Raw genomic sequence first — 57,671 nt, forward strand, 5'->3', positions numbered from 1 at the left:
AAAACATTCCCCAAAATAAGCTGTTCCGTCATAGGTTTCGTTGCAATATGAATAACATCGGTCTTCACATGACGGCAATACATAGCCCAGCCACCTATACCCATTGCAATTAGCGTCATAATCGAAACAAATATAATCGTATAACGCTTCATATGAGGGCTAATACGCGTTACTCTTTCACCTAGAGAAAAGAGCGCATCAACAGTAATGGCTAATAGTGCAATCAGTAGACTACCGGCAATCGTCAAAGCACTTTGATTCGTTGTAATGCCCCTATAAATCGCCACACCTAAACCACCAGCACCAATAAAGGATGCAATACCTGTCAAGGCAATGGTCATAACGAGCATAGTCCGTATACCAGCCATAATCGTCGGCATAGCCAAAGGAATCTCTATATTCCACAAACGTTGAATCCGCGTGAGCCCTAATGCAATCCCCGCTTCACACATGGCTTGATCAATCTGGTTAAGACCAGTAAATGTATTTCGTACCATCGGTAATAAAGCATATATAACCAATGCAATGATAGCCGTCGTATTACCAACACCTGATACGTACAACAAAAGGCCTAACATCGATATAGATGGAATTGTATATAGGAAATTAACCACTACCATAACTGGCGCAGCTAGCCGTTTATATTCGTATATAAACACACCCAATAAGCCACCGATGATGGTAGCAATAACAGAAGCTAATACTGAAATTTCTATATGCTCCCATAATAGCTGGAGGAAAAAATCATAGCGATTTATAAGTAATGATATGACATCATGCATTACATACACCGCCTTTCTAAGTCAAAAAACACGAAAAATTATATAGGTATATTAGAGTCAACAAAACTAAAGAAATCTTTATAAAGCTATATTTACCCATGATACTATTGTATACCTAATTATTTCTTAACTCTAGTCTATTTACCATACACAGTAAAAGCCATCATTTATATTTATATATCATACAAGTTCAGCTCTTTAATATATCTGAAAGGAATAACAGTTCCTTGTACAGATAGAATTTGTAATTGCTCACTAATCATATCAACAGCGCCTATAAGTTCCGTATATTTTCGTTTGTTGTAGTAAACGATTCGTACCCACTCCCCACAACGTACAGATTGTAAAACTGTATTTAACTCGTCTATTTGATCCTCTGATAACTCTGCCCGATTTTCTTTTGGCTTTGCTACAGCGGCTAATAACGCTTCAAATCCCCTCAATGCTGCAAAGGGCATAAATTGTTTTGCTCGCTGTAACCGAGACATGCGATGTTTCATTAATTTATACCTCCCCTTACGCGACTAATGTATTTCCAATGTATCCATTATAATATCTATTCCCCATTATGACCGCCTACCAAGGTATTTCTAAAGCGCATGGTGCCTTCCTCTTGTAAGCTCGATGCACGCAAAATAGAATTCTTACCAAACTGTTCCTTAATGGATAGCATAGCCTCTTGTACCTGTCGCTCTTTTTCCTCTTCATTTGTAGTAAGAGTGCTAAATAGGTCCACCTCTTGAGGTATGGCGGATCGATTGACTAAATCCTCAAAGCTGATTCCTATGCGACGGATGAGCTCATTTTTACGGCAATGCTGCTCGTATAATTTAATAACTGCCGCCGTTAACACCTGCAAAGAGTCAGTGTACTGCTTAAGCTTTTTAGAACCTCCTGTAGAGCGCATCATTTCATCAGCATAGCCGATATGGACATGAATGTGATTCGTGACCCCTTTGATTTGTAAAAGCTCTAATACCAAGGACTCTACCATTTCGCGCATAGGCACGTATGCCTCTTCATAGGTATAATTACGCAACAAAATCTGACTGTGCGAGATAGAGTGCTTAATAGGTCGATACGCATGGATATCCGCAATCGTACAAGGCTCACGGCCCCAAGCATGGTCAATGATGAGCTCTGCATTAATGCCAAACTCCTTGTACAACTTCGTCTCTGGAATCATAGTAATACCATGTAAGTCATAAGCACCATACTTATGCAAACGATTAGCTATGCCCTTACCAATCTGCCATATATCGGTCAAAGGCTGATGATACCAGATTGTCTCTTTAAAAAGGCTTTCATCAAGATAGCCTATAAAATCAGACGCATGTTTCGCCAAAATATCAAGGGCAATCTTAGCAAGAAACAAATTTGTTCCGATTCCAACGGTGGCATAAATCTTCGTTGCCTCTAGCACAGCATCGAGTAACATCTGCGCCAACTGACGAGGCGTCTTTTTATATAGTGGTAAATAGGGCGTGATATCGATGAAATACTCGTCGATAGAGTACACATGTACATCTTCGGGCGCCACATACTTGAGCAAGGTTCCATAAATCTCAGCAGACACCTGCATATACCGCTTCATATGTGGCTTCACCGTCAAATACTCAATATACGGTGGAATCTGAAATAATCGGCTGCGATTTTTAACACCTAACTTTTTTAAGGCAGGAGAAATAGCCAACGTAATAGCCCCCTTGCCACGAGAACCATCGGCCACCACCAGAGGCGTCATAAACGGATCCAGTCCCAAATCGGCGCATTCTACAGATGCGTAAAAACACTTCAAATCAATGCACATATACAGCCGATCCGTATCAGCTGAACCCATACAAACACCTCCCTAAATCGCTAAACAACTGGCTTTTACAAAAATTAGAACACAAAAACTTCTATGATTAGTATAACAAAAATATAGAGTATTTTCAAACATATGTTTGTTTTTATTCTAGTAAATTTATAGAAAATAAAAAGCACCTAACACTAGATATATAATCTAATGTTAGATGCCATATATTTAACAGACTATTAAAGATAGCTAATTTATTTCTATCAAAACAAACTTAATAACACTAATCCCCCTAATACAATTGAAACAGCGCCATACTCAATAGTTATCGTCACATTATCTATACTTACTTCTCCATTTTTTGCAAGCACACCTGTCCGACTAAATTGAACCATAGGTCCACTGGTTGGTGCAAAAGGAATATAAAACTCTACACTCTCAGCAGTATAAGTTTCACCATTCAAAATATACTTAATATCATAACCATAAATATATCTATCCGCACCAATCACTCTAAACGGTATTTCCTTTGTAACTCGTGGAAGTATAGACACAATCGTTACTGGAGTTCCATTGCGACGTAATAAAAATCGTTTGATAATTAAATACAACCCACTAATTATTAACCCAAGAGCCACACAAAAGAAGTAAAACACAAAAAACTCAGTACCTCTAACCATCATACGCTCCTCTCCCAACAATACAACGAAAACTATCTAGTACCACTATATTGATGGGACACCTTCATAACTACAGTGATAAAAAGAAAGGACTATACTTATGCAGCGACATCAGGTCACGAGGAGCAAAGAAGTATAGTCCTTTCTTTTTAATTAAAATGTAGCTATGTCACGGGTCCCCATCAATATAGGCCCCCCACGATAGTTTTCATTATTGTTCCGGCCCTAGGTCTCGGAATTCTACGTCTCTAAATTGTGTTAATTCTCCAACGAATTGGAGTTCTACGGTACCGACGGAGCCATTACGGTGTTTACGAATAAGGACTTCTGCATTGTCCCCTTTTTCGGAGTTTTCATCGTAATATTTATCGCGGTACAAGAAGATAACAATATCCGCATCCTGCTCAAGAGAACCAGATTCACGAAGGTCCGAAAGTACAGGCCGTTTATCTGGTCTGCTTTCAACACTACGAGACAACTGAGACAAAGCGATAACTGGTACGTTAAATTCACGAGCAATCAGTTTAAGATTACGAGAGATTTCGGACACCTCTTGTTGACGATTTTCACTGCCCTTACCAGCATTTCGACCTTGCATCAACTGAATATAATCGACGATAACGAGATCGAGGCCATGTTCCACCTTGAGACGGCGCAATTTAGAGCGCATATCTTGTACGGTAAGACCCGGCGTATCATCGATAAAGAGCTTGGATTTACTCATGCGGTCCGCTGCAGCAATAACCTTTTCCCAGTCAGCAGGATCCATGTTCGCACGGCGCAATTTTTCAGAACTCACACCTGCCACGGAGGACAAAATACGACCAACGAGCTGTTCCTTGCCCATTTCCAGGGAAAAGAACGCCACCGTCTTGTCGTACAACATCGTTACATTTTGAGCGATATTCAAGGTGAAAGCTGTTTTCCCCATCGCAGGACGAGCTGCTACGAGGATGAGGTCAGATTTTTGTAAGCCGTTGAAAATATGGTCCACATCTTTAAAGCCTGTTGGCACGCCTGTAATAGCACCATCATGCTGTTGCAGTGCATTAAGTTTATCTAGATTAGATAAAACCACTTCACCAATGGCTGCAAAGGATGATTCAGACTGAGTTTGACCGCTTACGTCTAGCACCATTTGCTCTGCCTTATTGAGGATTGCCGTCGGCTCATCTTCGCCAGCATACGTCATGCCTACGATTTTATTCCCTGCATCGATGAGGCGGCGCAACTGAGCTTTCTCGCTGATGATTCTCGCATGTTCCTCTACATTGTAGGAAACCGATTCATTCGCAAGAGATGTAATATAAGCAAGACCACCTACCGCATCGAGGCGCTTACGACGGTCTAGTTCTTCACCAACGGTGATAAAATCAGCCGTCTTATTGGCATGCACGATTTCTAAAATAGCATCGTAAATAATACGATGTGCATCTCGGTAAAAATCTTCAGATTTAAGAATACTCGTCACCGTATCTACAACGGCTCCCATATTGGATCCATTAGTTAATAAAGCCCCCAAAACGGCCTTTTCCGCATCTAGATTATGCGGTGGAATGCGTACATCCATGATAATCCCCTTCACACAACCACTATGGATAAAAGAATTCACCATACTCAAAGAGCATGGTGAATACTATTATTCGGCTACTACATTAACCTTGATAGTACTTGTAATTTCAGGATGAACACGAACTAATACGTCATGTACGCCCAATGTTTTCAATGGTTCTTTGATTTCGATTTTCTTTTTATCGATATCCACTTTATATTGAGCTTTAGCAGCATCGGAAATATCTTTAGCAGTAACGGATCCGAATACACGGCCTTCTTCGCCCATGCGAACTTTTACAGTTACTTCAACCTTAGTCAATTGAGCTGCCAAGATCTTAGCTTCGTCATTTGCAACGGCTTTATTATGAGCAATGGATTCTTGTTTTTGTTTCGCATTATTTACGTTAGTTGCTGTACCTTCAAGGCCGAGGCCTTTTTTGATCAATACATTACGACCATATGCGTCGCTAACTTCAACGATTTCGCCTTTTTTACCAACTTTTTTAACGTCTTCTAACAATACTACTTTCATTGTTGTTCCTCCTCTTGTTCTACGGAATGAAGCGCCTCAAGAGCATGCTCCAAAATGGCCTGCTTCGCTTCCTCTATGGTCATACCTTGTAATTGAGCACCAGCCACAGTTCTGTGACCGCCACCACCCAAGGCTTCCATTACAACTTGTACGTTTACCTTGCCTTTGGATCGAGCGCTGACGCCGATACCGCCATCATTTAGGGAATATAGTACAAAAGCTGCTTCAATATCTTCATTACTGATGAGCATGTCCGCACTTTGTGCAGCCAACGCCATCATATCCTTCAAACCTTCAGGCGCTACGGAAATAGCAATCCCTTCAGTACGACTTGCTTCAAATACCATTTTAGCACGCAATTGGATAGAATCGAAAGTTTCAATAAACAATTGTTTAACTCTGTCGATATCCGCTCCTGCACGGCGCAAAAATGCTGCAGCCTCAAAGGTACGCGCACCAGTTTGTTGAACAAAGTTCTTCGTATCTAATACGATACCTGCATAAATGCCTGTAGCTTCCGCTTTTGAAAGTTTTACAGGAACGCCTGCATATTGTACAAGCTCTGTTACGAGCTCAGATGTGGACGATGCAGTTGGTTCCAAATAGGTAAGCAATGGATTTTCCACAAAGTCCGCTGCGCGGCGATGATGGTCGATAACGATGCGTCGTTCAGAAATTTCAAGCGCCTCTTGAGCCGCCACCATTTCCTGACGATGCGTATCACACACGACAGTGAGCGTATTCGCATCTACCCATACTCTTGCAGCTTCTGCAGTAATAATATTCTCTTTCCAGAACTCTGACTCGTTAAGAACATTCACCATTTTATCGATGGCGCTAGTTTCTTTTGAAAGCGCAATGCGCACGTCTTTACCAAGTGCTCGAGCAATGGCGGCTACACCGATAATACCACCTAATGCATCGTAGTCTTCACGTTGATGCCCCATGATAAGAATCTTATCAGAATCAATCATAAGCTCATGTATTGCTTGAGATACAACACGAGCACGAACGCGCGTATTCTTCTCAACGCCTGCCGTATTGCCACCAAAGAAACGCGTACTTTCACCATCCATAATGCACACTTGGTCACCACCGCGACCTAAGGCGATATCTAAGGCTGCACGAGCACGACCAGATACATCTTTCACAGAACCTACATTTTCACTAATACCAATAGAAATCGTAGCTGGTACTTGACGCGGAGATGGTACTTTACGAATTCGTTCGAGCACTTTAAAACCATCTTCCTCCATTTCATGAAGCGCACCACGAGAAATGGCAAAGGTATACATATCATCTTGGAAGTTACGAATAAAACCTTCGTAGCGGTCGATTTCATCCATAATGATATTATTTATATCTGTCCAAATACTAGTATACTCACGATCACTAAGACCTTTTGTCAATTCTTCGAGATTATCGATTTGAATCATACCCCATACAGGCTGTCCCTCTTCGGCTTTAATACGGGCTTTTTCTAGGTCCGTAATATCCTTGAAGTACAGCGCCATCACTGCATGTTCCGCCAGTTCATCTTCACTATCAATATCTGATCGGGTATCCCGAGGATCGATAAATTTATAAATAATTTGGAAGTATCGATTTTCATATTTTTCCGTCATATATCCGGACTTACCCCAGATTTTATCGATACGGAAACCAGGCAACAAGGCAGACATTTTTTGGAGCTTATTCCAATCCACCTTAACCCAGTCAGCGAAAACACTGTTATTCCACACCAATGTGCCTTGCTTATTAACAAGAACAATCCCCATTGGCAAATTTTGTAAAGCAAAGTTAGAAGCTTGTGTGACATTTTTCATCATCGCACTAAACTGTTCTCTTGCTAAACGACGCCGGTTATGAAGGGTATTATAATTAACCAAATACGCCGCTACTACAATGATTAATGCTAAAATCGCAATAGCCCAATTTAAATAGGCCAGCAATAATAGCAATAATACGAGAACGGCAACAATGGTAATTTCTAAACCTTTCCATCTCCGTTGAAAGGATTTCATAACGGCCTCCTTTCTATTACTATTGACGCGCTTTGTAACGTGTCCGTAAATCTAAAAACATATCTATAACACCAAATATCGCTAGTGCTTGTCCAAAGAAGAAGGCATATACACCAAGCAATATCCACTTCAATTTATTACTCATGCGATAACTACTCATTAAGTCTGCTAAAGCTGCAAAGCCATGAACAGAACACATAGAGCTACCGAGGAGTAATACATTAGTACTAATGGCTGTGACCCATGAAGAATCCATATTAATATGTGGAGCACCATATATACCAATAATGCCTAACGCATATAAACCGGCACTCCAGACAGGCATCTTCCACTCTTCAATCGGTAAAAATCGAGGTATGGAAATATGTAATCGCTTGCCTAACCATATAGATATCTGAATAGTTATATAACTATATGATACTGCAGCTATAGCTATAGCTACAAAAAACGCATCCTTCAAACCAGTAGCTAACTTATCTACATTTTTCACAAATAAATCCGCTTGTTCTTGTGTAATATTAGAATTCGTTTGTAATGCTTGATCAGCAATCATACGAGCTTGCTCTGTCATCTGTATATCTATCATTGATAAGTCAATACCAGATATATACGCTTGTGCAATGAAAGTTACTAATACAGCAACAAACATAGCAATACTAGGGAGTAGTAACCGTTTAATCGTTCCCAATGAAAGACGATTACCCTCTCCTACTCCTACACCTACCGCAGCAAATAAGCCAACAGGTATACCATTCCATGGTCCAAATAAAATTACTGCTAAGAAAGTAGTAACAATAGCTGCCGATATACTATATTTACGGCCCCATTTTGTTCCAATTATGCCAATGGCCGCAGGTGTAACAAAAAATGATAAAAAGGCGAAAGCTGGTATATAAACACTGATAGCACTAAGGATAACACCTATAGCACTAACAAAGGCAGTTTCCACCATCGCTCTTGTATTTGTTTTATTCATAAATCACCATTCTTACATAAGAAGATATATTAATTGGTATCTTTTAATTATAACAGTTTAAAAAGGTAACTTCAAATACCCCATGTGGTAGATAATTGCGATAGTAGTGCTATTTATAGTACTGATAGCACACACAGGCAACGTAAAATAGGGAGCTACCTAAAGTAGCTCCTCATCTCATATTACCATATGTAGTTGGCGCATCATTTCAAATACATTCACATATGAAACATCAAAATACTCACATATATCCGGTATCTTGACTTTTGTAGTCTTTGGTCCCGCTAGAACTTCGTGGGTTACAACTACACCTCTGTGGACACTCGCATAAGCTATAAGCCAAGGATCCGCTTTAGCCAAAAAACGATGTTTTTCAGCATCCTTATATTGTTGATTTAACATCACATATTCAGCTATATCTGCATATGTATTTTGTATCTCAACATCATTTGTCGCTTCGGTAAACCTCAAATAATGAGTGTCAAACCAAATAGATAACTCATCATTACCACTCATAATTTCATTTTTAATGTGATCAATAGTTAAAATATTACCTCTGCTGTGAGATATCAACTCATTCCAGAATGATGGAACAATATCAAACCCATAATATCGGTTCTTTGCATCTATAAAGGTATTACTATCAAGGACATACATAGTTTTCTCTCCTAAAAACTATATTCATTCACATATTTTGTAAAAGTACTACCACGTAAGCCTAACAACTCATACGCATCTCGATATGCCAGTTCGCCTGCTCGAGCGGCTTTGACAACAGTACGACTAAAACTTTCCCCCAACCGAGCATGAGCAGTGACATAAAAATTTCCACCATCTCTTGTCTCTCGTTCAGGTAAGCTTTCTAATCTCTGATTAAAACATTCCACTAGGTTATGATATTGAATTCGAGTAATATATCCATGCTCTAATGCTATCCGATAGATAACATACTCACTCACCTTAAAGCGCTTAGCTATGGTTTCATAATCCTCCGGATGTTCATTCCACAAAGGAATAAATTGGGATTTCGGCACAAGAAATTCACCTGCAAAGCTGTTACAATACGGCTCAGAAGAGCTATCAGTAACGCCTTCTTCACCTAATAATATATGACAAAGCTCATGAATAATCGTAAACAGCCTACCATGATTCGAGTCAGTTCCATTGATAAAAATAATAGGTGCATAAGAATCAATTAATGTAAACCCTCTAAATTCATCAACGGATAATTTACGTCTAGTATTAGAGCCCACGATGCCGTTAACAAATACAGTAACACCTATAGTCTCGATGCGTTTGCGTATATATGTAAACGGATCCGCTACACCTATTTGCCAGCCAGCCTCTATATCTAATAACGAATAAGCTTGATGCACAAGATCTCTGCTATCCATACGTTTAGAAAAGCTCCCTACATAAGGTAACGCATCTATTCCTAAATTAAGCTTTCGATATTGGCTCAACCAATCTTGTCGAATCTGCATATCATAAATAGTATCTCTTAACTCAGGACTATATGGTCTGTCAGCGATTTCACCATTCAGTTTTCTAAAATCAGTAATCTCTTTATCCGATAACGGTGGAGGATTCTTTAAATAAATATATCCTAACGGTACATTGGAAAAAGTAGCTAATGCCTGTATTTGACAAATTGTCGGATGCACACGACCTGCAATCCACTCTCCATACTTTGGAAATCGCTTATAGAAAGCTTCATAACCTTTACCACTATATTTAGGCAACCAGTTTAAAATAGCCCCACTCACTGGGAACCGTTCAGACATACCATCACCTCCTTTTATCCCTTATTACTCTTCTACTAAATAGTATTCGCTACCAATTGTAAAACTCCTACTTTGATTACATTAATTTTACAATCATATACCAATGAAAAACAAGCAGTTGTTAAATAACTACTTTAACAACTGCTTGTCTTAATTATATCTATACGTCTTGAATAATCGGCAAGATCATAGGACGACGACGGGTTTTATCATAGAAGAATTTACCCAATGCGTCACGTACGTTTTGCTTAATGGTTGTCCAATCTTTGATGCGTTGCATTTCGCAATCTTCAAGAACTTGTTCTACGCGGCGCTCTGCAGCAAGCATAAGTTCTTCTGCGTCACGAACGTATACGAAGCCACGAGATACGAGGTCTGGACCAGCTACGATAGTACCGGAAGCTTTGTCCATCGCCATAACAACGATAACCATACCTTCTTGTGCCAATTGTTGACGGTCGCGGATAACGATATTACCTACGTCACCAACGCCAAGACCATCAACGAAGATAGCGCCAGCTTGTACGCGGCCACCTTTGCGACCACCATCTTTATCAAATTCAAAGATTTGACCATTATCGCCGATAAGAACTTTCTTAGGATCTACGCCCATGGCCACACCGAGTTCACCATGACGGCGCAACATGCGATACTCACCATGAACTGGAATAAAGTATTCTGGACGAACAAGGTTAAGCATTGTTTTAAGCTCTTCTTGGCTCGCATGTCCAGATACGTGAATACCACGGTCTTTACCGTATACCACATTACAACCTAAACGAAGCAAGTTATCGATAGTTCTACCTACAGCACCTTCGTTGCCTGGAATTGGTGTAGCAGAAATGATAACAGTATCATTCGGTGCCAATTCTACAGTACGATGATTGCTTGTAGCCATACGGGACAAGCCTGCCATCGGTTCACCTTGAGAACCAGTCGTTAAGATCATGATTTGGTCATCTGTGTAGTTGTGCATTACATCTACGTCGATGATTGTATTTGGTGGAATATTCAAGTATCCGCGCTCTTGGGCAATTTCTGTAACATTAACCATGCTGCGACCCATAACTACAACCTTACGGTTGAACATAACTGCCGCATCAATAGCTTGTTGTATACGAGATACGTTGGATGCGAATGTTGCCAAAACAACGCGACCTTTTGCTTCTCCAACGGCTTGTTTAATCGCAGGACCTACGGAACTTTCAGATCCGGTAGTGCCTGGTTTTTCTACATTTGTAGAGTCCGATAATAGCGCTAATACGCCTTTGTTACCGAGCTCAGCAAATTTGTGCATATCCATCAAACGGCCATCAACTGGGGTTTGGTCAATTTTAAAGTCCCCTGTATGAAGAATTGTTCCGATTGGTGTATTAAAGTATACAGCGCAGGAGTCAGGAATGGAGTGATTTGTTTGAATGAAACCAACAGTCACTTGACCAATTTGAACTTCATCACCGGCAGCAATCGTACGAAGACATTTTGGAGATACCTTATGTTCTTTAAACTTGCCTTCGATTAATCCACAAACGAGATTTGTTGCGTATACTGGGCAACTAATTTCTTTCATAAGGTACGCCAAAGAACCGATATGGTCCTCATGGCCATGAGTAATTACGACAGCTTTCACGCGGTCTTTATTCTCGATAATATAGCTCATGTCAGGAATAACGATATCTACGCCAAGCATATCTTCACTAGGGAATGCAAGCCCTGAATCAAGAACGATAATTTCGTCCTCGTATTGGAATATGGTCATATTTTTACCAATTTCACCAAGACCACCTAGTGGGATGATTTGGAATTTGCCCTTGTTGGCGCCATTTGGCGTACGACCAACTAATTCCACTTGTTCCTCTTGATTATTCCAACCTGTAGAACGGTTATTTGGGCGGTTATTATTGCGATTCTGACCATTTTGGCCATTGCGACCATTATTGGTACGCGTATTACGTGTATTTTCACCACGCGGTGCACGAGTTTGGCGAGTTTTGCGTTCTTGACCTTCACCTTGTTCGGCATTGCGACGTGTATTTGTACGGCGAGTCGTATTAGTACGGCCACCATTCGCACTTGTGCGAGTATTTGTAGAACGGCGTTGGCGTGTCGAACCTTCACCTTCACTAGCTGTTTGTTGGCGCGTACGACCTTCGCCAGCAGGGCGGCGTGTATTTGTACGGCGACGCGTTTGTTTTTGCTCGCCTTCAGCCGCAGCTGTAATAGTAGCAGTTTTTGCTACTGTTGGTTCTGCTTTCACTTGTGCAGTAACCTGATTATCTGTTGTATTCACAGTTCCTCCTAAAATTTTGTTCATTAATTTATTTAACATAGTTTTTCTCACCTATCACTTGAATTGATCTATGCCACGAGGAAATGTCACACAAAGAAAAAGGCGCTATTATACTAGCGTCTCGTCAAATGGGCGCAAAAATGCGCTATCAAATTTTGCCGTTCCTAGTTTGTGTGCCATTTGCCGTAGCAAATGAGTATAGTGCACTATCAGATGCTTCAACCGCAAGAGACTTCTATTTTTATCTCAATCCGATACGCAGTGCAATATAGTCCGATCTGTTTTGATGAAAGCCTCACTTTCATACGTTGTGCTCATTATAACATAAAAACAACATAAACAAAAGAGTTCTACGCTTGATTCATCAAAAGTAACATAAAATTTTACTACTACTTAAAAGGGCGGCTCAAACCGAACCACCCCAAAGCATTTCATTATTTATCATCTGGCATACTTTTATAAAACCCTTCAATATGCACTCACCAGCAATGCAACGAGAATTCGAGTAGTGAAAGCGCTGCTCGTAGGCGATACTTTCATAATAGATGCCAACCGTTTGTCAATGGCGATGTTCCTCAACGCCTCACCATATTGATTGGCCTATAGCTTTAGCAAAACCTTCACGGTATAAATTAGCCCCACCGTTAGCCGGATGTCTAAGACCGATGGCTGAAAGACCGAATCGCCCCATCGTATCCGCCGATTTTTGACCGACAGCGAGCACGAGAGGCTTCGGTCCACCTAATTCGGTATGCAATGCCAACAGTTTTTTCGTATATTCCCAACCTAGCTGTTGCTCCGACTCAGTCGGCGTCCGGTTAGTGAGCGGTTCGCCCGCCTTATGAGGATGAAAGGGGAATATATTCCACAACAGTGCATCGTACGGATCAATACCTTGTTCAATGATGGCACTCCATACTACCGTATCCGTAGGTTCGTTAAACCCTTGTTCCTGTTGAGTCCGTTTCAGCATAGGACTCACAGGGGAGCTAGTTCTTTGTAATGTAACAGGCGTTATCTGATGCGCCCGAATTGTTTTATGCTTATCCAACAACATGCGCTCACAGGTAATGGCAATGCCCGAAAAACGCCCGCCTTGATATCCGACAGCCTCTGCCACTACAAAGATTTTGGAGCGTCCCAACCGCGGCAACAAATACGCCGTCAAATTGTTACGACGCACCTGCGCCGCATCAAAGTCAGACCGAACAATTTCGAGGTCGGAATTCACCTCACCCCACGGATTGTGAACAAGCTCGCCTCTATATTGACCGAGCCAGTCTACAAACTGCTGTACTTTTGCTACCCGATCCGCATCAAACGAGGCCATATATTCATCAAAAGACAGCGTTTTTTCTTCCTCTGGTGCAAATAAGGACATAGGATTTCCCCCAATTTATACTACCGAACCATATAATTAATAATGCTGTATATCATGATTATCAAGCTTTTATATACTGTATTTATACACTAAAACCTATAGTAATACAATCCATATATTACGATGCCCAATCATGATATGTGATACTATATCCGATAATCACGCACTACATAAAATGTATACTGTTACTGTATTCATAATAGCACCTATTTCTGAAAGTTTGATGCAAAATTAATACTCAAATATATCTACATGCAACATCACAATTATATATAAAACTCGATTTTGTCTTCTTTGGCGAGTTGGAATTGTTCAAATATGTGGTTTCGAATATTGACGAAGGACGCCGAGGTCCGGTCCGTCCTATCGATGAGATTGACGGGGATAATGGTTTGCACCCGTCCCGGATTAGCAGCGAGCACTACGACGCGATCCGCAAGAACCACCGCCTCTTCGATATCATGCGTAACGAATACGACCGTTTTACCCTCTTCACGGCAGATACGGGAGATTTCATCCTGTAAATTGATGCGTGTCAACGCATCGAGGGCCCCTAGCGGTTCATCCATGAAGATAATGTCCGGATCGACCGCCAACGCCCGCGCAATGGATACACGTTGCTGCATCCCACCGGACAACTCCGCCGAATAGCGATTGCGCGCATGGTCGAGCCCCACCATTTTCACGTATTTGTCGATGATAGCAGGTCGCTCTTCCTTAGGTACATTCTTGCTTTCAAGGCCCAGTTCAATATTGCTTTCCACCGTTCGCCACGGCAACAGTCCGTAATTTTGAAAGACCGTTACATACCGCAGTTGAGGTGCTTTCACCTCCGCGCCGTCGATGGTAATAGAGCCCGAAGTAACGAGCTCAAAGCCGGCCATAGCATTTAAAAGCGTGCTTTTACCGGACCCGGAAGGACCTAAAAGGCAAATAAATTCACCTCGTTCAATGTCCAGATTAATATTTTTAAGGATGGTGAGCGGTTCTCCATCTTTCATAAATTCCTTGTGTGCATTGCGCACCGAAATGTAACCCATGCGTCCACCTCCTATTTCTCAATGCCCCAACGTCTATAAATCCATTTTTCGATGAGGGACACGCCCCAATCGAGCAAAAGTCCTACAAAGCCAATCGTCAAAATCGCCACCATCAGAAGATCGTTACGCAAATTGTTCCGCATATCGATGATGAGGAATCCAAGACCCGTCTGAGAGCCTACCATTTCCCCCGTCACCAGGAAAATCCACGCCGTTCCGAGCGCGATGTGAAGTCCTGATGCGATGCCGGGAAACACGGCGGGCAATACGATTTTAAATAACAGTTCCGGCTGCTTGATACCAAAATTTCGGGCCACCTTGATGTATACGGGATCGATATTCTGAATCGCGGACACCGTGGATAAGAGAACCGGGAAAAACGCCGCAATAAAGATGATGACGATAGCCGGCGCCTGTCCGATACCGAAGAACAGTACGATAAACGGCAACCATGCCACCGGTGAAATGGGACGAATCACCTGAACGATAGGGTTAATATAGTTCCAAATACCCTTATACCAGCCTAAAATGAGTCCCAGGAATACGCCGGCTACGACGGAAATGATATAGCCTATGAAAAAGCGCACCAAACTGTCCGCAACATCCTTGAATAACACGCCGTCTCCGATGAGCTCCCCAAAGCCGAGCAACACTTTGTATGGCGTCGGCAGCAAGGCTTCGTTAAATCCGCCAAGGCGAACGATTAATTCCCAAATTAGCCACGCTGCGATAAATGAGCCTGGCACATATGTATATTTCTTCATGGTCCCCCTCCTATGGTAACAATGTTTGATCTACAAACTCTGAATAGCTCGGCACGTTTTTGATTAAATCAATATGTGTCATGTGATGCACGAGCGCATTGTAACGCTCCTCTGTAAGGGCTAAATCTTTAAACCCAATCACTTTGAGGGAATGTTCAATAACAGGATCCTTAAACTTCATGTATTTTAAGGAAATCTCCTTTTGCGCCTCCGGATGCTCGTCTAAATATGTACCTGCATCGAGATAAGCTTTTGTGAAAGCCCTCGCCAAATCGTGGTGTTCATCGACGAATTGACCGTTGAACACGAGGGCGCAACAGATATTGTCATGCCATAAGTGATCAGGGTCTTCAAAGACCTTCCCAGCTCCCATTTCTATAGCAAGAGAACCAAATGGCTCCGCCACGCTATAGCCAGCGATTTGACCGACCGACAATGCGGACGGCATTTCAGGAGGACTCATCTCCACTATCTGTACATCCTTCTCGCTAAGACCTGCCTGTTCAAGCATGAGGTCTACGAGAATCTTTTGAGTTGATTGCTTATGAGGGATAGCAAAGGATTTACCTTTCAAGTCCTGTACAGAGTTAATATCGTTATTTACAACAATAATGTTACCTTCCGTATGGCCTAATGCCGCTGCGCGCACATCAATGCCCTGTTCACGAGCCTTTACGCCGAGCTCAACGAGAACAGCTGCAGCATCTACTTTACCGGTGTTGAGCGCATCCATAAGTTCCGGCCAGGAACCGTATTTTACAAGCTCTACATGAACTGGACCATCTGCTGTCTCCAGTTCCTTCATAGCAAATACGGGTAGCGCATGCGTAATCGGTAAATACGCAACGCGCACGGTTTTTAATTCTTGGGCGGTCTTTGGTTTACTGTGTTCATGATAACCATACGCTAGCCCACTTACTATCAACAGCACGATAGCAATGAATAGATACCAAAATTTCTTCATAATGTCCCCTCTTTCTACCTCACAACAAGGGGCGTTTATGACTCATATCAATTTCCGCATTTTTCTAAACCTTAGATGAAATCAGGCTTTAGAACACCTCGTCTTCTAAACTTAATATAACCTACTATATCAATATGTATTAATTATGTCAATAAATCATATTAATATTGTAGGTATTATTATTTATGTACGAAAAATATCAATATAGACAAGATCCTATTCATTTAAATAAGCATTTTAATATAAAAGGCAAATAAATAGATAGTATATAGAGGATCAACACCAGTAAACTTTCAGATAACATAAAGCCGCAAGATTTTAATTAACCAAAAACAGCAAACAACTAATTAACAAAAAGTGGTAAGGTGCTAATTAACAAAAAACAGATAGTATTCGTTGTGATATGTACCCCCTTTACTAGACAACCAGTAAAGGGGATACATATCATTGGATACTACCTGTTTGTAATGTTTATTAACTTTTCACAATTATTTGAATAGAGTCTTTTTATTTAGTACGTAAACTTCAGATGTACCTGCTTCACTAGACTCAGATACATGTGGATAAATGGAGGACTGACGGAAATGCTTAACCTCCCCTTTAGGAACGATTAACATAAGTGGCTTACCAGATTCGATAGTCTTATTAAATTCCTCTTCACTTACTTGTTCCATAAGATATTTCTTCTGCCATTCAGCGCTACGTTTTTTCAATTTATCTCGATCATCCCAGCGACTTTCATCACCATTAATCTTGATAACCTTATGACCCGTATAATACACAACAGCCGTACTATAGCCATTATAGTAATAGACATCCCCTTCATAGGAATCCACTACTGGAACAACATCAATATTACTACGCTGCTTAACAAATGGCTCTAAGCCTTCCATAACAACTATAGAAGATATAACCATCGTACCAAGTACAATAATTGTAACTAAACGATATCCTCTTCTCGTATACCATGTATAGAACATAGCCAATATCGCCATAGCAACCACGACATAGAGCAAACAATAAAAACCCCATGGTGCGAAGAAAGAGCCTGCTACATAAGCAATCCACAAAAGCAACGTCGGCCCCATAATAATCCATTTTAGGGCTCTAGATTTGCCTTTGCGAATAAGCTTCATAACGCCCAAAGCACCGATAGCACTAAATGGGACTAAGCTAACAAAGGTATATAGAGGGTATTTTGTTGCCATCAAGGTGTAGAATAGCACAATTCCAACACCCCAAGTCATATTATAGATAAACCCTGTATGACGTTGTTTAAAGCCATCGATTATACCGTAAATAACAGCACCTGTCCACGGCATAGAGGCGCCAAGGAAGATAGCGAGGTAATACCACCATACGTTATCTTCCGGATGTTCCGATTGAGTAGCACGAGTCACATTGTGAAGCCCTAAGAAGCCATTGATAAAGTCTTGACCATGAACACTGTACATGTACACATACCACGGCAAACAAACTACACAAAAAGCTAAAATGCCACGCCAATCAAAGATAGCTTTCACCATAGACCAAGAACGATTAATGCCTGCAAAAACAAGTAAAATCATACCAGGCAACACAATAGCTACAGGACCTTTAGTAAGTACACCTAAAGCAGCGAATACATAAGCTACAATCATGGCATATGGTTTCTGTTCTACCAGACCCTTGTAGGAGTAAATCATGACCATCAATGTCATATAAAGGAGCACCATATCTGTAACAACGCCATGAGCTACGGTCCAGAACATGAGAGATGTGCCTAGAACGGATGCCCCAATGAGACCAAGCGCCCACTTACCGCTCATGGTACGCGTAGATTGATACATGGTCGCCACCGACAAAGCACCGAAAATAGCACTCGGTAGGCGCACCACCCAATCAGCAATTCCAAAGACTTTAAAGCCAAGAGCAATGAGCCAATAAATCATGATTGGTTTATCGTACCAATAAGTACCATAAATCTGCGGAGATAGCCAATCACCAGAAAGAACCATTTCCTTTGCCGTTAACGCATAATTAGATTCAACGGGATCTGTAACAGGCAACATATTATTGCCAAACATATAAAACACTAGCCACACAATAAATACGACTGGTGTTAATCGAGAGAGTTTCATAAGGGGTCTCCTTATCGACGATTACGATAGTATCTAAAGCCCAGTACTGCAGCTATAATGACAAATACAACAATCATACCAATCAAGAACTCATGATTGTACTCGATAAGGTCTTGCCAATTTTCACCAAGTACCTTGCCTAAGTAAACGAGCAAAATCGTCCAAGGAATCGTACCGAGTACCGTCCAGATGATGAAATGCCACATGGGATAGCGTGCCATTCCTGCCGGAAAGGAGATAAAGGTACGAACACCAGGTAAAAGTCGACCAAAAAATACAGCTACACCGCCATATTTATTAAACATCTTTTCTGCCAGTTCAAATTTATGTTCATTAAAAAATATATATTTACCATATTTCAATAATAAAGGGCGCCCACCATGCTCACCCATCCAGTAGGATACTATAGAACCAACAATCCCTGCTAAGATACCTACTACCATTGTCGTATGCATATCAAATATGCCTTGAGCTATCAAATACCCCGCAAAACCAAGTACGATTTCACTCGGAATAGGCACGTTAGCATTTTCTAGAACCATTGCAATAAACATGGCCGTATAGCCATATGTTTCCATAAACGAAATAATATATTCCACTATTTTACCTCACTAAAAATCCCCATCCGGGTTCTATAATGTACTTATTCTTGTACATCGTTTCGTGAAAGTTTCACCCAACCATTTGGTATACCATATATTTTACCATAATAAAGAGACCCTCACCACAAGTGGGGCCTCTTTAAGGTATAAACAGTATGTGATTTTCGCAATAGTTTTTTTGCTATTGTGTACAGCTCATTAAAAACAACTAACAATTAACTAGCTATACGGCATCTAACCTCCTCTGTTTAAGCAAGACCATATGGTACACATATAGGACATGTTTCTTCACTACGAGGACTTTGTAAAATATCCGCTTTAATGCCGAACCAATTTGCTAGATTCTCTGCAGTCATCATCATATGCGGAGCTCCATCACCGACGATAGCCCCCTCTTTGATGGCAATAATGCGGTCACTATAGCGCAAAGCTAGATTCAAATCATGTAGCACCATAACGACCATAATATTTCGTTCCCGCTGTGTACGTTTAACCAGCTCCATCAATTCAATTTGATGACGACTGTCGAGATAGGTAGTCGGTTCATCGAGGAGTAAAATATTTGGTTCTTGAGCCAAACTTAATGAAAGCCATACGCGTTGCCGTTCACCGCCGGATAGTTCCCCTATGTGATGATACCGATATTTCCATACATCTGTGCATTTCATCGCCTGCTCCACAGCAGCTAAATCCGCATCAGATAGTTCCTTAAAAATCGATACATACGGATTTCGTCCGGATCGAACCAACTGCTCAACTAACATTCCTTCAGGAGCTGTCGTAATTTGCGGTAACAAAGCTATATGACGCGCTAATTCCTTCGTATTCCACGAATGTAAAGGTTTTTCATCCAGCGATATGGTGCCTTGTTTTAGCTTAATAAGTCGGGCCAAAGCTTTCAAAAACGTTGATTTTCCCGAACCATTCGGACCGATAATAGATATTATTTCCGGTTTATCAAAGACGATGGATTGATTTTCCAGTATCAATCGTTTTCCATAACCTACCGTTATATTATCGACTGTTAACACACTCATCTTCGCCCCACCCCTTTCAATAGATACAAGAAGAATGGAGCACCCAAAAAGCTCATCAGTACGCCTACAGGGATTTCACCTGGCGCAATCATCATGCGCGCCAAAGTATCGGCATAAACAATTAATATGCCACCAAAAACCATAGACGTAGGAATCAAATAACGATAATCCACACCTACAATGAGACGCGCCACATGAGGCACAATAAGACCTACAAAACCCAACATTCCCGACACGCTCACCGCTGATGCGGCTAATAAAGAAGCTAATACGAGTAAGGACAATCGACATCTTTCAACATGCACACCTAAAGTGCGCGCCGTATCATCGCCTAAACTAAGCAATGTAAGCCATCTGATAGATATCATAGATCCAATAATTCCTATAGCCGTATAAGGCCAGATCATCATTACATCATCCCAGCTGCGCCCTACAAAACCACCTGCCATCCAGCTCACCGTTCCTTGAACACGATCCGGATAAAACACAGATAGAATCGTATTAAATCCGCCGAAAAAAGCAGCTACTGCCACACCGGCCAAGATAAGGCGCAACGGATTGAGCCCACCTTGCCAAGAAATCCCATAAACCAAAAACGATGCCACTAACGCACCAACAAAAGCACCAATAGGAACAAGCATAACGTAAGTAGGCATGAGAATCATGATGATCATAGCCGCCAAAGCACCGCCAGAGGTAATGCCGATAATTCCGGGATCCGCCAAAGGATTTCGCAAGATACCTTGTAAAATCACACCGGCTAAGGCAAGATTCATGCCAGCTAAAAAGCCCACTACAACACGTGGTAAGCGTATAGTCATGATAATTTGACCAATTTTCGATGTGTCGCCACCCGTTATGATTTGGTATAATTCGCCCCAAGTTAATGGAACGGCGCCCAGTTTCATACTCAGCAACACTCCTGCTATTAACAGAATCAGTGCAGCCACAAAAACGCGTAAGCCACGACGTTCCTGCACATTAATGAGATTGTCCATATAACACCTTTTCCGCATATAATAACACTTGATCCATTCGAGCGGTCGGCACCGACGCAAACAAAGGACCCGGCAAGACCTCTATATTCCCATTAGCAACAGCAGGTACATTCTGCCATGCCGGCGTTTTAAAAGCCTTTTTAAAAGCTGCTATATCTTTCTCACCGCTACTGCCATGATTAATCAAGATAACCTTGTCACAATCAAGAACGGCCATCGTCTCCAGATTAAGCGGAATATATCCATCCAAAGCATTCTCCGATACATCCTGCGGCAAATATACATCAGCCACATTTTTTGCCCCTAATCTTTGGAAAATATCTCCCACATATGTTTTACTGGAGGCTAGTTGGTAACTCGTAGGTGTCCCAAAAACGATGAGGACACGCGGTGCAGACTCATCTTTATGACGCTGTATGATTTCCGTTAGGATATCATTATATTTCTGGACCAACGCAGCCGCCTCCCTATCATGACCAGTCATAGTGCCCACATGTCGAATATGGTCCATGATGTCATCATAATTGGAGGATAAGTGGTAAAAGCTAGGAATATGATTCGCATTAAAAGCTTTGCGCAACGCCGTTTGAAACGGCATGGCAATGCCGATAACGAGATTCGGGTCGGACATAATAATTCGTTCAATACTTGGAGATACAGCACTATTCATATTCGGATACTGTGCAATTTTAGCCTGCACATCTGCCGGTAACTCCCTTGAATTTACTACGCCTACGGGGCTAACACCTAAAGTGATAAGCAATTCACTATCCGCCGAAGAAATGGATACTACACGACTTGCTATGTTTGGCAACGACACAATTTGCTTCGTATCATCTTCAATCTGAATAGCACCTGCCTCGCTGAATACCTCTCGCTTGCCTTCAAAACTTATACCCGTAGTGAAAGCTCCCACAACGGCAACAATACCCAATAAACATAATAATGGCTTATTGATAATGATCACCTCGCAGATAACTTATGCAAGCTAAACCTCATAGATTATAATTTCAAATTAATGCCACTATATTATGTATGAAATACATGCATTAAAGCCTCAGCATTTCATACATACATTAATATCTCACTATTACATACGCAAGTTAAGGCCCATGCGATAAGTGGCGCCATGAATATCTCGTAAGTCTTGTTTTTCGCCAAATATATTTTCAACCCCTACATACATGGATGCATTATCATTCAACTGACGAGTCACCATAATATTCCAAGTTTGAATATTTTTCTTCTTCGGAATGCTGAGACGTGGGTTAACAACGATAGCATCAATGCCATCAAGGTAGTTAATGTAATAATTACCCCAGAACGCACCAGTCCAACGACCTTGATGATAATTAACACCACCACTGAATACATGGCGACCACGGTTTAACAAACGATCGTGAGTCACGTCATTTTTGGCATCCAAATATGTATAGTTGCCGAATACATCCCATTTATTATTGAGTCTATGATTTACAGATAATTCCAGACCTTGCAATACAGCACGAGGTAAATTGGAATACGAAACATAAATTCGGCGATTTGCCATATCAATACGATTGGCACCACTTTCAATATAATTTTTAATAACATTGTGGAAATAGGACGCCTTAACATTTGTCCGTTTCCAATCTTTTTCTACAGAGAAATCAAAGTTATATGAGCTTTCAGGTTTCAAATTAGGATTACCTTGCAAATATATATCGAAAGCTCCTAATCGCCCTCTCGGCACATTAGATGCCATAAGCCAATGATGATACATTTCCGTCATACCAGGTGTGGAGTAGCCTGCACCGTAATTCATTTTAAAACGGAGACTATCATTTGCTTTATAGGTAACACCAATCTTAGGCGACCAATGGCTATCAAATGCATTTGACGTATCGTAACGTACTGCAGGAATAATTACCCATTTACGACTAGGTTTCCATTGATGTTGTACAAAGTAACTACCGTAATTAATGGTTGCCTTACCCGCGGTATCTGTAATGCCTTCTCGAGTTCTTGACCATGCTATGGAGCCATTATTAATACGCGTACTAATCGCTTCTTGACGACGGAATTGAACACCATACGTTAAGAGATTCTTCTTATCGATTGATGTATTAACCTGCGCATCCGTAATCCATTCTTTATTATAATATTCATCCCAAATGGATAGTTTTTTTATGCCACCCATGCGCTTATATTGATCATAAGTGTCTTTGTAATGATTGTAGTAAGACTGCACCATAAGCGATGACCGACCGCGACGGCCATTCCAACGAAGGCCAGTACTTGTAGTCGTCGTATTTTTATCAACCGATTGGGTTAATGCATTACCCTTTTTCGTATTCATATCCAAGTCTTCAGTTTCTCGATCTATAAAGAAGGAAAATTTATCTCTTTTTCCCGCTTGATAAGATACGTCAAAATGAAGCGGTATTCGGTCACCATGATAGTTATTATCCGATCCAGAGTCATTATTTCCCGCTATATTCCTACGAATTCCAGCACCAATCGATCCGTTCCACTTTCCTTGTTGTCCACTACGAGCCAATACATTGAAGTTATATCCTGTCGCACTCGATGCATCACGTCGGGAAATTTCAGTATTAACCTCTACACTTGGCTTTCTGGATTGTTTTGTAATAATATTAATAACCCCACCGTTCGCCTCGGAACCATAAAGGGCACTCGACGGACCACGCGTTATTTCGATGCGCTCCACATTATCCATGCCTTGACGAAGCCAGCCCATAGCATTAGCTCTTGTTTTCGTCAACTCTCCCGTAACACGTCGTCCATCAATAAGAATTAATGTATGACGAGATTCGGCGCCACGCATCGTAATATTTTGTCCACCGTGGGCATCGGTGCTGAAAGCAACGCCTGGCACACTTTGTAAGGCTTGTTCTAAATTACGATATTGGCGACTTTTAATTTCTTCTTGTGAAATAATCGTTGTCGCAATTGGTACATCTCGAACTAAAGCCTCCGTACGAGTAGCGGTAACCGTAATGTCTTTCATACGTCTTGACTGCTCATCGCTTGCATTATTTTGAGATTCATTCACACTATCTACACTTGTAGAACTATTATTTTCTGCACCTACCACACCTGCAACAGACGTTAGACATACAACACATAATAGTGCTGCCCATGACTTTTTCATCACACACCTCCAGAAAATATATTAGGGCTCTAATAGTATAAAACGATATCTAATCTCAATTATATATTCATCAGGAATAACTATCAATATTATTTTATGTTATCAAAGTAATATATATACATATAAAAAAACTAGTATCCATAAAGATACTAGTTTTTCATTATACTTATAAATTATAATGAATTGTGATATCTGCATATTGTTGTGTACCTGTAGAATTTTCAGCACCGCCCACACTATAAGCATATTCCCTAGCATGTTCTGATAACATAGGGTCATCAGAATTAAGAATTTCCACACTGGCAACACTACCACCTGGGGCAAAATAAATCCTTAGTGTCACATCACCTTGAATCCCCATAGTGTATGCATCTGTAGGGTAATTACTATTAATTGCACTTTGTAAATTACTCCAATACCCATCATAGCTAAATACGCCGCCACCGCCGACATCTGCTTCAGTACCTCCGGTACTTTCACGATCGCTAAGCCCTTCTCCACTTCCTGTTGATGCATACCCAATTCCAGGACCTTCAGGCCCGACAAGTCCACTCCCCGTATTGCTACCGACAGAAGATTGTTTAATAGTACCTGTTTCACCAGCACGCGCTTGTTGACTAGACGGACTTACATCACTTTTTGTAGGAACAGCAGAGTTCCCATTTTGTCCTCCGTGACCGGCTCCACCGTTATCAGGTTGAACTTTATTATTTTCCAATTCTTTTTGGTATTGAAGTTCATGAACCTTCTCTTCTTTAATCTGCTCTTTAATTTCTTCTACTTGTTTCTCCGCTTCCTGTTCCGTTAGAAAATTAATTTGCAAAGATCCGATCATTTGAGATTCGATGTAATCAGAAAAGGAAATAAAAGCAACACCAACCATAATAATACTGATAATAGTGGCAATAACAAAGGCTTTTTTATAGGTCATATGTGGATATTTCCACACATCTACATATTTTTTCGGCATAGCATCACCTATTTATTAACAGTGGCAATACTAATACTTGCAGCGCCGGCTACTTTCATATCATCCATTAACTCCACGACCTTGCCATAGCTCAAATCCTTATCGGCACGAATAAGGAAATTTTGATTTTTATTCTCTCCAATCTTGGCTTTCACAGAGCTAATAAGCTGTTCTTTCGTCACATACCCATCATCTATCATCAGCTGCCCAGATTTTTCAAAATCAATTAAAACCGGGCGCAACTCAGCGGACTGCTGCGTTTTCGTTTTTGGCAGCATAATAGATAAGGATTGTTGTGGAATTGTATATATGGTGCTAATCATAAAAAATACGAGCAAGAAAAAGATGATATGAATCATAGGAATAACCATTAAAGTAGGCTTTTCTCCCTCCATACGACTCATTCGTTTCATGCAGCATGCCCCCGATCATAAGAATCTAAAACACGAGAAAATGAATCTTCTAAACGAGATATCGTCATGCGTACATGATGGGTAAATGCAGCATGGAAACATAATGCTACAATAGCCACGCAAAGCCCGGAAGCAGTTGCGACAAGGGCTTCCCCCACACCACCGGTAATAGCAGTAGGTACCGCACCGTCAGCACCGAATACCTGAAAGGCACCAATCATACCCGTTACAGTACCAAGTAAGCCTAATAATGGTGCTATCGTAACAATGGTAGAGAGCCAATCAAGGCCACGAGAAGCGTGCGTATAAACATGAGCCACCATATCCTCCATTTTAGACTGCAATACATTACGATCCTGACACTGTCCAAGCACGCGAGGTAGATTATACGAAATATTAGCTGTATATTTAGATTCTAAGGTAGTTAATAAGGATTGCCAGTTCATTTCTCTCTCTTCTAATGCATCATTCAGAGCAAACATTTCCCGCTTCAATTGTCGATAATAAGCTATACGTTCAATCGCTATAGCTACGGCAATGATAAGGGCCACTAGTAATGGCCACATAACAAATCCACCATGTAAGAATAATTCCCAAGCCTCTTTCATCGTAAACCTCCTTTATTAACAGCTTAATTCTATAAACTTATTTTCTCCCCTACTAAACTAGTTTTAAATAAATCAAGTTACATCAAAACGATAATCAAAATCACTTAATAAGTCTAGCATATCATACTATATTTTCCAACATCATATAAATACCAGTCATTATAAAGGATATTATAAATTATAAACCTGAAATAAATTTGAACTTACGTCTCAATTGCAACGCAAAAAGAGACCTTGCTTTGATCAAGGTCTCTTTTTATTAAATTATATTTCCACTAACAAAATCACATCGTACATAATCAGTACTATTGCAATTCAGTAGTTTGTGTCTTTACTTCACGAGCCGTAGTAAATGCTGCTAATTCTGCATCACCAGCACCAAGAATGACTTTGTTAGCCACTAACGCATTAGCCGCTGTTTTAGCATCTTGTAAAGTAATTCCAGCACGAGGAGCACTAATTGTGACTGATGTGCTTTTACCACCGACCGTAGAAAATGTAAGATATACAACGCGTTTTTCCGCCATGTGGGCGCCTCCTTTCACGTTTCATAAACAAGTTCATCGAATCTAGATAGGCTGTAAACATGTTAGATTACAAATATACGTATCTTCGATTCATATCAATAAGGATGGGAATGTGTGGACTTGCTATTTCTACACCTCTTTACGACTATCTGAGAATGTACGAATCTAGCAATAAAATGTGTTTGGATCACCTAAAACAAGAATGAATAGGAACTCTACCCTTAATGCCCTAAGGATACTTCATTGACGCGGACCACGTCGGACAAGCTGTGGTCATACAAGGCTGCCAGCGCATTACCAACGGTTTTCACATTATCGTCAGACGCTTCTTCTGCAACACGAGTATAAGTTACGTCTTTGTACTTCGGCGCATCTTCGGTACCGATGTTAAAACGCAACACCAATTTAGTGCGTTTAATGTTAGCCATCGTATCACCTCCTTTCACCCTCTTATATTCCTGAGGGCCTTGTTCGACAACCCCCTTGCCGTTATTTAAGGTACTTATAGTGAAAGTAGCTGAACTCTGACTGTAATACTATAAATTGAAATAGAAAAAGACCTCTACCTAATGATATCTAGAAGATTAATATTCTAGATACCACCAGTAAAGGTCTATAAAGTGCTCTTATTACGAGTACTATTCAAATACATATTATTCGGTTTTCAACGCCAATATAAAGTCATATGCTTTAACAGCCGCTTCAGTGTCCACAAAATGTAGAGGATTTAACATACGACAGAATTTAAAAAGATACTCATGTTTACGTAAAATTTCTTTTATATGTAGCACTGTCTCACGGGCTGTACAAGCTGAGCTATAGCCATTCATCATAGCATATAGATACGAAATGGATAAATTATCCTCCCGAAGGAAGCTGTGAACGAAGACGAGTAAATCCCAGCCTTGCGGTGTTAACTCAGGCCAACGACGGCTATTCTCCCAATCGAGCAATGTGATCTTATCTAGTTCAGGCTCATAGGTAATGTCGCGCATAGCAGGACGGCCATGACTCAAGCCATAATCATGCAACTGACCTAATGTCTTGCCAAACATATAAAAAATATGACTTAACATATCCTGCAAACTATCATCCTCTGGATGTTGAGCGGGCAATTGGCTATAATATGTTAACGTTTTACCACAAGCTTCTGTAACAAAATAATGTTCTCTAAAACCAGCAATAACAGGAGCTACTGGCAATTGCGTATTCACAAAAGAAATCTTGTAAAACTCATAATCAAAAGAAGCTCTAGGTGCGGGCTTAATCCAACTAGAGCGATGGTTACTTATATCCTGTTTTACAAAGTACTGTTTGTTGTTAAAATCCACAGAAAAAACACGATGTTCTGTCTCTTGATCAATCATTCGATCGATATATTCTAATAGCATATCATTCATTATTTCCCCCGTATATACACTCTATAATGCTAATCGCCCTCTCAAAGCATAATAACTAGCATTTCCAATATAATATCTCCCAAATTTATATTGTATAATCTAGTATATATAACATTATAATAATTTATGAATTACAACATATTAGCTATTATTCATATAAGTGTATACAATTTGTGTATTTATTATACTACAATTATCAATCGATATCAAAATCAAATTTATTTATAAAGTTAGTATTTTACTGTATTTATTTTACATTTATCGATTTATATATATTTCACGATTTATAATTCAGTACAATTAAATCCAAACATATTACTATTAACATTACTGAAATTCCATTTTTAGAAAAGAAAAACCCCCTAGCCTAAGCTAGGGGGATCTTCTGGTAATTATGATAATAGGTTTAGATTCAGACTACTATATAGACCAACTCTGATCATGTCTAAATCAAACGAATTAACCTACAAATTTTGTCACTGCTGCAGTATCAGTTAAGTGACGTTTAGGCATACCCATTTCAGCAGGGGAAATGCCAAGAGCAAGACCTACTAATTGGGACATGTGCAAGATTGGCATATCTTTGCCGCCGCCTACAACTTCTTTAGCTTCTTTTTGGAACATATCAAGTTGCATTTGGCAAAGTGGGCAAGGAGTAACTACGCAATCTGCGCCTTCTGTAGCTGCATCTTTATTGATGGAGCCAGTCATTTGCATTACGGAATCATGTGCAGGGTATACTGCATGGAAACCGCAGCAATCAAGTTTACGGGAGAAGTCGATTGGTGTAGCACCGATAGCGGAGATTAAATCTGCTAAGGATGTAGGCATTTGATAATCTTCGAAGCCCAATTCAGTTTGAGGGCGAAGAATATGGCAACCATAATATTCAGCTACACGTAAACCAGTTAAAGGTTTAACAACTTTAGCTTTCAATTTATCCAAACCGTAATCGCGGATCAATACCCATAAGAAATGAGTAATATCAGTTGTACCGCGGTATTGTTTACCGATTTGAGCTAATTTTTTGTTAACTTCATTCTTTTCTTTTTCGTTATTATCTAATTCATTTTTAGCTTCACGAAGCATCAAAGTACAAGTGTTACATACAGTTAAAAGGTTCAAACCTTTTTCTTCTGCCAATGCAATGTTACGAGCATTTGTAGCAAGTGTAATTTCTGGAGCGATGTCTTGAACGTGGGACGCGCCGCAGCAAGTCCAACCGTCAAGTTCTTCCAACTCGATGCCTAATTTTTTAGCTACAGCAACTGTTGCTAAGTAGTCTTCTTTGGCAGCGCTTTCAAGAACGCAACCTGGGAAAAATGCGTATTTCATTATTTGCTTACCTCCTCAGCTGCTTTCATAAGTCTGCGAACACCATCAATACCATTTACAGGTTTTTGAGGTACTACAAGTTCGAATGGATTGATTTTGCTGTGTTTCCACAAACGCAATGCATAGAATGCTTGTTTAGCGGAATCTACAACACCATCAGATTTCAAGCTCATAGAAACTTCTTTCAAGCGACCAGTTTTGTAAAGGTCCTCTTTGAAAGCAACTGCATGGCGAACGCCTTTGCTGTTAGTAAGACCAGCTTTTGTAGCTTCTTTACGCAAGTTGGAAATATCTTGAGCAGGTTTTAAGTGTTTAGGGCAACGGGAGATACAGTTCATGCAATGAACGCATTTCCAAAGGCCATTGTCGAATGCAGGTTGAATGTGAGCCATAGGTGCATCATCACGGCTATCCAATACGAAACGGTTAGCTTTTGTGAATACATATGGTTCTAAGAAGTCATCTTGACGTGCAGTCAATTTGTTACATTCAGATGCGCAGCAACCGCAAAGAATACATTCTGTACCAGCAACGAATTTTTTGAAGTCAGCTGGAGTTTGGCGAACGATTTTGTCCCCTTCGTTGAATTCAGCTTTAAGGAAAATCCAAGGAGCAACTGTTTTCAAGCGATCAACTTTGGATTCCCAGTCAACAACTAAGTCACGGATAACACGGAAGTTGCCAATCGGAGCGATTGTCAATTCGTCTGTGCCATAACGTTCTGTTAATTCATCGATTTTAGATTCACAGCCGAGCATCGCTTCGCCGTTTACACGAATGGAGCAAGCGCCGCAAACTGCGGAACGGCAAGCTGCCAAGAATGTCAATGTTGGATCCTGTGTATCTTTAATTTTTTGAAGGCCCCAGAGGATTGTACGGTCAGGTTCGTAATCGAATTTGAAAGTCTGTACAAACGCGCGACCTTGTTGGTAACGGTGAATATGGTAGGTGATTTGTCTCATCTTAGTACTTCCTTTCTTGTGGTTCGTATTTAGTGAACACTACGTCGCGTTCTGTTAATTCGTATTGACCGTCAGCACCTAATTTGATCAAAGAATGTTTTAAGTATTTTTCATCATTACGTTTAGGATGGTCTTCACGAATATGAGCACCACGAGATTCACGGCGGTGTAAAGCGCCCATAGCAATAGCTTTTGCTACTGTTAACATGGAGCCGATTTCACAATAGTTTACGAATGCCATATTGTAAGTACGTTCAGGGTCACCTACATAGCAAGTTTTATAATCTTCAATCAATTGTTCGATTTCTTTTAAGGCTTCAGTAATACCTTCTTCATTACGGAAGATACCTACTTTATTCCACATTGCATCAGCCAATGCATCGCGGATTTCTACAACCGGACGACCGCCTTCACGGGATGTTACTTCTGTGAAACGAGCTTCCCAAGCTTTTGCAGCTGCAGCAAGTTCCGCATCTACGTTAGGTTGTTCATGTGTTTCAGCATAATCAGCTGCGCCAGCACCGGATACCTTACCGAATACTACACCGTCTGCCAAGGAGTTACCACCCAAGCGGTTCGCACCGTGGATGGAGATACAAGATGCTTCGCCAGAAGCGAACAAACCAGGCAATTCACATGCACAAGTTTTGTAATCCACTACGTCGATACCGCCCATTGTATAGTGACATGTAGGACGAATAGGTACCGGTTGAGTCAATGGATCGCAATGTTCGAAGCACATAGCTAAGTCGCGGATACCATGAAGTTTTTCGATAATAACTTCAGGGCCCAAGTGACGAAGGTCAGCTACTACATATGCGTTAAGGCCAGAACCGAAACCACGACCTGCAGCGATTTCATCTTCGATCGCTTTCGCTACAACGTCACGAGATGCCAATTCCATTTTGTTAGGCGCATATTTTTTCATGAAACGTTCGCCTTCAGCGTTAAGAAGGTAACCACCTTCACCACGAACCGCTTCGGACATCAAGATACCAGTACGACCAAGACCAGTTGGATGGAATTGGATCATTTCCATATCTTTCAAGCCGTTACCAGCGCGGAATGCTGCTGCCATACCATCGCCTGTGGAAAGGAATGGGTTTGTAGTACGAGTCCAGAAGATACGGCCTGCACCACCAGTAGACAAGATAATAGCTTTCGCTTTAATTTGTTCTACGCGACCTTCTTTCATGTTCCACACAACAGCGCCACCAACGTGACCTTCTGCAGATTTAACAAGATCTAAAAGATACCATTCTTGTAAGAAGTGTACGCCTTCTTTCAAGCATTGTTCGTAAGTTGTGTGCAAAATAACGTGACCAGTTTTATCCGCAGAGTAGCAAGTACGTGGATAGGATTGACCACCGAAGTTACGTTGCGCAATTTTATTCTCTTCAGTACGGGAGAATGGAGCACCCATGTGGTCCATTTCAAGTACGCCTTCTGGACAACGAGAGCAGAAGAATTCGATTGCATCTTGGTCGCCAAGATAGTCAGAACCTTTTACAGTATCGAAAGTATGAGTTTCAACTGTATCTTCAGCTGCAACGTTGTTCAAACATGCATTTACACCGCCTTGCGCCATTGCTGTTGCAGAGCGAGTTGGGAAAATTTTAGTAATAAGAGCTACTTTTAAGCCTTTGCGACGACCTACTTCAAGAGCCGCACGCATGCCGGCGCCACCGCTACCTACTACTAGAACATCAAACTGTTCCATAATGACCTCCTCATAACTACCTATTAATAAGAAACCTGTTAGACTATCTCATTTCAAAAACTTATAAAAATTTTTGATAACCTAATCATTTTTCTTTCAAGAAAAACCCCATACTTATGCGATTTTTCTTATTTCTTTACCTATAATTATAGAGAGCATTTCAGGTCATGTCTAAACCCTATTATGCATAATTAATTTTGATTAATCTAATTGATAATTTATTTCACTTAGTATTTTTAAGGTAAAAAGAGGAGTCAAAAAATTACCTATATGAATAATTTTTACAAGAAGTTAAGGATTTTACGAAAGTAGTTCGGTTCCGAAATTTTTCTATGTTTTTATTTCCTTTGGTATCTATAGAATTCGCATAAACACTAGCTTTTTAATTATTGCTAACCATTCCTAATAATTAATATCCATTAAATTCCTACTAAATTTACCTCGAATTTAATCATCGAAAATTATCGTATTTCTCCGTTCATAACAAGCATTTATTTCTGTGATAATAATTATCATAAGTTTTTTTAGTGATTTATCGCACATCATCTAAAATCGATAAAATCACCCTCATCTATGCGCATACGGCAATCTTCGATATAGTTAGATTTTATTCATTAGCAGAATTCATTAAGTTTCAGTCTTTCACCATTTTTAAGGCTTTCAAAAATGAAGAAAAGTCTTGTAAACTCGCACGTACATTCATCTTTTGCTCATTACTATTGTATAAGGTATGATAATAGATAAATAAGTTATATAATATTATATATATAGTCACCTTATATGGTGTTGTGGCTTTCAAAAAAAGAAAGTTTATATATATATAATGACTATAATTAATGTAGTTGGAGAGCTATATTTTTAAATCATACATAAGGAGAACAGAGAATGAAAATTTTACTTGTAGAAGACGAAGAAATGCTGAATGGTATCACGGCTAAATATTTACGTGCAGAAAATATGACAGTTGATACATGCTTCAATGGGCAACAAGCGATCGATTACGTTAACACATCTAGCTATGACGTTATCGTAATGGATATTATGATGCCAATCCTCGATGGTATCAGTGCTCTTGCACAAATGCGTAACGACGGTAATACAACACCTGTATTGCTTTTAACAGCAAAGGATTCCTTACAAGATAAAGTTACAGGCCTTAACACTGGTGCAGATGATTATCTTGTAAAGCCTTTCGATCTTGAAGAGTTAACCGCTCGTATTTATGCATTAGCTCGTCGTAATGCGCGTCATGCACAAAACGATATCCATGTAGGTCCACTTACCATCAATGTTCCTCAACGTACTGTTAAACGCGACGGCGAAACAATTACATTGACTGCAAAAGAATTCGACCTATTATTCTATTTAGCAAGTAACGAAAATATCGTATTATCTCGTCAACAAATCCTTGACCATGTTTGGGAATACGATTATGAAAGCTACTCTAACCTTATCGACGTATACATTAAAGATTTGCGCAAGAAAATTGATACTGATGAGAATGTAAAACTCATTCAAACGGTTCGTGGAGTAGGGTATGTCCTCAAAACAGAAAACTAATGATCCTCACCGAGATCTAGATACCATGTCTGGGGCAGCCACCGATTTATTTAATCGGCTGCCCCTAACCTTTAAAATTATGTCTTGGTATACCATCTTTTTGCTTATCATTTTGATGGTTGCATCCGCATGGATTTACGCATATACACATGAATCCGATAACAAAGAAGTGCGCGAACGCTTACAACAACAAGCGATGATTATGGCTACGGATATTCGCAAGTTTAAACCGTACCAAGATAATACATTCTTCTTTGTATCAACTCAAGACGGCTATATTATTAAAGGCGCCTTGCCAGATGGGTTTCCAAACCAAACAATCCTTTCCTTAGGCCAAGTTGGTGAAATTGCTGCTGGTGATGATACCTTCTACTACTACGATACTCCGGTCAACGAACCGAACTATCGTGGTATTTTGCGTGCTGTTACAAAAGTAAAAACAGCCTCTAAAAAGACGGAAAACCTTTTATACAGCTTACTATTAGGGAATATCATTTTCTTACTAATTTCCTCCCTAGGCGGTTATCTTTTCATCAAAAAAGGACTTAAACCGGTCCGAACTTTAACAAAAACAGCTAAAGTCATCGGTAAGAACAACGACTTGAGCCGTCGTATCGACATTCCAGCTCGCACAGCGAGAGATGAAATCTACGAACTAACTACAACATTTAACCGTATGATTTCAGGTCTTGAGGATTCTTCCAATCGTGAAAGACAATTTAGTTCTGACGTATCTCATGAGCTACGTACACCAATTGCCGTTATTAAAGCAGAAAGTGAATTTGCTTTAAAATACGGTCGTACAGAAGCAGATCTACGGGAAGGTTTAACACATATCTTAGAGCAAGCTAAGTTCATGACTAACCTCGTAAGCCAACTGCTTGATGTAGCCCGCCTTGAAAATGCACAAGGTCTAAGCTTTGCACCTGTCAATGTATCATTGATGTTATCCAATATGGTCCACGACTATACAAGACTCTGTACAGAAAATACAGATAAACAGATTACGATTACATCTCATATTGAGCCTAATTTACATATGAATGCTCACGAAGTATCATTACGTCGAGCTATCACAAACCTAGTGGACAATGCCATTAAGTTTACAAACTCTACTATTGATATTTCGGCTAAACTAGTAGGCAGAGACTTAGTCATTACCGTAACAGATAATGGTATTGGCATCGAACCTGAAGCTCTGGATCATATTTGGGATCGGATGTATCAGACGGAACAATCGCGAAATAAAAAGTCTAATCACGGCATCGGCCTAGGCCTATACTTTGTAAATAAAGTTATTAACTTACACCATGGTACAGTAACGGCCACGAGTGAACCACAAGTAAAAACTACATTTACCGTGCGATTGCCGTACAATACAAGGGAAGAATAACATAAAAGGGACTGACCAATGGTCAGTCCCTTTTCTATATCCATTTTAATTCAAAAAGCCCATAATGTAGAATTAATTAAACCATAAAAAACGAGCATATAGAAGCTCCTTCTATATGCTCGTTTTTGTGTATTTAATTTTAAAGCAACTTATTATAGATAATTAACTTTAGCCTACAAATTGTTGCCAAAACGGCATATATACATATTCGAGGAAGGTCCATACAATCAGACCCGCTACAGCACCAACGATAGCGCCATTAATACGAATCCAGCTGAGATCATCCTCCACCTTGGATTCAATAAAATAAATAAATTTATCTGTACTGAGGCCACCTAATACTTGACGTATGATAGTTTCAATGAGGTCATACCCTTGTTCAAGTACATAGTCTCCAATATCGTGTAAGGTTTTTTCAATACGATTTCTAAGATCTTCTGATTGACCGTATACATTCCATAATTCAAGAGCAATATTAACTAAAACCTGAGCCGGCGTTTCTCCATTTTCATCCCCTACGAGCAATAGTTCTTCTATATAAGGGCATAAATGATTTTCGATAACAGATTCCCAGTCTTGTTCGCGAATCCAACGTTCCCACGCTTCATTAAGAGCATCGCAGACTTCATGATTCTCTTCAATATTACGAATTGGTTCTACCCATTGTCGCAACCAAGCAGTTCGTTCGGGGCTATTGGGCCGCTTCCAGCTTTCCAGCATCGCATAGGCTTCTTGAACGATAGCCTCTGCCATTTCTTGATAGTTTACTACATCGGTAGCTTCGGACATAGAAATAAGGAAATCAGACCAGAAGCCTTTTCGCTTTTTCTTATGTGCCTCTTCTGCTACGACAGCGGTAAGCCAGGTAACCATAGCCGGATGATTAATCCGTTCTTGAATCACGTTTAAAACTTGTACGACCATGCTTTCATAGCGATTATGCTCACATAAATCGAGTAATACATGTTTCAAAACGGGCACGAGAGAATGTTGTTGAAGTAATCCACGAATGCGTTTTGCCCCCCATTGTGCCCATTCTTCATTAGTTTGAGATTTCCATAAAAGGTGTAACCCTTGATGAATCACAAGGCGCGCTGCTCTCTGCCCCTCAGGAGACAACAAGAACTTCTCAAACAATGGCACAAATTGCACATTTTTTAATAATACTTTACAACGCTCCTTGGTAAGCATCTTCATCTCTACAAGTTTAATAACACCGTTAATGAGGCGATCTTTATTTCGAGGAATTAGCGCTGTATGATATGGGAAACCTAGTGGCTTACGGAATAATGCTGTTACAGCAAACCAGTCAGCCACACTGCCGATGAGGGCAGATTGAACAGCCCAGTACAACGGTTGATACCAACTTTCATAGCCAAAGAAAAATTGTCCTACAAAAGCAAAACAATACAATACGGCAGTCAAGCCTAAAATGCCATTAGCACGCTGTTTCAAGGTAAGGGATTTCAAATAACTAATCATTTGAGCACCCCCTCTACAATGATGGTCAAACCGTATAAGATGCCGCCAAGGACAGCCCCTATAAGGGAACCATTAATACGCACCATTTGAAGGTCATAGTACATTTTGCCGCGCACAATTTGAGTGATTTCATCTGGCGAGTAACGAGATAACTCCTGACCTACCACACTGTCGATGAGGGGGTTCAATTTCTGCAACCACGGAATACTACGCAACAAAAAGAACCGCTCAAACGGCGCCTGCTTGTCTGGATTCAACAAAATTTCGGTACCGAGCACATTAAAGCGCTCCATAACGATGTCCATGAGGCGTTTCCAATCCAATGTATCCCCATCGATAAGTTTGCCTTCCCATTCTTCAAGAACCATTCTAATCCACTGATTTTTATGTTCTTCGATGAAAGCTTGCCACTCTGTATTAGTTTCCAAATTATTGAAAAAGCGAATAGCTTGGCCCCATACATAGCGCCCCAATGCAGAGTCAATAGATTCATTTTTCTTCAAGAATTGAACGGCTTTTTTCTGTACCGTTTCTACCAATCGTTCTGGTGAAAGTCCATCTCCGCCAAAGGCGATGGCCAATTCACGAAAGAAAGAATCCTTTGTATAAGTTTTCATAATGTCTAGCATGACGCGATACAAATACGGATATACCTGATTTGATGCGATAACACGCTGACATGTGCGGTTAAAATAAAGCCAAAACACGCTTGCTGTGTGACGTTCTAACATACAACGGCCAAAGAGAATAACAAGGGGTGTTGCTTTCCAGTTTGTAACCCCCTTATAAATGGCCTTATTAATCTCTTGACGCATCGGTTCAATATCCATATGAGATAAAACTTGATTGCCCACACCGTACAAGAGATTTCGAATTTGAACTTGTCCCACATCGCTCATGCCGTATTCAACGATACGGACCATAACGCGTTCTTTTTTGATAGCATAATACATCTGTGGCACGCGCAATAGCTCTTCGCTGAGCATAGTGCGGCCGATTTGAATTAATCGTTCCTTACTGCGCGGCAAGATTGCCGTTTTGAAAGGAATGCCTAAAGGCTTCGTAAAGAGAGCCGTTACTGCATACCAGTCCGCGAGGCCGCCTATCATAGCTGCCCCAGAGATATGCATGATAAAGGCCCAAAATGTATCATGTCGCTGTGGATATGAAATTAAAAATATAATAGCCATGACAACCAACAGGGTGGTTGCCACTGGTTTAGTTTTCATCATCACTTGATCCTAACTTACTCAATTACGCATATAGACTGTTCCTGTATAACGTAGTGACCTCGAGGTCTACGGACTTTCACACTTATATCTACAATCTAAAATGTAGCCTCATCGCCATCTTTTTGAGGTTCCCAAATCGGCACCTCCCCAAAGAGAGCTTTAAAGTACACAGACGGTGTCCATAATGGACCATTCAAATGCATTGGAATAAAGGCTTTATTCACCTGTACACGGCGCAAAAATTCAATACTGCCCCACTCCATAGCGTCTTCCAAACGATTATCTACAGGGAACATCGCTACATCTACGGACAAGCCCTCTAATTCCTTGAACTCACGCCAAGCCATACGCTTTGCATCGGCATTATTTTCTGGCGTATCACCAAGCCAATGCCACCAATTAAGGTCGCCTGCATGGAAGATAGAGTCAGAGTCGATATTCACCGTATTTGTCTTTATGTAAAAAGAACCACCTTCATCGGTGCTGCCATACATATGGATGCCTACATCATCTAATAGTGCATCTTGACCAGGGCGCATGGTAATACATTTTTTTACTTTGCCCTCTAACGGCACATCTTGATGGCAAATATAGCGCGTTTGAGGACCATCAAATTCCGTAATGGATGGGTTAAAGTGATCTCCATGAGTGTGACTTACGAAGAACCAAAGTTCACGACCTCGTTTAGCCAACTGCCAAACAATATTATTAGGATCCTTATAATAATCAAATACATAGCAACGCTTACCATCCTCTACAAGGAATCCGCTATGCGCTAAAAAAGTAACATGTAACATTATTATCAATACCTCTGATTTATTGAGAATTTATATCATTCGTATTTTTTATTATACCATATTTTTCTAAATGCATGGCATAAACAAATGGCTATTCATGACACATATAAAGGACTTTTTTTAAGACTTATCAAATATATAGTGCCCCATATGTATCATAATAAGGGCAGAAATGCCGCTGGCATTTCTTAGATGCGGCCAGCGGCTTTCATATAGTCGATATATTGGTTACCCCAGTTTTCAAGGGAAGCTAATACAGTTTTAAAACCAGCTCCCACTTCGGTAAGGCTATATTCAACCTTTGGTGGAATGGTTCCATATACTTCACGATGTACAAGGCCGTCATCTTCCATTTGGCGCAACGCTCTTGTAAGTGTAGCTTGTGTAATTGGATGTAATCTCCGCTCTAGTTCACGGAAGCGCACAGGACCTTCAGATAATTCATGCATAATCAACAAAGACCATTTACCAGCCAATAACTTTTGGCTCGTTGCAAAAGGACACCGCCCCACTAAATCATGAACATTTACAAGTTGCTCTGCCATTGTCATTCTCCTTATATATCTAGCTTAAGTAGCTTGTTATAACAAAATTAACATCTATAACTAAGCTACTCTTTATAGCTACACTACAATTTCTATTTCGGTATTAGAAATATTTCCACTTAATGTAGTTCAAATCATATCACAATTTTTTAGAATTGCAAGTATTTTATAGTATCATTTTTTAGGGTACAAAAATTTTTGAAAATTTTTTAATCAGTAAATATCACAATTCTATTATATTTGATAGTACCTATCTCAAATAATTCTACTATTCAAAATATTTGCACCAATATATAATAAACTTACTAACTAAATACAATTATCGGTTGGTGAATCAATAACTATTAGATTTAGTCATCAACATTTATAGCTAAACAATTGTATCAATTTTACAGCATTAAACAGATTACACATTATCAATTGAAGGATTAGGTGATATTATGAAACGCATGCCTACACTATTCGTCGGTCACGGCAGCCCTATGATGGCTTTAGAACATACAGAAACAACCAACACATTTCAAACTATTGGTAAAAATATAATCAAAGAATATGGCACACCAAAGGCCATACTTGCCATCTCCGCCCACTGGTATACCGATGGTACCTATATCCAAAGCGCAGAGAATCCAAAGCAAATTTACGATATGTATGGATTCCCTCAAGAACTCTACGAAGTAGTATATCCTGCAAAGGGTGATAGCAATTTAACGAAAGAAGTACAAAAATTACTGGGTAACTCCGTTTCTATAAATGACACTTGGGGCATCGATCACGGCATGTGGACCGTGTTAGTTCACATATTCCCTGATGCATCGATTCCCGTTGTCCAACTATCTATCAACAAACACCTAAGCCCAAAAGAAGCCTATCAACTAGGCGTAAAGCTTCAGTCATTACGCGATGAAGGCTATCTTATCATGGGCAGCGGTAATATCGTTCATAATCTAAGACGCATAGAATGGGATAGTCCATCCGGAACCTCTGCCACAATTGAGTTTGACCAATACATTTCTAAGGCAGTCTTAGAAAACGATATAGATGCTATTGTTAATTACACTCGACACCCTCAGGCTAGCTACGCAGCACCTACACCAGATCACTACTTACCACTAATTTATATTATGGGTGCTAGTAAAAGTGCAAAACCGACTGTATTTAATCAAACCTATAGTTTGGGCTCCCTATCGATGACGGGATTTATCTTTGAGGATGAGCCTCAAAACATACTTTAAGCCCATAAAGATACCAAAAAATCTCCTAGGAAATTTTTATTTCCTATTCACATAATAACCTTACATTACTATATATAAACAAATATATATATTTATTTATTATATACGCAAAAGAACCGCTAGGTACAAAAACTAGCGGTTCTTTTCTTTACCATACTAATGACTCTACTAAATGAGTTTTTTAATGAAAGCTTCCATTTCTATCGGTTTTACAACAGGCTCGAAGCGCCCTACCACATTACCTTTACGATCTATAACAAACTTAGTAAAATTCCACTTTACCTCATCGTCCTTTAAATAATTAGGATCAATACCATTGAGATAATCTGTAAGCATTTCAGTTTTATCACTAGGTGGGAAACCTTGGAACGGTTGTTCTCGTATCATGTATTTAAAAAGGTCTAAGGCACTTTCATCGCGTACATCTGCTTTCCCCATAACTGTAAAAGTGACACCGTAATTCAATTTGCAGAAGGATTGGATTTCGTTATTAGAACCAGGTTCTTCCTCTCCAAATTGATTGGAAGGAACCGCAATAATTTCTAATCCTTGCTCTTTATATTGCTTATAAAGAGCCTCTAATCCCTCATATTGGTGAGTAAATCCACATTTACTTGCCGTATTAACAATGATAAGAACCTTACCCTCATAAGTTTGTAAGGATTGTAATTCCCCAGACTTAGTGGGCAGGGAAAATTGATATACAGACATGGAATCTCCTAATTTAAATTAAAAATCTCTATTATATTTATAACGCACATCATAATCAAAGGCAGCTGTTCTATCAGCCGCAGTTTTCTGCCATTCTGTAGGTGCCGTACCATCCTTATCAAGGAAGAATCCCGAGTCAAGATAGCGAATAATAATATAGTTAGAGTCCTTTTGATCAAAACCATTACCGCGGGAGAAATCGATACCATGACCAGTATTGCGTGTTACAATAGCTTCCAACAAAGGCAACGTAATGGCATTCAACGTGATTTTCATATCACATTTGTCGAAAATCTTTTTGAAGAAGGAACTAGGTTTTTCTTCTTTATACACTAGTAGTTTACTAATTGTACCATTAGAGGCACATACTACGCGACGGATTTCATTAATAGGGATATCTACCTTACCATTCGAGATAACACCATTTTTAATGGTGATTTCTCGTTTACCCATGTAGGAGTAATCTAGTGGTAATTGAAGAGTGTCTAAATTTGCAGGAAAGTCCGCTGTCAATTTATGGCGAGCAAAAGCAGCAATGATTGCTTTGGTTTCACGAATATTATGACCAGCATTAGATTCTGTACGGTCAGTATCTAAATCTTGACCTTCTATATTTTTCCAATTATGGTCTCTAAATATAATCGAATAGTTACTATTTGAATTTAAATATCTTGTAAGATGAAGCTCATTTACATCATCAAAATCAATGTCAGTTATGACTTGTCCATTCGAATCTTTACAGAGTACACCATTGTAACTAACCGTCAATATACGATCCGTACTTTCAAAAACAACAGGATTTGTGTCGAATACAGAAATCATAGCCCTCTCCTTTTCACGACTCTAAACACAATTACACTTGTACATATCAAGTGCATTTACTCAAGCATTGATTAAATATATTAATCAAATATAATTAATTCAATCATACACCTTCTATATGTATTTACGCAAATCGCATATTTCACCATAATATAGCTACAAACTAATATAGCTACAAACTCATAATTTTTAAGAAGACAAAAGACACCAACCATTCGATTGGTGTCTTTACTACATACAAAGAGCCATTTTGTAATAGCTCCTTGTCATTATACAGATGATATTATAATCTATTTCATGTCAAACAAAACAGAATTTTCTAAGAAAATATGTTCATGCAGGCCTTCTTCTAAGGCTTTCATGGTCTTAAATACATAGACATAAGTAGCACAGCCATCTGCTGGTGCTGTGTACTGGTTGGTCAATGCACTTAAGGATTCCAAAAGTACACCTGCAGCTTCGTGTTCAGCCCGAAGTTCATCAAAGTCTATTGGTTTACCCGATTTAAACTCAGGAAAGTCTACATGTTCTTCATGCCGGAAATGAGGTACAAGAGCGGATTTGAGTTGCAAAAAGGTTTGATAAATCTTTGTCAATTCCTCACCATGATGGTCATAATGTACATTTAGTAGTTTTGCCAGTCCTTGGTCAATTTCATCAATCATATTCAATTGTTCTCGATGATAGGTATGAACGATGTAGTCAATCAATTGGTCTTTAGAATAACTAAGCACCTCTGCACGAGAAGATTTCTGAGCAACTTGTACATCATTTAACATAGCAATGTATGCATCCACATCTTTACCTATTTCTGCAATAGCCTCTGCTAAAGGATGTCCACCACCACAGCAAAAATCAATTCCATCTTTTGCTAATACATCCATTAACTCTGGATTTACTTTAACCGCATCAGCTACGGTCATGGATTTATTAATAGTTTCAAAACTCATAAGATACACCTCCAATGGTTTACGCCGATCTATATTCTTATAGTTATACTATACGATCAACCATGGATTCTGTCTGTCGCAGTGGCTACGAATTTGAAAGTAACATGACAACAATGGTAATGCTGTAGAAAATAACATAAAGTAATGAATATAAAAATACATAGATATATATTGAACATACAAAAAGCTGGCCCCATAGAGCCAGCTTTCAGCATATCAAAATATATATGACATATGTTTATATATAATTGTGTGAGTAACTATTAGATGCTTTCAATAGCAGCGATAGCGGCAACGTCTACAACGTCTTGAGCGGAGCAACCACGGGAAAGGTCATGAACTGGATTAGCCAAACCTTGAATCAATGGGCCAAGAGCATCAGCGCCGGAGAAGCGTTGTACCAATTTGTAACCGATGTTAGCAGCTTGAAGATCAGGGAAAATCAAGATATTAGCTTTACCAGCTACGTTGGAGCCAGGAGCTTTCTTTTCTGCTACGGAAGGAACGATGGAAGCGTCCAATTGTAATTCGCCGTCGAATTTAAAGTCAACATTGCGTTCTTTCAAGATGTTAACAGCTTCAACCACTTTATCTACTTCAGGAGTGGAAGCAGAACCTTTTGTGGAGAAGGACAACATGGATACGCGAGGATCAGCCATGCCAACAACTTTGCGAGCTTTTTCTACAGTGGATTCTGCAATATCAGCCAATTGTTCGCTAGTTGGATTAGGCAATACGCCGCAGTCAGAGAATACTAGCATACCGTCGTCGCCATATTCTTTTTTGCTTGTGAACATGAACATGGAAGAAGATACAGTTTTAAGACCTGGTTTAGTACCTACAACTTGCAATGCAGCGCGCAATACGTTTGCTGTTGGGCAAGCGGAACCAGCAACCATGCCATCTACTGCGCCAAGGCGAACAAGCATAGCGCCGAAGAACAAGCAATCGCCTTTCATAGTTGCGTCAGCTTTTTCAGGAGTCATACCTTTTTTAGCGCGCAATTCTACGAATGTATCAACCATTTCTTGGTAACGATCGTAGTTAGCAGGATCGATGATTTCAGCACCTTCGATGGATACACCAACAGCTTTAGCAGCTTCAGCGATTTCAGCAGGATTACCAACGAGTACAGGTGTTACAAAACCTTCTTTCAAAATAATTTCAGTTGCTTTCAATACGCGTTCATCTTTGTATTCTGGCAACACGATTTTTTTACCTAATGGTTTTACTTGGTCTTTTAATTTTTGAATTAAATCCACGATTTTTGCCTCCTTAACATTGGCTTTACGCCATATCAATACTATTATTATAGCAAGTTAACGACTCTCTAACAACCATTCTAAAACATTTCGTTGTTGAATTCCGTCGTAGTTGGCATTTTTATTTAGTTCATCTAAGGTGAGCAAAAACTTAGAGTATTGGTCTTGTACCGCCTCAAGCGGTGCTAGTTCTCGGTTCAAAGTATTAGAGTCAAGTACGGTCTCACTAACTTGATAATATTCGGTAATCCCCCCTTTTTGTGCTACAAAATCTATTTCACCCTTAGCCAGTTGCCCTACATATACGGTGTATCCTCGTCTAATGAGCTCTAGAAAAACGATATTTTCTAGTATATGACCTGTATCACGACTCGCATTCCCAACTAGCAAATTTCGTAATGTTACATCAACACTATAATACTTTGCATTGATACGTAGTAATTCTTTACCTCGTACGTCATAGCGATTTACCTTATATAACAACAAGCTATCCTGTAATCCTTGTAAATACCGTTCTACAGTTTTATTATCGATTTTTCGACCTGCACTAACGAGAGAGTTGGCTATTTTATTTGGTGAAAGTAAACTACCAACATTCGCCATAATATACCGCACTATATCTTGTAAAATTGTGACATCATTAATTTTCAATCGAGCCACAACATCATGCAATAACAAAGTATTATATAATCCACGTAAATATTCTTGAATATCAAAGTCTTCGCCCCCTAATTGCTGAGTATAAGGGAAGGAACTTTCACGAAGATAGGCCTCATAGGCAGGAATCAAAGAATACTGATTACCCTCATACTTGCTATGGTAAAACTCACTGAAAGACAATGGCAACATCTGAATTTCCACATATCGTCCAGTCAATAATGTGGCGATATCAGAAGACATAAAGTATGCATTGGAGCCCGTAATATATAAATCTGTGTTCTCTTTTACAAACAAGCTATCTACGACACGATGAAATTGATCTACATGCTGAATTTCATCAAGAAAAATATAATTCGTTTCATTAGGCTGCATACGTTCTAAAATATATTGATACAACGCATGGTAATCTCGCAAATGCTCGTATTCCAATTCTTCAAAATTAATGGAAATAATCTGTTCAGGCTTCACGTTATCTGCCAATAACTCATCTTTAAACAGCCTAAACAATGTAGATTTACCACAACGGCGTATGCCTGAAACGACCTTAATAATAGGCCGCTCTCGATTACGCCGTAAAAAATCTAGATATCCTTGGCGCTGAATTAACTTCATAAGGGCCTCCTCATCTATGTACCTTCTCATAGATGGAACCCATATATTAGTAATATTAGATATCATATCACTTACCTAATAAATTTGGATTCCATTCCAACTTCATATTAATTTTATCATAAAGTTGGATTTCACTCCAAATTTTTATTATTTTAAGCATAAAATTGGATTAGATTCCTAAAGTTTTACTTTAAATTTAAACATACAGCACTTCAATTAATGTTTATCTATGAACTACATACCAATAATTGAACTCTTTACACATAATACGCTACAATAATAAAAACAAAATACGGATAGCCAAATGCCAATTTATATTCCTTATACACCCATTTAGGAGGTCTTATGGCAAATACAGAGACAACGATCAACGCTGTTATACATCCAAAATACAATGACACACCTATAGACATAGAGAAAACAATTAAAGCCTTGGAACGCAATAATTTTGTAGTCCATTATTTCGAAACAGGTACTGAAGCTATTTCCTATTTAAAAGGTCGTATTCAAAACAAACATGTAGCCATTGGGGACTCTCGCACGTTACTAAAACTCAACGCTTATGAAGCCCTATCCGAAGTCAACAAAGATGTAACGGATATCCAACGTCCCCTTCCTGGTGAAAGCTTCCGCGACACCGCATTGCGCACCATGGGACGTGATGTATTTCTCACCTCAGTCAATGCTCTTGCTCAAACGGGGGAAATGATCAATATTGATGGTACGGGTAATCGTGTTGCCGCCTCACTCTTTGGCTCTCAGGAGGTATTTTTTGTGCTAGGCATCAACAAAATTACGCCGGATTTAGCTTCCGCCATCTATCGTGCACGCAATGTAGCCGCTCCGCTCAACAGTAAAAAGAATAAAAAGAGCTCTCTCAATCCATGTGCTAGATTAGAAGAAAAATGCTATGACTGTGGTTCTCCCGACCGCATATGTAATGCATTAACGATTTACTATAAAAAGATGCGCAATATGCAATCCATGGAAGTCATCATCATTAATGAATCTTTAGGCTTCTAATGGTTTGCGGCCCATTCAAAAAATCTTGTATATTCATTTCTCCAAGTCCATACACGACTCTGTAAATTGTGGACCACCGAGGATCTACGGCACCACTTTCAAGGTCACTAATATAAGATTGGGCTAAACCAGATTTATCTGCCAATTGATATTGAGTCATTCCCAATTGTCTGCGCCAAAGTAAAATCAATACACCAAGCTTGTGAACTTCTTGTCGAACTTGTAGATCTTGACAACATACGATAGGATTCATGCCAACCTCTATCTACTTTCTCCCTCAACACATATTTATGCCTTTACTATAAATCTGGGCTCAATCATTTCCTAGTAGTGGTTGAAAAGCGATAACACAAAAGCCTTAACAAAAACTAATGTGTAAATCATTTTAGTTAAGGCTTTTGTACTATGCAGATTTCATTGCGTAGGATTTCATCATTTCGTGGAATTTTAGTATATATAAAAGTTATTATCATTAAAAATACAGATAGTAAATCAAAAATACAGGTATTATCTATATATTGCAATTCTTATACAGTATTCATACATTATGCATACACTTGATTTATAAAATTACCTGGCGCTATTTAGCACTATTAATACTACAAGAAGACTATACGATATATAGTAAATGCGATATATAGTAAATACGCAATATTGTTAAAATACATTTAGGAATAATAAGTCTATTCATAATACAAAAGGACTATACAGTTCAACTGTATAGTCCTTTCTATGTATTTATATAAAATTATTGATTTGCACTTTCTTGTGCTTTTTTGATTTCCATGTATTTAACCATGCCATCTACAGCTTTTTTAGCTTCACGCATAGCCAATACTACAGTAGCAGGTTTATGAACAACGTCACCACCTGCAAATACGCCTTCGCGACTAGTCATGCCATATGGATCTTCAGATGTAATAATATAACCTTTTTCATCTACTTTTAGGTTATTACCTTCACCTACAAGACGAGCATTTGGTTTATGACCTGCAGCGATAATGATTTTATCAACAGGCATGACTTGGAAATTACCAGTGCCATGGATACCTGCACCATCTTCGTTAAGCGCCATCACTTCGTATTTAAAGCCTTCAACCTTATCTGTACCTTCTACGCCTACTGGAGAAGCGAACCATTGGAATTGAACGCCTTCAGCACGGGCCTCTTCGTATTCAGACAACAAGGCTGGCATTTGTTCTTGGCTACGACGATATGCTACTGTTACCGCTTCGCAGCCTAAACGTACGCATGTACGAGCCGCATCCATCGCTACGTTACCACCGCCGATGATGATAACACGGTCACCTTTTTTTACAGGAATTTGATTTTCATCAAGTTCCCCATTTTCTACCAATTGTACATTCGTCAACAAGTACATTGCTTGGAATACACCAGGTACTTCATCGTTTTCCATGCGCACGTCTTGAGGAATATGCGTACCAGTACCGATGAAGATAGAATCATATCCTTCAGCAAAGAGATCGTCCAAAGTTTTATCTTGGCCGATAAATGTATTGCATACGAACTTAACGCCTAACCCTTCAAGACGAGCGATCTCACGACGTACAACGGCTTTAGACAAGCGGAATTCCGGAATACCAAATAAGAGTACGCCCCCTGGTTCAGATTGACCTTCAAATACGGTTACTTCATAACCGAGTTTAGCCACATCACCTGCTACGGACAAACCTGCAGGACCAGACCCTACTACCGCTACCTTACCAAGATCTTGTTTAATCTTCTTAGGTTTGCGAAGTTCATTGATGCTTTCAAAGTCAGCAGCGAAGCGTTCCAATTTACCAATGTTAATAGGCGGTTTTTTCGCCTTATTCATGATACAGTTGCCTTCGCATTGATTTTCTCGTGGGCACACGCGACCGCAGATAGACGGTAAATTTGTTCGTTCCGCCAAGATATCATTAGCTTCACCAAAATTACCACGTGCGATAGCTTGGATGAAACGAGGTATTTCGTTTTCAATAGGACAGCCCATACGGCACAATGGCTTTGGACAATTTAAACAACGTTTCGCCTCTGCGAGCGCTTCCTCCATCGTATAATCCGCATCAAAATGTAGTGGTTTTAATTCGTTACTCATGGCACATGCCTCCTAACAAGGATCCAGTACTATACTTACAGCGTTGCATGCACCCAAGCATTCCGATGAGCCCTCTCACATAGGGACGCCGCCACATGCTGCTAACATTTATCTTTTGTAACCATTCGATAGACGTGTGGTCACTGGTCAGACTCACACTATTCTATAGTATATTCTAAATTGTGAAAGTCCCAACAGTCAAGCAAATATAGCACCTTTTGTATACGAATATAGCCCCTATTCATGCAAGGATTGCATAGATTTTATACAAGTCCATTTACATATAATAGGATGCATGTATACTGATAATAGATACAGTAATAAGAATTATAGATACACCTTACGAAATAGAAATATCTATTTCGTAATTGAATATATACATACATATAAGAATTAAAGATATAAAAGCCAAGGTATATCCTTATATGAGGTTTCTTATGAACACAGCAGAATTCACTAGCAAATACTATATAGACCGCCGCGGTTCTCATTCCCGCAAATGGGACGGTGAGCATTTAAAATTCAGTCGTACCGACCTATTACCACTATGGGTAGCCGATATGGACTTTATGCCACCTCAGTGCATTCAAGAGGCCATTTGCAACTATGTCAAAGCCAATCCGTTAGGTTATACCATGACAAATCCGAATTATATAGAGGCCGTCATAAATTGGTACAAACGGCATCACAACTGCAGCATTGAACAGGACTGGCTCACCAGTGCCCCCAATGTCATTACCGGTATTATGTGGTGTATCGGGGCTTTCACAAAACCAAACGATTCCATCGCCGTTCTAAGTCCTGTATACGGCGCCTTTAATACGAGCGCTAGCGATGCACAACGTCAAATCATCGCTGTTCCTATGATGCGTAATAAAGATAATCGCTACACCGTGGATTACGATGCATTTGAAAATGCTATCACCGAGCACGATGTGAAGCTGTTCATTCACTGCAACCCACACAACCCTGTGGGCCATGTGTGGACGGAAGAGGAGATGGTCCGATTATTTGGCATCTGTAAGCGCCACCATGTGCTCATCATAAGCGACGAAATCCATCAAGACCTTATTACAGGCCCAACAGCCTTTACATCATCCTTAACCGTAAAGAGCGGAGCCTATACAGATAACATGATTGCCATGTCCTCTCTGTCCAAGTCTTTTAATATGGCTAGCTTGCACCACGCAGAGGTTATCATTCCTACTGAAAAGCTACGAATCCAATTCAACGCCTATAAAGCTCATGTATACCATACGGACTCAAACGTTATTGCCGAAACTGCCATCACAGCAGCCTATACCCATCCAGAGTCCGAAGCATGGTTAACAGATGTACTGGTCATCGTTCGTGAAAACTATGAATATCTGTGCCGAGAGCTTTGTACGGCATTACCAAAAATCCGCATCAGTCCTATGGATGGCACCTATTTAGCGTGGATTGACTTTAGTGCCTATGTAAAGTCCGAAGATATGCACGACCTATTTGAAAACAAATGCCGCCTTGCACCAAGCTTTGGCGAATGGTTCGGAGGCGAGGACTACGCAACCTTTGTACGTCTGAACTTAGCTACAAGCTTCGAAAATATAAAAATCGCTACCCACAGCATTATTAGAAATATTTAACATATCAGCCATATTAAGCATAGTAATTGTATCTAATCATACTATCCCCTACACAACCTTAGTACATACAGGAATATATGTGCGGTAAGCTATAAGGCATACAAAAAGGCTGCTCTACCATCAAATCGTGTAGAGCAGCCTTTTTTCTATATATGTCTTACTTTTCTATATATGTCTCATATATGTTACCTATTCAGGTTACCACATATATAGGGTCTTATTTAGTTCTAGCAAAATGATCTTTTGCAAATTGCATGTCTTGTACGAGTTCCAATGTACCAATATAGTTATTGTTTTGGTCACGAACAGCCATGTAATTAACATAGAAAGGACGGCCTTGCTTTTCAAGCCATACTGCTACATTATCGCGATCACCTTTACGGAAGGAATCAATGATACCACGTACTATTGGTTCTACCTTTGGTGGATGGCAGGAATACACATCGCGACCGATAGCTGTCGTAGGGCGTTTGAAGACCTTTTCACCATCGTTGAAGTAACGGTTAATGTCTTCGTGATCAACGAAGGTTACTTCCATTGGCATTGTATTAAGCATGGCATTTAATTGATCCACAGTCAAGGTACCACCGATTAGAGCAATGGTATTATCATCGCCACTTGCTTTTGTTGTTTGTGTTGCTAATGCGGTTTCAGCCTCTGTCCAAGCAGTGCGTTTTACCCCAAAGATTTCTTCATATTGCGCTGTATCTTTGTAGATTTGGTACCACTCTTCAGTGCTGAAGTTTTCTGCACAGATCGGGAACAAAATATTTTGTTCTTTATAGATCATTTCTTGCGCACGTGTAAGAAGCTCATCAAAACGTCTATACCAATCATCTACGCTTTGGCTAGACTTAGCTAAATCACCTAGTTGGTCCCGAATATCACCATCAACAGTCCACATAACCATAGATGGACCAGAAATATCATAGGCTACTTTCAAATGCGGATACAAAAGGTCACCCTTCTTAGCATAGTGAACAGATACTTGACGCACTGCATTTACATCATCAACGGTTGCCGTTTTATCTGCCACTTTAGGTCGAATGGATTCAATTAACGCATCAAGAGCCTTGTTTTCTTCTGTTAATTGATGGAGTGGATGTCCTACAGTTTCAATTAAGGACACCACACTTTTACTCTTTTCTTGAGCCTCTAACACAGCCTCAACCTTAGCATGTTCTGACTCCATTTGTTCATGAATGGTAGAACCGTGGAACAAGGCGGAGTGAAGGTCACATAATTGTTGCACCTCAGCTAACGGTGTACCTTCACGCATAAGGCCTTGCTCAGCTTTCATGATTTCACTAGCCTCAACATGGGCAAATTGACTAGCAAAATCTTCACGAACGGCACCAAGCTCTTCGCCTGTACCTAACCGTTTCAGGAATCCTTTAAGTTGCTCTACACGTTCGCTATCTTGAACAGCATCTTCAGCCTTAGCTTCGGAATTTTCTTCCGTGTTAGCTTTCGCTGTAGTAGATGCTGCTGCATTTGTTTCTACTGCATTTGCTGCAACTGTACTAGAAGCTACCTTAGCAGATGCATCCGTAACATTAGACTTTGTAGCCGCTTCAGTAGGTGCCACGCCAGGATGACCCGCAGATTCCGCATCATCACCCGATAAGTTTGGCATGTCACCTTCTAAGGTAAAACCAGCTTTCATAAAAGCACCCACGATATCAATCATGGATACACCTTTCATCTTAGCCCCTTTTGGGATAGTCATGATTTTGCCAACAGAATTCAACATCACCTTATTTGTGATTTCGCTGAATCCTAATTCCTTCATAATATCTGTTACTTCAGGATATTCTTTTACCAAATCATATACAGATTTGGATAAATCTAATTTCTTTTCCATTTTGTTCCCCTCGTGTCAAAATCTTTATAATATACTTACTGATATTAATGAGCCCCTATACGTAAAAATCTCGTATACAAGGCTATCGATTTACTGTGAAAGGTCTATATATAATGACCTATGGTTCTATGATAAACGATATCGATTAGAAAATCTGTATCCGTGGCTATACTTTTGAAAGTTATTTATAAGATGAAATAACAGTAATAAAACACCGGATAATCGATCATGTAGACCAACTATCCGGTATTTACGTTACATTATATTATATTATTATGCCTGTTTCTGTTTCTGTTTCTGTTTCTGTTTCTGTTTCTAGCAAGTATACCCCTTAATCATGATGTGGTTTCAATGCTTTTTCGTAGTTTTCAGAAACTTTGTCCCAGTTAATAACGCGGAAGAATTCCTTGATATAGTCTGGGCGACGGTTTTGGTAGTGCAAGTAGTATGCATGTTCCCAAACGTCTAAGCATAGAATTGCTGTTTTACCTTCCAATATAGGATTATCTTGGTTTGCAGAGGATGTCACTTCTAACTTGCCATCTTTATTAACTACAAGCCAAGCCCAACCAGAGCCAAAACGTGTAGCTGCTGCAGTAGAGAAGCTTTCAACAAACGCATCGTAGCCACCAAGTTCAGCGTCAATAGCCTCTTTCAAAGGACCTTGCAATTTAGAAGTATCTGGTTTTGTCATAATTTCCCAGAACATAGTGTGGTTCTTGTGACCACCACCATTATTGATAACTGCTTGACGGATATCTTCTGGCACATTAGCAATATCGCCGAGAATGCAGTCTACACAACCATACGCAAGATCCGGATATTTCGCGATGGCCGCGTTCAAATTATTAACATACGCTTGGTGATGCTTGTCATGATGCAATTTCATTGTTTCAGCGTCGATAACAGGCTCAAGGTAATCATAAGCATACGGTAATGGTGCGAGTTCGAAAGGTTTCATAGTAGTCCTCCTTAAATTTAGGGCATAGAACAATGCTAACTATTTCGTATCATCGTTCTTGTGAAAGCGATTCGATGCACCTGCATCGGTAGTATAGAATCAATCTACTAGCATAGCATATATACTTCAAGAAGAGACGTATTATCCTAACTTCAACCAGAAGTTAAGATATACTTTTCAGCCAATAAATTGATATGAATTATCATTCTTTATCTAATTGTACACATTATATAGAAAAACGTCAATATAAAAGGCTAACATAAAAAGGCCATGGGAACTCCCACAGCCTTTCATTAGTTGATTGTTATGTGACTTTTGCTGAGCAATAACACATAGTTCTACATAAAAACATATACAGATATATACAAATTATTCAACAATGCACTGACACATTTTCATCGTTGTTAATGCCGCTTGATGGGACTCCTCTGTTACGCCAGCACAACAGCTCGAATCAATGTGAATAGGAATCTCTGGCAAGCCTGCTTTCAACATAATCGCATTGGAAACAACGCAAATATCTGTGCATAATCCGATGAGCGTAATAGACTCAATAGGATTTACCCTATCCATGCCCTCTAACCGAGTGAGCAGCTCAAAAGAAGCAAAGTTTGGTTTATCTACAAATGATACAGGGCTCATAATTGATCGACCTTCTGCAGCCTCAATCAAGCCATCCACAATATGCCAGCCCTCGGTATTTTTAACGCAATGTGGCACTGGTAAAAGCTTTCCTTCTTGGTGTTCCAAGTAATCTCTATCATGCGTGTCACGCGTAAAGATGATAGGACCATCAAAGCTTTCAATTTTCTTACGCACATTATCTACGATTAACTGTGCTTGCGATGAACCAAGGGCACCATCTACAAAATCATTTTGCATATCGATTACTACCAGAACCTTTTGCATAGCTCCTCCTGTATATAGGCTACAAAACAAAGTACTTATTTCCAATCAATATTATTTATACTCTTTATTCTTTATAACATCAATAGTATCTACCAACTCTATACATTGTTATCAAGTTGTTATCAAAGTATCATCAAGTTATTGTGAAAGTGTTATTAATGAGTCATCGAAGCCCACCTCATACTTTATCGACAAGTAGATATATGACGGACTTCTATTCTTCTGCTATAGCATGTTGCACGCGATTTGGTTCATTATGTGCCAATTTTCCTGCCGCTGCTGCCGCTACAGCACCTACCAAATCATCGAGGAATGTATTACAATGCCCGCCCTCTTCACTATCCAGCTTTTTGATGATACCTGGCTTCACCTTGTCTAAATAGCCATAGTTTGTAAAGCCAATGGACCCATATAAATTAACGATGGAAAAGGCTAAAATTTCATCAATACCATATAAACTTTCATCATTAGCCACTATGCGTTGCAATGGCTGAGATAATTTATTCTGCTCCGTTAACTTATCAAGCTCTACACCCGTAATAATCGCATTATGCACCTCTCGTTTAGATAGTACAGAAGCCACACTTGTGCGACACTCTTCTAGTTTTAAATTCGGCATATACGGTTTTTGTACGTAAAAAACAAGCTCTGCAATGTCATCTAATGTGACACCACGCTCAGCGAGAAGATCATAAGTATATTTCTCTAAATCTTTCGTAGTTTCCATAAGCCCTCCTTTATCGTTTCTTAGAATTAGTATCAGGTAGCATGACAATACTAACGGGAATCGTTACAACAAGCGCTTCATCAGTATCAACATGTTTAGTATTCCAAGCCGCTTCTTTAGCAGCCTCCTCAAAGATAGAATACGCTTCACGATCTAGTTTCCAATTATTAGGACCTGCTTCAACAGCTACAATATTACCCTTATCATCCGTCTTAACCTCTATAGGAACGATTAATGTTCCATCTGCACTCGTTTCAAAAGCCTCTGGTGGAATGATCACGTTATAAGAAATCTGTTGTTGCAATTCATAATTACGCTTGTCCGCAGGCTTTATATCTGCAGCTATAGAACTAATAGGACTCATTGCAGACACTAATAAAGCCAACAATATAACACGGTTAAACATAGTTTCCTCTCATCTAAATACTCTCATACTATATGCATTATAAGTTGATTATACCACGAAAAAATCCCTACCGAATTTTTATCGGTAGGGATTTCTTAGATTAGATTTTCTTAACCATTTCAGATTTCAATGCCATCGCACCGAAGCCATCGATTTTACAATCGATATCGTGACCATCGCTTGCATCGGTGATGAGGCGAATATTTTTTACGCGCGTACCTTGTTTTAATACTCCAGCGCCTTTTACTTTGAGGTCTTTTACAACAACAACTGTGTCGCCATCAGCGAGCTCATTGCCGTTAGCATCGCGAATAATACCTGCTTCAGCTGCAGCTTGCGCATCGGCCGCTGTCCATTCGTTGCCACACATAGGGCAGATAAACATATGACCGTCTTCGTATGTGTACTCGTCGCCACACTTAGGGCAGTTAGGTAAATTTGCCATTTAGATCTCCTTTTTTCACTACATAATGAAAGTATTATACCATACCTTAGAAACCGGGCTCCATATTGATATGATGATCATTGACTCCAGATTGACGATATACGCCAATCTCATTATAATGTAATAAAGAGATAGTCGACGAGTGGTTCCGCCAGGCTCATCCCAAAACATTATAAAGCATGCAAAAATGGCCTTTCGTTTTCAGCTACCAGTTGGTAACGAAGGGCTATTTGTCGTTATTACGACAAATCAGCACTATCAATGCTCCAAAGGAAATAACGACAGTTAAGATCCCGAGGACAATCATAATGACTTCATAAGCATTCATAGGCTTTCACCCCCTTCAAAGAAAAAGGGTGGCCCAACCTCGTTCGACTATCTTAAGTTCATTATAAACCGAACTTATGTTCTATGCAATAAAAAATCTATTAATAAATATTAGTCTATTTATAACTAACAAAGGGAGACTCTTGATAGAGTCTCCCTTTTATTCGTGTACAAGTTGTACGAAATTAATCCGTGTTTTTCAATCAATAATTTCTGCTATATACTAATAACGAAAGAGCCATTAACGTGAGTTAGGTTCATCTCCGTCTTTTGAGGGAGGTGACATTATGACTGTATACGAAGCATTATCATTAATGATTTTATTCGCTACCCTCGTAGTGTTAATTCTTAAGAAATAATCAATATATTGATTATAAAATAAGATAAACCTAACGTTTAAGACTAAGTACGGCAATACTTAGACACGTTAGGTTTATCAAATTCCAATTTGTTTGATGAGCCTAACGCCTAGAACACGTTAACTGGCTCTTTTGTACTTATAGTATAGTCTGAATTCTAAAGACTGTCAATTTACTATCCAAGTCGTTTACGCAATATCGCATAGAGTATCATGCTAATAATGACACTCATAACGGCTTGAATGGCGTTCGTCAATATACTAGCAATGGCTACGCCCGGATCAAATACAAAATATTCGGCGATAAAGTAGCCTGCTACGATGATAATACCACCTAGGATAGTTGCCGCTAAGGCAGAGGTAGTTGTCTTATTTTTATAGACAGTACCGACAAGATAGCCTTCAAGTCCTTTCACCACGAAGGTGATGGGTACAAAGACTACATAGCCGAGAAATAAATCAGCTAGCGCCGGGCCGATAGCACCAATATAGGCGCCATATTTTCGACCTAATAATAGAGCTGACGTCATAATAACGACATCTCCTACATTGAAATAACCGCGAATGCCAGGTACTGGAATTTTCGTGTACATGGTAAACAATGTTGCGAGGGCAATCAATACGGCTGTGAGTACTAACGCAGACGTAGTACTGCGGGTTTGAACGTGTTGCATAGCGTCCTCCTTATAAAGAAAAATAGACATGCGATAAAATACATCGCATATCTATACTATATACCTTTATAACAACACCCGCAAACAGAAGGAATTAACAATACACTCTTTCCAACATTTATCGTTATTTACGTTTGGAATAGGTGCTCTTCACTAGACTTTAACTTAATATAGATACCATTTTACTATACAGATTCTTTCAACCTGACGATGATTAAATAGAAAGGAACTAGCCATGAATATTTTAATCATTTACACCTATCCTAATCATCAAAGTTTTAATGACGCTATTCTGAAAGTAGTGCAACAGAATCTTTCAAAAGACCACAATGTGAACACCTTGGATTTATATGAGGAGCAGTTCGATCCTATATTGCGATTTGATGACACGCACAAACGTCGAGATTTAAGCACTGTGCCGGACATGGAAAAGTATCGCAACTTAATTACTTGGGCAGACCATTTCATCTTTATCTACCCAATTTGGTGGAGCGGTATGCCGGCAATGCTCAAAGGCTTTATCGATCGCGTGTTTACAGCGGGCTTTGCCTATTCATACGGAAAACGAGGGCTTA

The 57,671-nt window shown here is 39.8% G+C and carries 55 protein-coding genes and 1 pseudogene (2 of these 56 cut by a window edge); 7 read left to right on the forward strand and 49 right to left on the reverse strand.

All coding sequences use genetic code 11. The features are described from left to right. The 31 genes and pseudogenes from AAAT26_RS07060 to AAAT26_RS07210 all read right to left on the reverse strand — a co-directional run. Window positions 1-782, reverse strand: partial view of an ABC transporter permease/substrate-binding protein gene (locus AAAT26_RS07060; protein ID WP_349209038.1) — the 5' portion only. 751 nt of this gene lie to the left of the window's left edge; the window shows 782 of its 1,533 coding nt (coding positions 1-782); the start codon lies at window positions 780-782; the stop codon falls past the left edge of the window. Window positions 783-955: 173 nt separating this feature from the next. Continuing rightward, window positions 956-1,282: a YolD-like family protein gene (locus AAAT26_RS07065; protein WP_004694706.1), complete on the reverse strand. Its 327-nt coding sequence runs from the start codon at window positions 1,280-1,282 to the stop codon at window positions 956-958. Between the two features lie 56 nt (window positions 1,283-1,338). Then, window positions 1,339-2,622, reverse strand: a complete 1,284-nt coding sequence (locus tag AAAT26_RS07070; protein ID WP_287508274.1) for a Y-family DNA polymerase — start codon at window positions 2,620-2,622, stop codon at window positions 1,339-1,341. Window positions 2,623-2,843: 221 nt separating this feature from the next. Continuing rightward, a complete protein-coding gene (locus AAAT26_RS07075; RefSeq protein ID WP_287508273.1) occupies window positions 2,844-3,263 on the reverse strand; it encodes a hypothetical protein in 420 nt (139 codons plus the stop codon). A gap of 208 nt (window positions 3,264-3,471) precedes the next feature. Further along, window positions 3,472-4,830, reverse strand: a complete 1,359-nt coding sequence (dnaB, locus tag AAAT26_RS07080) for a replicative DNA helicase (protein WP_128114120.1) — start codon at window positions 4,828-4,830, stop codon at window positions 3,472-3,474. A 69-nt stretch (window positions 4,831-4,899) separates the two neighbouring features. After that, a complete protein-coding gene (gene rplI / locus AAAT26_RS07085) occupies window positions 4,900-5,346 on the reverse strand; it encodes a 50S ribosomal protein L9 (protein ID WP_004694699.1) in 447 nt (148 codons plus the stop codon). Beyond that, the gene (locus tag AAAT26_RS07090; protein ID WP_119562631.1) at window positions 5,343-7,370 is read right to left on the reverse strand and encodes a DHH family phosphoesterase; all 2,028 of its coding nucleotides are present in this window, start codon (window positions 7,368-7,370) and stop codon (window positions 5,343-5,345) included. The genes rplI and AAAT26_RS07090 overlap by 4 nt, the downstream gene beginning before the upstream one ends. Window positions 7,371-7,389: 19 nt before the next feature. Next, window positions 7,390-8,346, reverse strand: a complete 957-nt coding sequence (locus AAAT26_RS07095; protein WP_004698114.1) for a DUF2232 domain-containing protein — start codon at window positions 8,344-8,346, stop codon at window positions 7,390-7,392. 177 nt (window positions 8,347-8,523) lie between these two features. Continuing rightward, window positions 8,524-9,003 (reverse strand): DUF4411 family protein, encoded by a 480-nt coding sequence (locus AAAT26_RS07100; RefSeq protein WP_004698269.1) that lies wholly within the window; start codon window positions 9,001-9,003, stop codon window positions 8,524-8,526. Window positions 9,004-9,014: 11 nt separating this feature from the next. Continuing rightward, window positions 9,015-10,130: an ImmA/IrrE family metallo-endopeptidase gene (locus AAAT26_RS07105; protein WP_004698180.1), complete on the reverse strand. Its 1,116-nt coding sequence runs from the start codon at window positions 10,128-10,130 to the stop codon at window positions 9,015-9,017. A gap of 160 nt (window positions 10,131-10,290) precedes the next feature. Then, window positions 10,291-12,459: a ribonuclease J gene (locus tag AAAT26_RS07110; RefSeq protein ID WP_080563437.1), complete on the reverse strand. Its 2,169-nt coding sequence runs from the start codon at window positions 12,457-12,459 to the stop codon at window positions 10,291-10,293. A 435-nt stretch (window positions 12,460-12,894) separates the two neighbouring features. Beyond that, window positions 12,895-13,017: pseudogene (locus AAAT26_RS07115) on the reverse strand (DUF805 domain-containing protein); the annotation flags it as partial. Further along, entirely contained in the window at window positions 13,004-13,801 is a 798-nt protein-coding gene (locus tag AAAT26_RS07120; protein ID WP_349209039.1) for a uracil-DNA glycosylase, read from the reverse strand. The pseudogene AAAT26_RS07115 and the gene AAAT26_RS07120, both read right to left, overlap by 14 nt. A gap of 266 nt (window positions 13,802-14,067) precedes the next feature. Continuing rightward, on the reverse strand, window positions 14,068-14,841 hold the full coding sequence (locus AAAT26_RS07125; RefSeq protein ID WP_349209040.1) for an ABC transporter ATP-binding protein: 774 nt from the start codon (window positions 14,839-14,841) through the stop codon (window positions 14,068-14,070). A gap of 11 nt (window positions 14,842-14,852) precedes the next feature. Then, window positions 14,853-15,605 carry an ABC transporter permease gene (locus AAAT26_RS07130; protein WP_008602165.1) on the reverse strand — a complete coding sequence of 251 codons (753 nt, stop codon included), beginning with the start codon at window positions 15,603-15,605 and terminating at the stop codon, window positions 14,853-14,855. Between the two features lie 10 nt (window positions 15,606-15,615). Further along, entirely contained in the window at window positions 15,616-16,569 is a 954-nt protein-coding gene (locus AAAT26_RS07135; protein WP_008602163.1) for an ABC transporter substrate-binding protein, read from the reverse strand. A gap of 488 nt (window positions 16,570-17,057) precedes the next feature. After that, window positions 17,058-18,689, reverse strand: coding sequence for an ArnT family glycosyltransferase (locus AAAT26_RS07140; protein ID WP_287510898.1), 1,632 nt, complete (start codon window positions 18,687-18,689; stop codon window positions 17,058-17,060). An 11-nt stretch (window positions 18,690-18,700) separates the two neighbouring features. Further along, window positions 18,701-19,288: a DedA family protein gene (locus tag AAAT26_RS07145; RefSeq protein WP_004694680.1), complete on the reverse strand. Its 588-nt coding sequence runs from the start codon at window positions 19,286-19,288 to the stop codon at window positions 18,701-18,703. A 251-nt stretch (window positions 19,289-19,539) separates the two neighbouring features. Next, the gene (locus tag AAAT26_RS07150; protein ID WP_349209041.1) at window positions 19,540-20,328 is read right to left on the reverse strand and encodes an ABC transporter ATP-binding protein; all 789 of its coding nucleotides are present in this window, start codon (window positions 20,326-20,328) and stop codon (window positions 19,540-19,542) included. Continuing rightward, window positions 20,325-21,326 (reverse strand): FecCD family ABC transporter permease, encoded by a 1,002-nt coding sequence (locus AAAT26_RS07155; RefSeq protein ID WP_008602154.1) that lies wholly within the window; start codon window positions 21,324-21,326, stop codon window positions 20,325-20,327. Before AAAT26_RS07155 ends, AAAT26_RS07150 begins: the two co-directional genes overlap by 4 nt. Next, window positions 21,310-22,293 (reverse strand): ABC transporter substrate-binding protein, encoded by a 984-nt coding sequence (locus tag AAAT26_RS07160; protein WP_349209042.1) that lies wholly within the window; start codon window positions 22,291-22,293, stop codon window positions 21,310-21,312. The genes AAAT26_RS07155 and AAAT26_RS07160 overlap by 17 nt, the downstream gene beginning before the upstream one ends. Window positions 22,294-22,416: 123 nt before the next feature. Next, window positions 22,417-24,480 carry a TonB-dependent receptor plug domain-containing protein gene (locus tag AAAT26_RS07165; protein ID WP_349209043.1) on the reverse strand — a complete coding sequence of 688 codons (2,064 nt, stop codon included), beginning with the start codon at window positions 24,478-24,480 and terminating at the stop codon, window positions 22,417-22,419. A 166-nt stretch (window positions 24,481-24,646) separates the two neighbouring features. Further along, window positions 24,647-25,450, reverse strand: a complete 804-nt coding sequence (gene tolA, locus AAAT26_RS07170; protein WP_128114114.1) for a cell envelope integrity protein TolA — start codon at window positions 25,448-25,450, stop codon at window positions 24,647-24,649. Between the two features lie 8 nt (window positions 25,451-25,458). Continuing rightward, window positions 25,459-25,863, reverse strand: coding sequence for an ExbD/TolR family protein (locus AAAT26_RS07175; protein WP_349209044.1), 405 nt, complete (start codon window positions 25,861-25,863; stop codon window positions 25,459-25,461). After that, on the reverse strand, window positions 25,860-26,471 hold the full coding sequence (locus AAAT26_RS07180; RefSeq protein ID WP_128114113.1) for a MotA/TolQ/ExbB proton channel family protein: 612 nt from the start codon (window positions 26,469-26,471) through the stop codon (window positions 25,860-25,862). The genes AAAT26_RS07175 and AAAT26_RS07180 overlap by 4 nt, the downstream gene beginning before the upstream one ends. Before the next feature lie 305 nt (window positions 26,472-26,776). Continuing rightward, entirely contained in the window at window positions 26,777-26,998 is a 222-nt protein-coding gene (locus AAAT26_RS07185; RefSeq protein ID WP_004694662.1) for a DUF2922 domain-containing protein, read from the reverse strand. A 221-nt stretch (window positions 26,999-27,219) separates the two neighbouring features. Beyond that, window positions 27,220-27,426 carry a DUF1659 domain-containing protein gene (locus AAAT26_RS07190; RefSeq protein ID WP_009352393.1) on the reverse strand — a complete coding sequence of 69 codons (207 nt, stop codon included), beginning with the start codon at window positions 27,424-27,426 and terminating at the stop codon, window positions 27,220-27,222. A 225-nt stretch (window positions 27,427-27,651) separates the two neighbouring features. Further along, window positions 27,652-28,398, reverse strand: coding sequence for a BUD32 family EKC/KEOPS complex subunit (locus AAAT26_RS07195; protein WP_008602139.1), 747 nt, complete (start codon window positions 28,396-28,398; stop codon window positions 27,652-27,654). Between the two features lie 459 nt (window positions 28,399-28,857). Beyond that, window positions 28,858-29,733, reverse strand: coding sequence for a CoB--CoM heterodisulfide reductase iron-sulfur subunit B family protein (locus AAAT26_RS07200; RefSeq protein WP_008602138.1), 876 nt, complete (start codon window positions 29,731-29,733; stop codon window positions 28,858-28,860). Beyond that, the gene (locus AAAT26_RS07205; RefSeq protein WP_004698188.1) at window positions 29,733-30,695 is read right to left on the reverse strand and encodes a succinate dehydrogenase/fumarate reductase iron-sulfur subunit; all 963 of its coding nucleotides are present in this window, start codon (window positions 30,693-30,695) and stop codon (window positions 29,733-29,735) included. The genes AAAT26_RS07200 and AAAT26_RS07205 overlap by 1 nt, the downstream gene beginning before the upstream one ends. Window position 30,696: 1 nt before the next feature. Next, window positions 30,697-32,415, reverse strand: coding sequence for an FAD-binding protein (locus tag AAAT26_RS07210; protein WP_004694652.1), 1,719 nt, complete (start codon window positions 32,413-32,415; stop codon window positions 30,697-30,699). An 885-nt stretch (window positions 32,416-33,300) separates the two neighbouring features. On the opposite strand from AAAT26_RS07210, the gene AAAT26_RS07215 reads away from it, so the two are divergent. Then, window positions 33,301-33,975, forward strand: coding sequence for a response regulator transcription factor (locus AAAT26_RS07215; protein ID WP_004698139.1), 675 nt, complete (start codon window positions 33,301-33,303; stop codon window positions 33,973-33,975). Further along, window positions 33,953-35,368: a sensor histidine kinase gene (locus AAAT26_RS07220; protein WP_004694649.1), complete on the forward strand. Its 1,416-nt coding sequence runs from the start codon at window positions 33,953-33,955 to the stop codon at window positions 35,366-35,368. Before AAAT26_RS07215 ends, AAAT26_RS07220 begins: the two co-directional genes overlap by 23 nt. A 168-nt stretch (window positions 35,369-35,536) precedes the next feature. Here AAAT26_RS07220 and AAAT26_RS07225 read toward each other — a convergent pair whose 3' ends face one another. From AAAT26_RS07225 to AAAT26_RS07240, 4 genes are all read right to left on the reverse strand, one after another. After that, complete coding sequence (locus AAAT26_RS07225; protein WP_349209045.1) at window positions 35,537-36,850, reverse strand: DUF445 domain-containing protein; 1,314 nt, start codon at window positions 36,848-36,850, stop codon at window positions 35,537-35,539. Continuing rightward, a complete protein-coding gene (locus tag AAAT26_RS07230) occupies window positions 36,847-38,082 on the reverse strand; it encodes a DUF445 family protein (protein ID WP_118091233.1) in 1,236 nt (411 codons plus the stop codon). The genes AAAT26_RS07225 and AAAT26_RS07230 overlap by 4 nt, the downstream gene beginning before the upstream one ends. A gap of 95 nt (window positions 38,083-38,177) precedes the next feature. After that, entirely contained in the window at window positions 38,178-38,879 is a 702-nt protein-coding gene (locus AAAT26_RS07235; RefSeq protein ID WP_227065121.1) for an MBL fold metallo-hydrolase, read from the reverse strand. A 188-nt stretch (window positions 38,880-39,067) separates the two neighbouring features. Next, entirely contained in the window at window positions 39,068-39,424 is a 357-nt protein-coding gene (locus AAAT26_RS07240; RefSeq protein ID WP_004694640.1) for a winged helix-turn-helix transcriptional regulator, read from the reverse strand. Between the two features lie 440 nt (window positions 39,425-39,864). On the opposite strand from AAAT26_RS07240, the gene ygiD reads away from it, so the two are divergent. Beyond that, window positions 39,865-40,659: a 4,5-DOPA-extradiol-dioxygenase gene (ygiD, locus tag AAAT26_RS07245; RefSeq protein ID WP_316101778.1), complete on the forward strand. Its 795-nt coding sequence runs from the start codon at window positions 39,865-39,867 to the stop codon at window positions 40,657-40,659. 168 nt (window positions 40,660-40,827) lie between these two features. Here ygiD and AAAT26_RS07250 read toward each other — a convergent pair whose 3' ends face one another. The 5 genes from AAAT26_RS07250 to AAAT26_RS07270 form a co-directional block, all read right to left on the reverse strand. After that, window positions 40,828-41,370, reverse strand: a complete 543-nt coding sequence (locus AAAT26_RS07250; RefSeq protein WP_316101779.1) for a glutathione peroxidase — start codon at window positions 41,368-41,370, stop codon at window positions 40,828-40,830. Between the two features lie 18 nt (window positions 41,371-41,388). After that, a complete protein-coding gene (locus tag AAAT26_RS07255) occupies window positions 41,389-42,192 on the reverse strand; it encodes a hypothetical protein (RefSeq protein WP_316101780.1) in 804 nt (267 codons plus the stop codon). A gap of 290 nt (window positions 42,193-42,482) precedes the next feature. Beyond that, on the reverse strand, window positions 42,483-43,142 hold the full coding sequence (locus tag AAAT26_RS07260; protein ID WP_038125660.1) for a DUF542 domain-containing protein: 660 nt from the start codon (window positions 43,140-43,142) through the stop codon (window positions 42,483-42,485). A 263-nt stretch (window positions 43,143-43,405) separates the two neighbouring features. Continuing rightward, on the reverse strand, window positions 43,406-44,404 hold the full coding sequence (pta, locus tag AAAT26_RS07265) for a phosphate acetyltransferase (protein ID WP_195394707.1): 999 nt from the start codon (window positions 44,402-44,404) through the stop codon (window positions 43,406-43,408). A gap of 57 nt (window positions 44,405-44,461) precedes the next feature. Then, window positions 44,462-45,676 carry an ATP-binding protein gene (locus AAAT26_RS07270; RefSeq protein WP_195394706.1) on the reverse strand — a complete coding sequence of 405 codons (1,215 nt, stop codon included), beginning with the start codon at window positions 45,674-45,676 and terminating at the stop codon, window positions 44,462-44,464. A 345-nt stretch (window positions 45,677-46,021) separates the two neighbouring features. Between AAAT26_RS07270 and AAAT26_RS07275 the strand changes: the two genes are divergently transcribed. Further along, window positions 46,022-46,699, forward strand: a complete 678-nt coding sequence (locus AAAT26_RS07275; RefSeq protein WP_195394705.1) for a lactate utilization protein — start codon at window positions 46,022-46,024, stop codon at window positions 46,697-46,699. On the opposite strand, the gene AAAT26_RS07280 is transcribed toward AAAT26_RS07275, so the two are convergent. Together AAAT26_RS07280 and AAAT26_RS07285 are read right to left on the reverse strand one after the other, a co-directional pair. Next, the gene (locus tag AAAT26_RS07280; RefSeq protein ID WP_004694625.1) at window positions 46,677-46,952 is read right to left on the reverse strand and encodes a helix-turn-helix domain-containing protein; all 276 of its coding nucleotides are present in this window, start codon (window positions 46,950-46,952) and stop codon (window positions 46,677-46,679) included. The genes AAAT26_RS07275 and AAAT26_RS07280 overlap by 23 nt on opposite strands. A gap of 495 nt (window positions 46,953-47,447) precedes the next feature. Continuing rightward, window positions 47,448-48,800 (reverse strand): NAD(P)-dependent oxidoreductase, encoded by a 1,353-nt coding sequence (locus AAAT26_RS07285; protein WP_004694624.1) that lies wholly within the window; start codon window positions 48,798-48,800, stop codon window positions 47,448-47,450. Between the two features lie 437 nt (window positions 48,801-49,237). On the opposite strand from AAAT26_RS07285, the gene AAAT26_RS07290 reads away from it, so the two are divergent. After that, a complete protein-coding gene (locus AAAT26_RS07290; protein ID WP_118091226.1) occupies window positions 49,238-50,425 on the forward strand; it encodes a MalY/PatB family protein in 1,188 nt (395 codons plus the stop codon). Between the two features lie 217 nt (window positions 50,426-50,642). On the opposite strand, the gene AAAT26_RS07295 is transcribed toward AAAT26_RS07290, so the two are convergent. The 6 genes from AAAT26_RS07295 to AAAT26_RS07320 form a co-directional block, all read right to left on the reverse strand. After that, window positions 50,643-52,289: a DUF438 domain-containing protein gene (locus AAAT26_RS07295; protein WP_316581397.1), complete on the reverse strand. Its 1,647-nt coding sequence runs from the start codon at window positions 52,287-52,289 to the stop codon at window positions 50,643-50,645. Window positions 52,290-52,620: 331 nt separating this feature from the next. After that, entirely contained in the window at window positions 52,621-53,250 is a 630-nt protein-coding gene (locus tag AAAT26_RS07300; protein WP_123138180.1) for a superoxide dismutase, read from the reverse strand. Between the two features lie 369 nt (window positions 53,251-53,619). Further along, a complete protein-coding gene (locus AAAT26_RS07305) occupies window positions 53,620-54,159 on the reverse strand; it encodes a cysteine hydrolase family protein (protein ID WP_155085814.1) in 540 nt (179 codons plus the stop codon). Window positions 54,160-54,373: 214 nt separating this feature from the next. Continuing rightward, window positions 54,374-54,886, reverse strand: a complete 513-nt coding sequence (locus AAAT26_RS07310) for a phosphatidylglycerophosphatase A family protein (protein WP_279008591.1) — start codon at window positions 54,884-54,886, stop codon at window positions 54,374-54,376. 10 nt (window positions 54,887-54,896) lie between these two features. After that, window positions 54,897-55,292 carry a hypothetical protein gene (locus AAAT26_RS07315; RefSeq protein ID WP_128114315.1) on the reverse strand — a complete coding sequence of 132 codons (396 nt, stop codon included), beginning with the start codon at window positions 55,290-55,292 and terminating at the stop codon, window positions 54,897-54,899. A gap of 100 nt (window positions 55,293-55,392) precedes the next feature. Next, window positions 55,393-55,737, reverse strand: coding sequence for a zinc ribbon domain-containing protein YjdM (locus tag AAAT26_RS07320; RefSeq protein WP_004698208.1), 345 nt, complete (start codon window positions 55,735-55,737; stop codon window positions 55,393-55,395). A gap of 614 nt (window positions 55,738-56,351) precedes the next feature. On the opposite strand from AAAT26_RS07320, the gene AAAT26_RS09645 reads away from it, so the two are divergent. Then, on the forward strand, window positions 56,352-56,423 hold the full coding sequence (locus AAAT26_RS09645; RefSeq protein ID WP_219565824.1) for a putative holin-like toxin: 72 nt from the start codon (window positions 56,352-56,354) through the stop codon (window positions 56,421-56,423). A 175-nt stretch (window positions 56,424-56,598) separates the two neighbouring features. Here the strand turns inward: AAAT26_RS09645 and AAAT26_RS07325 are convergent, their stop codons facing one another. Next, window positions 56,599-57,096 (reverse strand): ECF transporter S component, encoded by a 498-nt coding sequence (locus AAAT26_RS07325; protein WP_119563246.1) that lies wholly within the window; start codon window positions 57,094-57,096, stop codon window positions 56,599-56,601. A gap of 235 nt (window positions 57,097-57,331) precedes the next feature. Between AAAT26_RS07325 and AAAT26_RS07330 the strand changes: the two genes are divergently transcribed. Continuing rightward, window positions 57,332-57,671 carry the 5' portion of an NAD(P)H-dependent oxidoreductase gene (locus AAAT26_RS07330; RefSeq protein ID WP_004694596.1) on the forward strand. Its footprint extends 227 nt past the window's final position, so only the first 340 of its 567 coding nucleotides appear in the window; it begins with the start codon at window positions 57,332-57,334; its stop codon lies beyond the right edge, outside the window.

It is taken from the genome of Veillonella parvula (genome assembly GCF_040094895.1).
Classification (GTDB): Bacteria; Bacillota; Negativicutes; order Veillonellales; family Veillonellaceae; genus Veillonella; species Veillonella parvula_L.

Bases quoted from the DNA above. Each gene is read 5' to 3' on its own strand.
- AAAT26_RS07065 (WP_004694706.1), bottom strand. From the start codon at position 1,282: ATGAAACATCGCATGTCTCGGTTACAGCGAGCAAAACAATTTATGCCC.
- AAAT26_RS07070 (WP_287508274.1), bottom strand. From the start codon at position 2,622: ATGGGTTCAGCTGATACGGATCGGCTGTATATGTGCATTGATTTGAAG.
- AAAT26_RS07075 (WP_287508273.1), bottom strand. From the start codon at position 3,263: ATGATGGTTAGAGGTACTGAGTTTTTTGTGTTTTACTTCTTTTGTGTG.
- dnaB (WP_128114120.1), bottom strand. From the start codon at position 4,830: ATGGATGTACGCATTCCACCGCATAATCTAGATGCGGAAAAGGCCGTT.
- rplI (WP_004694699.1), bottom strand. From the start codon at position 5,346: ATGAAAGTAGTATTGTTAGAAGACGTTAAAAAAGTTGGTAAAAAAGGC.
- AAAT26_RS07090 (WP_119562631.1), bottom strand. From the start codon at position 7,370: ATGAAATCCTTTCAACGGAGATGGAAAGGTTTAGAAATTACCATTGTT.
- AAAT26_RS07095 (WP_004698114.1), bottom strand. From the start codon at position 8,346: ATGAATAAAACAAATACAAGAGCGATGGTGGAAACTGCCTTTGTTAGT.
- AAAT26_RS07100 (WP_004698269.1), bottom strand. From the start codon at position 9,003: ATGTATGTCCTTGATAGTAATACCTTTATAGATGCAAAGAACCGATAT.
- AAAT26_RS07105 (WP_004698180.1), bottom strand. From the start codon at position 10,130: ATGTCTGAACGGTTCCCAGTGAGTGGGGCTATTTTAAACTGGTTGCCT.
- AAAT26_RS07110 (WP_080563437.1), bottom strand. From the start codon at position 12,459: ATGTTAAATAAATTAATGAACAAAATTTTAGGAGGAACTGTGAATACA.
- AAAT26_RS07120 (WP_349209039.1), bottom strand. From the start codon at position 13,801: ATGTCCTTATTTGCACCAGAGGAAGAAAAAACGCTGTCTTTTGATGAA.
- AAAT26_RS07125 (WP_349209040.1), bottom strand. From the start codon at position 14,841: ATGGGTTACATTTCGGTGCGCAATGCACACAAGGAATTTATGAAAGAT.
- AAAT26_RS07130 (WP_008602165.1), bottom strand. From the start codon at position 15,605: ATGAAGAAATATACATATGTGCCAGGCTCATTTATCGCAGCGTGGCTA.
- AAAT26_RS07135 (WP_008602163.1), bottom strand. From the start codon at position 16,569: ATGAAGAAATTTTGGTATCTATTCATTGCTATCGTGCTGTTGATAGTA.
- AAAT26_RS07140 (WP_287510898.1), bottom strand. From the start codon at position 18,689: ATGAAACTCTCTCGATTAACACCAGTCGTATTTATTGTGTGGCTAGTG.
- AAAT26_RS07150 (WP_349209041.1), bottom strand. From the start codon at position 20,328: ATGAGTGTGTTAACAGTCGATAATATAACGGTAGGTTATGGAAAACGA.
- AAAT26_RS07155 (WP_008602154.1), bottom strand. From the start codon at position 21,326: ATGGACAATCTCATTAATGTGCAGGAACGTCGTGGCTTACGCGTTTTT.
- AAAT26_RS07165 (WP_349209043.1), bottom strand. From the start codon at position 24,480: ATGAAAAAGTCATGGGCAGCACTATTATGTGTTGTATGTCTAACGTCT.
- tolA (WP_128114114.1), bottom strand. From the start codon at position 25,450: ATGCCGAAAAAATATGTAGATGTGTGGAAATATCCACATATGACCTAT.
- AAAT26_RS07175 (WP_349209044.1), bottom strand. From the start codon at position 25,863: ATGAAACGAATGAGTCGTATGGAGGGAGAAAAGCCTACTTTAATGGTT.
- AAAT26_RS07180 (WP_128114113.1), bottom strand. From the start codon at position 26,471: ATGAAAGAGGCTTGGGAATTATTCTTACATGGTGGATTTGTTATGTGG.
- AAAT26_RS07185 (WP_004694662.1), bottom strand. From the start codon at position 26,998: ATGGCGGAAAAACGCGTTGTATATCTTACATTTTCTACGGTCGGTGGT.
- AAAT26_RS07190 (WP_009352393.1), bottom strand. From the start codon at position 27,426: ATGGCTAACATTAAACGCACTAAATTGGTGTTGCGTTTTAACATCGGT.
- AAAT26_RS07195 (WP_008602139.1), bottom strand. From the start codon at position 28,398: ATGAATGATATGCTATTAGAATATATCGATCGAATGATTGATCAAGAG.
- AAAT26_RS07200 (WP_008602138.1), bottom strand. From the start codon at position 29,733: ATGAAATACGCATTTTTCCCAGGTTGCGTTCTTGAAAGCGCTGCCAAA.
- AAAT26_RS07205 (WP_004698188.1), bottom strand. From the start codon at position 30,695: ATGAGACAAATCACCTACCATATTCACCGTTACCAACAAGGTCGCGCG.
- AAAT26_RS07210 (WP_004694652.1), bottom strand. From the start codon at position 32,415: ATGGAACAGTTTGATGTTCTAGTAGTAGGTAGCGGTGGCGCCGGCATG.
- AAAT26_RS07215 (WP_004698139.1), top strand. From the start codon at position 33,301: ATGAAAATTTTACTTGTAGAAGACGAAGAAATGCTGAATGGTATCACG.
- AAAT26_RS07220 (WP_004694649.1), top strand. From the start codon at position 33,953: ATGTCCTCAAAACAGAAAACTAATGATCCTCACCGAGATCTAGATACC.
- AAAT26_RS07225 (WP_349209045.1), bottom strand. From the start codon at position 36,850: ATGATTAGTTATTTGAAATCCCTTACCTTGAAACAGCGTGCTAATGGC.
- AAAT26_RS07230 (WP_118091233.1), bottom strand. From the start codon at position 38,082: ATGATGAAAACTAAACCAGTGGCAACCACCCTGTTGGTTGTCATGGCT.
- AAAT26_RS07235 (WP_227065121.1), bottom strand. From the start codon at position 38,879: ATGTTACATGTTACTTTTTTAGCGCATAGCGGATTCCTTGTAGAGGAT.
- AAAT26_RS07240 (WP_004694640.1), bottom strand. From the start codon at position 39,424: ATGGCAGAGCAACTTGTAAATGTTCATGATTTAGTGGGGCGGTGTCCT.
- ygiD (WP_316101778.1), top strand. From the start codon at position 39,865: ATGAAACGCATGCCTACACTATTCGTCGGTCACGGCAGCCCTATGATG.
- AAAT26_RS07250 (WP_316101779.1), bottom strand. From the start codon at position 41,370: ATGTCTGTATATCAATTTTCCCTGCCCACTAAGTCTGGGGAATTACAA.
- AAAT26_RS07255 (WP_316101780.1), bottom strand. From the start codon at position 42,192: ATGATTTCTGTATTCGACACAAATCCTGTTGTTTTTGAAAGTACGGAT.
- AAAT26_RS07260 (WP_038125660.1), bottom strand. From the start codon at position 43,142: ATGAGTTTTGAAACTATTAATAAATCCATGACCGTAGCTGATGCGGTT.
- AAAT26_RS07270 (WP_195394706.1), bottom strand. From the start codon at position 45,676: ATGAAGTTAATTCAGCGCCAAGGATATCTAGATTTTTTACGGCGTAAT.
- AAAT26_RS07275 (WP_195394705.1), top strand. From the start codon at position 46,022: ATGGCAAATACAGAGACAACGATCAACGCTGTTATACATCCAAAATAC.
- AAAT26_RS07280 (WP_004694625.1), bottom strand. From the start codon at position 46,952: ATGAATCCTATCGTATGTTGTCAAGATCTACAAGTTCGACAAGAAGTT.
- AAAT26_RS07285 (WP_004694624.1), bottom strand. From the start codon at position 48,800: ATGAGTAACGAATTAAAACCACTACATTTTGATGCGGATTATACGATG.
- AAAT26_RS07290 (WP_118091226.1), top strand. From the start codon at position 49,238: ATGAACACAGCAGAATTCACTAGCAAATACTATATAGACCGCCGCGGT.
- AAAT26_RS07295 (WP_316581397.1), bottom strand. From the start codon at position 52,289: ATGGAAAAGAAATTAGATTTATCCAAATCTGTATATGATTTGGTAAAA.
- AAAT26_RS07300 (WP_123138180.1), bottom strand. From the start codon at position 53,250: ATGAAACCTTTCGAACTCGCACCATTACCGTATGCTTATGATTACCTT.
- AAAT26_RS07305 (WP_155085814.1), bottom strand. From the start codon at position 54,159: ATGCAAAAGGTTCTGGTAGTAATCGATATGCAAAATGATTTTGTAGAT.
- AAAT26_RS07310 (WP_279008591.1), bottom strand. From the start codon at position 54,886: ATGGAAACTACGAAAGATTTAGAGAAATATACTTATGATCTTCTCGCT.
- AAAT26_RS07315 (WP_128114315.1), bottom strand. From the start codon at position 55,292: ATGTTTAACCGTGTTATATTGTTGGCTTTATTAGTGTCTGCAATGAGT.
- AAAT26_RS07320 (WP_004698208.1), bottom strand. From the start codon at position 55,737: ATGGCAAATTTACCTAACTGCCCTAAGTGTGGCGACGAGTACACATAC.
- AAAT26_RS07325 (WP_119563246.1), bottom strand. From the start codon at position 57,096: ATGCAACACGTTCAAACCCGCAGTACTACGTCTGCGTTAGTACTCACA.